Origin of the sequence: Streptomyces sp. NA04227, from assembly GCF_013364195.1 — a bacterium.
Lineage (GTDB): Bacteria > Actinomycetota > Actinomycetes > Streptomycetales > Streptomycetaceae > Streptomyces.
In genome coordinates, this window is the sequence record NZ_CP054918.1 from 1,849,851 (window position 1) to 1,907,521 (window position 57,671).

General features: G+C 71.9%; 44 protein-coding genes and 3 tRNA genes (2 of these 47 cut by a window edge). 30 read left to right on the forward strand and 17 right to left on the reverse strand.

All coding sequences use genetic code 11. The features are described 5' to 3' along the window. The 3 genes from HUT18_RS07725 to HUT18_RS07735 all read left to right on the forward strand — a co-directional run. Positions 1-32, forward strand: the end of a protein-coding gene (locus tag HUT18_RS07725) for an aldose epimerase family protein (protein ID WP_176098999.1). 967 nt of this gene lie to the left of the window's left edge; the window shows 32 of its 999 coding nt (coding positions 968-999); its start codon lies off the left edge, out of view; its stop codon occupies positions 30-32. 83 nt (positions 33-115) lie between these two features. After that, positions 116-1,339, forward strand: coding sequence for an acyltransferase family protein (locus HUT18_RS07730; protein WP_176099001.1), 1,224 nt, complete (start codon positions 116-118; stop codon positions 1,337-1,339). Positions 1,340-1,561: 222 nt separating this feature from the next. Continuing rightward, the gene (locus HUT18_RS07735) at positions 1,562-4,093 is read left to right on the forward strand and encodes a hypothetical protein (RefSeq protein ID WP_176099003.1); all 2,532 of its coding nucleotides are present in this window, start codon (positions 1,562-1,564) and stop codon (positions 4,091-4,093) included. Positions 4,094-4,121: 28 nt separating this feature from the next. Here HUT18_RS07735 and HUT18_RS07740 read toward each other — a convergent pair whose 3' ends face one another. Then, positions 4,122-4,961 carry an EI24 domain-containing protein gene (locus HUT18_RS07740; protein ID WP_176099005.1) on the reverse strand — a complete coding sequence of 280 codons (840 nt, stop codon included), beginning with the start codon at positions 4,959-4,961 and terminating at the stop codon, positions 4,122-4,124. 200 nt (positions 4,962-5,161) lie between these two features. Next, positions 5,162-6,187, reverse strand: a complete 1,026-nt coding sequence (locus tag HUT18_RS07745; RefSeq protein ID WP_176099006.1) for an NADP-dependent oxidoreductase — start codon at positions 6,185-6,187, stop codon at positions 5,162-5,164. An 88-nt stretch (positions 6,188-6,275) separates the two neighbouring features. On the opposite strand from HUT18_RS07745, the gene HUT18_RS07750 reads away from it, so the two are divergent. Further along, on the forward strand, positions 6,276-6,707 hold the full coding sequence (locus tag HUT18_RS07750) for a MarR family winged helix-turn-helix transcriptional regulator (protein WP_176099008.1): 432 nt from the start codon (positions 6,276-6,278) through the stop codon (positions 6,705-6,707). Positions 6,708-6,734: 27 nt separating this feature from the next. Here the strand turns inward: HUT18_RS07750 and HUT18_RS07755 are convergent, their stop codons facing one another. Continuing rightward, the gene (locus HUT18_RS07755; protein WP_176099010.1) at positions 6,735-7,421 is read right to left on the reverse strand and encodes a hypothetical protein; all 687 of its coding nucleotides are present in this window, start codon (positions 7,419-7,421) and stop codon (positions 6,735-6,737) included. A gap of 139 nt (positions 7,422-7,560) precedes the next feature. On the opposite strand from HUT18_RS07755, the gene HUT18_RS07760 reads away from it, so the two are divergent. The 10 genes from HUT18_RS07760 (at position 7,561) to HUT18_RS07805 (ending at position 18,855) form a co-directional block, all read left to right on the forward strand. Continuing rightward, positions 7,561-8,166 carry a hypothetical protein gene (locus HUT18_RS07760; RefSeq protein ID WP_254878472.1) on the forward strand — a complete coding sequence of 202 codons (606 nt, stop codon included), beginning with the start codon at positions 7,561-7,563 and terminating at the stop codon, positions 8,164-8,166. Between the two features lie 178 nt (positions 8,167-8,344). Then, the gene (locus HUT18_RS07765; protein WP_176099012.1) at positions 8,345-9,610 is read left to right on the forward strand and encodes a MerR family transcriptional regulator; all 1,266 of its coding nucleotides are present in this window, start codon (positions 8,345-8,347) and stop codon (positions 9,608-9,610) included. Between the two features lie 210 nt (positions 9,611-9,820). Continuing rightward, on the forward strand, positions 9,821-11,269 hold the full coding sequence (locus HUT18_RS07770) for an acyl-CoA synthetase (RefSeq protein WP_176099014.1): 1,449 nt from the start codon (positions 9,821-9,823) through the stop codon (positions 11,267-11,269). Between the two features lie 206 nt (positions 11,270-11,475). Beyond that, positions 11,476-11,643, forward strand: a complete 168-nt coding sequence (locus HUT18_RS07775; RefSeq protein ID WP_176096571.1) for a hypothetical protein — start codon at positions 11,476-11,478, stop codon at positions 11,641-11,643. A gap of 581 nt (positions 11,644-12,224) precedes the next feature. Beyond that, complete coding sequence (locus tag HUT18_RS07780; RefSeq protein WP_176099015.1) at positions 12,225-13,259, forward strand: rod shape-determining protein; 1,035 nt, start codon at positions 12,225-12,227, stop codon at positions 13,257-13,259. A gap of 14 nt (positions 13,260-13,273) precedes the next feature. Continuing rightward, positions 13,274-14,875 carry a GAF domain-containing protein gene (locus tag HUT18_RS07785; protein WP_254878473.1) on the forward strand — a complete coding sequence of 534 codons (1,602 nt, stop codon included), beginning with the start codon at positions 13,274-13,276 and terminating at the stop codon, positions 14,873-14,875. A 238-nt stretch (positions 14,876-15,113) separates the two neighbouring features. After that, positions 15,114-15,187: transfer RNA gene (locus HUT18_RS07790), tRNA-Ile, on the forward strand. A 277-nt stretch (positions 15,188-15,464) separates the two neighbouring features. Next, positions 15,465-16,220, forward strand: coding sequence for a hypothetical protein (locus HUT18_RS07795; protein ID WP_176099017.1), 756 nt, complete (start codon positions 15,465-15,467; stop codon positions 16,218-16,220). Continuing rightward, entirely contained in the window at positions 16,217-17,557 is a 1,341-nt protein-coding gene (locus tag HUT18_RS07800; RefSeq protein WP_176099025.1) for a hypothetical protein, read from the forward strand. The genes HUT18_RS07795 and HUT18_RS07800 overlap by 4 nt, the downstream gene beginning before the upstream one ends. Then, positions 17,554-18,855, forward strand: a complete 1,302-nt coding sequence (locus HUT18_RS07805; RefSeq protein WP_254878474.1) for a hypothetical protein — start codon at positions 17,554-17,556, stop codon at positions 18,853-18,855. The genes HUT18_RS07800 and HUT18_RS07805 overlap by 4 nt, the downstream gene beginning before the upstream one ends. A gap of 6 nt (positions 18,856-18,861) precedes the next feature. On the opposite strand, the gene HUT18_RS07810 is transcribed toward HUT18_RS07805, so the two are convergent. Together HUT18_RS07810 and HUT18_RS07815 are read right to left on the reverse strand one after the other, a co-directional pair. Further along, positions 18,862-19,800, reverse strand: coding sequence for a nucleotidyl transferase AbiEii/AbiGii toxin family protein (locus HUT18_RS07810; protein WP_176099029.1), 939 nt, complete (start codon positions 19,798-19,800; stop codon positions 18,862-18,864). 22 nt (positions 19,801-19,822) lie between these two features. Next, the gene (locus HUT18_RS07815; RefSeq protein ID WP_176099031.1) at positions 19,823-21,061 is read right to left on the reverse strand and encodes a hypothetical protein; all 1,239 of its coding nucleotides are present in this window, start codon (positions 21,059-21,061) and stop codon (positions 19,823-19,825) included. 90 nt (positions 21,062-21,151) lie between these two features. Here HUT18_RS07815 and HUT18_RS07820 point away from each other — a divergent pair, with 90 nt between their 5' ends. The 6 genes from HUT18_RS07820 to cas6e all read left to right on the forward strand — a co-directional run bounded on the left by HUT18_RS07820 (position 21,152) and on the right by cas6e (position 29,521). Further along, positions 21,152-24,016: a CRISPR-associated endonuclease Cas3'' gene (locus HUT18_RS07820; protein WP_176099033.1), complete on the forward strand. Its 2,865-nt coding sequence runs from the start codon at positions 21,152-21,154 to the stop codon at positions 24,014-24,016. 207 nt (positions 24,017-24,223) lie between these two features. Beyond that, positions 24,224-26,005 (forward strand): type I-E CRISPR-associated protein Cse1/CasA, encoded by a 1,782-nt coding sequence (casA, locus tag HUT18_RS07825; RefSeq protein ID WP_176099035.1) that lies wholly within the window; start codon positions 24,224-24,226, stop codon positions 26,003-26,005. Positions 26,006-26,010: 5 nt separating this feature from the next. Next, positions 26,011-26,706, forward strand: coding sequence for a type I-E CRISPR-associated protein Cse2/CasB (gene casB, locus HUT18_RS07830; protein ID WP_254878475.1), 696 nt, complete (start codon positions 26,011-26,013; stop codon positions 26,704-26,706). Between the two features lie 37 nt (positions 26,707-26,743). Next, the gene (gene cas7e / locus HUT18_RS07835) at positions 26,744-27,889 is read left to right on the forward strand and encodes a type I-E CRISPR-associated protein Cas7/Cse4/CasC (protein WP_176099037.1); all 1,146 of its coding nucleotides are present in this window, start codon (positions 26,744-26,746) and stop codon (positions 27,887-27,889) included. Beyond that, a complete protein-coding gene (gene cas5e, locus HUT18_RS07840; RefSeq protein ID WP_176099039.1) occupies positions 27,886-28,749 on the forward strand; it encodes a type I-E CRISPR-associated protein Cas5/CasD in 864 nt (287 codons plus the stop codon). The genes cas7e and cas5e overlap by 4 nt, the downstream gene beginning before the upstream one ends. A 4-nt stretch (positions 28,750-28,753) precedes the next feature. Further along, on the forward strand, positions 28,754-29,521 hold the full coding sequence (gene cas6e / locus HUT18_RS07845) for a type I-E CRISPR-associated protein Cas6/Cse3/CasE (protein ID WP_176099041.1): 768 nt from the start codon (positions 28,754-28,756) through the stop codon (positions 29,519-29,521). Positions 29,522-29,677: 156 nt separating this feature from the next. Here cas6e and HUT18_RS07850 read toward each other — a convergent pair whose 3' ends face one another. From HUT18_RS07850 to HUT18_RS07865, 4 genes are all read right to left on the reverse strand, one after another. Next, a complete protein-coding gene (locus tag HUT18_RS07850; RefSeq protein WP_176104356.1) occupies positions 29,678-30,031 on the reverse strand; it encodes a cupin domain-containing protein in 354 nt (117 codons plus the stop codon). Between the two features lie 188 nt (positions 30,032-30,219). After that, positions 30,220-31,179 carry a PD40 domain-containing protein gene (locus tag HUT18_RS07855; RefSeq protein WP_176099043.1) on the reverse strand — a complete coding sequence of 320 codons (960 nt, stop codon included), beginning with the start codon at positions 31,177-31,179 and terminating at the stop codon, positions 30,220-30,222. A 28-nt stretch (positions 31,180-31,207) separates the two neighbouring features. Next, positions 31,208-32,389: an MFS transporter gene (locus HUT18_RS07860; protein WP_254878476.1), complete on the reverse strand. Its 1,182-nt coding sequence runs from the start codon at positions 32,387-32,389 to the stop codon at positions 31,208-31,210. Positions 32,390-32,632: 243 nt separating this feature from the next. Then, a complete protein-coding gene (locus tag HUT18_RS07865; RefSeq protein WP_176099046.1) occupies positions 32,633-34,042 on the reverse strand; it encodes an RICIN domain-containing protein in 1,410 nt (469 codons plus the stop codon). 276 nt (positions 34,043-34,318) lie between these two features. On the opposite strand from HUT18_RS07865, the gene HUT18_RS07870 reads away from it, so the two are divergent. The 6 genes from HUT18_RS07870 to HUT18_RS07895 all read left to right on the forward strand — a co-directional run bounded on the left by HUT18_RS07870 (position 34,319) and on the right by HUT18_RS07895 (position 43,035). Beyond that, a complete protein-coding gene (locus HUT18_RS07870; RefSeq protein WP_176099048.1) occupies positions 34,319-35,032 on the forward strand; it encodes a TetR/AcrR family transcriptional regulator in 714 nt (237 codons plus the stop codon). Between the two features lie 423 nt (positions 35,033-35,455). Further along, positions 35,456-36,976: an NAD(P)/FAD-dependent oxidoreductase gene (locus HUT18_RS07875; protein ID WP_176099050.1), complete on the forward strand. Its 1,521-nt coding sequence runs from the start codon at positions 35,456-35,458 to the stop codon at positions 36,974-36,976. A gap of 138 nt (positions 36,977-37,114) precedes the next feature. Next, positions 37,115-38,104, forward strand: a complete 990-nt coding sequence (locus HUT18_RS07880) for a diiron oxygenase (protein ID WP_176099051.1) — start codon at positions 37,115-37,117, stop codon at positions 38,102-38,104. A gap of 17 nt (positions 38,105-38,121) precedes the next feature. After that, complete coding sequence (locus HUT18_RS07885) at positions 38,122-39,810, forward strand: FAD-dependent oxidoreductase (protein ID WP_176099053.1); 1,689 nt, start codon at positions 38,122-38,124, stop codon at positions 39,808-39,810. 311 nt (positions 39,811-40,121) lie between these two features. Further along, the gene (locus HUT18_RS07890; protein ID WP_176099054.1) at positions 40,122-42,116 is read left to right on the forward strand and encodes a serine/threonine-protein kinase; all 1,995 of its coding nucleotides are present in this window, start codon (positions 40,122-40,124) and stop codon (positions 42,114-42,116) included. 145 nt (positions 42,117-42,261) lie between these two features. Then, positions 42,262-43,035 (forward strand): FHA domain-containing protein, encoded by a 774-nt coding sequence (locus tag HUT18_RS07895; protein WP_176099056.1) that lies wholly within the window; start codon positions 42,262-42,264, stop codon positions 43,033-43,035. 95 nt (positions 43,036-43,130) lie between these two features. On the opposite strand, the gene HUT18_RS07900 is transcribed toward HUT18_RS07895, so the two are convergent. The 8 genes from HUT18_RS07900 to HUT18_RS07935 all read right to left on the reverse strand — a co-directional run bounded on the left by HUT18_RS07900 (position 43,131) and on the right by HUT18_RS07935 (position 52,319). Further along, positions 43,131-44,210: a methyltransferase gene (locus HUT18_RS07900; RefSeq protein ID WP_176099058.1), complete on the reverse strand. Its 1,080-nt coding sequence runs from the start codon at positions 44,208-44,210 to the stop codon at positions 43,131-43,133. Positions 44,211-44,578: 368 nt separating this feature from the next. After that, positions 44,579-46,453, reverse strand: coding sequence for a serine/threonine-protein kinase (locus tag HUT18_RS07905; protein WP_176099060.1), 1,875 nt, complete (start codon positions 46,451-46,453; stop codon positions 44,579-44,581). Between the two features lie 242 nt (positions 46,454-46,695). Next, a complete protein-coding gene (locus HUT18_RS07910) occupies positions 46,696-48,834 on the reverse strand; it encodes a hypothetical protein (RefSeq protein WP_176099062.1) in 2,139 nt (712 codons plus the stop codon). A gap of 280 nt (positions 48,835-49,114) precedes the next feature. Further along, the gene (locus HUT18_RS07915; RefSeq protein WP_176099064.1) at positions 49,115-50,227 is read right to left on the reverse strand and encodes a DUF6114 domain-containing protein; all 1,113 of its coding nucleotides are present in this window, start codon (positions 50,225-50,227) and stop codon (positions 49,115-49,117) included. Further along, positions 50,218-50,856, reverse strand: coding sequence for a DUF6230 family protein (locus HUT18_RS07920; protein ID WP_176099065.1), 639 nt, complete (start codon positions 50,854-50,856; stop codon positions 50,218-50,220). Before HUT18_RS07920 ends, HUT18_RS07915 begins: the two co-directional genes overlap by 10 nt. Before the next feature lie 289 nt (positions 50,857-51,145). Then, positions 51,146-51,781 (reverse strand): DUF6230 family protein, encoded by a 636-nt coding sequence (locus tag HUT18_RS07925; protein WP_176099067.1) that lies wholly within the window; start codon positions 51,779-51,781, stop codon positions 51,146-51,148. 388 nt (positions 51,782-52,169) lie between these two features. Continuing rightward, a tRNA-Asn gene (locus tag HUT18_RS07930) sits at positions 52,170-52,242 on the reverse strand. Between the two features lies 1 nt (position 52,243). Further along, positions 52,244-52,319, reverse strand: a tRNA-Asn gene (locus tag HUT18_RS07935). A gap of 145 nt (positions 52,320-52,464) precedes the next feature. Between HUT18_RS07935 and HUT18_RS07940 the strand changes: the two genes are divergently transcribed. The 4 genes from HUT18_RS07940 to HUT18_RS07955 form a co-directional block, all read left to right on the forward strand. Next, the gene (locus HUT18_RS07940; protein ID WP_176104357.1) at positions 52,465-52,767 is read left to right on the forward strand and encodes a YtxH domain-containing protein; all 303 of its coding nucleotides are present in this window, start codon (positions 52,465-52,467) and stop codon (positions 52,765-52,767) included. A gap of 240 nt (positions 52,768-53,007) precedes the next feature. After that, complete coding sequence (locus HUT18_RS07945; RefSeq protein ID WP_176099069.1) at positions 53,008-54,453, forward strand: FGGY family carbohydrate kinase; 1,446 nt, start codon at positions 53,008-53,010, stop codon at positions 54,451-54,453. Positions 54,454-54,768: 315 nt separating this feature from the next. Further along, on the forward strand, positions 54,769-56,505 hold the full coding sequence (locus tag HUT18_RS07950; protein ID WP_176099070.1) for an ABC transporter ATP-binding protein: 1,737 nt from the start codon (positions 54,769-54,771) through the stop codon (positions 56,503-56,505). Next, a protein-coding gene (locus tag HUT18_RS07955; protein WP_176099072.1) for an ABC transporter ATP-binding protein crosses the window boundary here: on the forward strand, positions 56,505-57,671 show its 5' portion. It continues 768 nt past the right edge of the window; only the first 1,167 of its 1,935 coding nucleotides appear in the window; it begins with the start codon at positions 56,505-56,507; its stop codon lies off the right edge, out of view. Before HUT18_RS07950 ends, HUT18_RS07955 begins: the two co-directional genes overlap by 1 nt.

The window sequence follows — 57,671 nt, forward strand, 5'->3', positions numbered from 1 at the left end:
AGACGGTCTACGCGCTCGGGGTACGCGCCTGACCAGGGCGGCGTCGGATGTGCGATACGGCACGGGTCGTTCCGGGGTCTTCGGTCTCACAGGTTCAGCCACTACGGTGCCGTAGATGCCCCACGCAGGACCCGATCGTGTCACCATGCCGTCCGCCCGCGAGAACTCCGCCCCGGCACGGGCGTCACCCGCGGCCGGTCCCGGAACCCGCGACCGGCCCGAGTCGCCACAGCCCGAGGCATCACAGCCCGCGCCGTCACAGTCCGAGGCGCCGCAGTCCACAGCGGCGCGGACCGGCGAGGCGCGGACCGAGGAGAAGCGGCCGGACGCGGGCCGTGACCCGTTCCTGGACAACGCCAAGTACCTGACCATCCTGTGCGTCGGCGTCGGCCACTTCCTCGAACCGCTGACCTACGACAGCCGCCTCACCCAGGCGCTCTACTTCGTCATCTACGCCTTCCACATGCCCGCGTTCATCCTCGTCTCCGGGCACCTGTCCCGCGGCTACACCGGCACGCCGCGGCAGGTGGCGCGGCTGGTCACGGGGATCGCGGTGCCGTATGTGACGGTCCAGTTCTGCTACACGCTGTTCATGCGGTGGGCGGCCGAGGACCCGGACCGCGAATTCGCCTTCAACCGGCCGGGGTTCGCGCTGTGGTTCCTGGTGGCGCTGTTCCTGTGGCGGCTGACCACGCCGCTGTGGCGGAACCTGCGCTGTCCGCTCACCGTCTCGCTGGGCATAGCGGCCGCGGCGAGCGTCACCCCGTCCATGGGCGAGGACTTCTCGCTGATGCGGATGCTCCAGTACCTGCCGTTCTTCGTCCTCGGACTGCGCCTGGAACCCGAGCACTTCGGGCTGCTGACCCGGCGCCCGGTACGGCTCGCGGCGCTGCCGGTGTTCGCGGCCGCGCTGCTGTGCGCGTACTGGGCGGTGCCGCGGATGGATCCCGGCTGGTTCGGGCGGACCAAGTCCGCGGCCGAGTTCGGGGTGCCGACCTGGGCGGGCGTGGTGATGTTCCTCGCGATGTCGACGGCCGCGGTGGTACTGAGCGCCTGCTTCCTGGCCCTGGTCCCGCGCCACCGCACCTGGTTCACCGCCCTCGGCGCGGGCACCCTGTACGCCTATCTGCTGCACATCTTCCTGGTGAAGTCCTCCCGCGAGTTCGACTGGTACGAGCCGCAGTGGCTGCGCGAACCGGCGAGCGTCGTGGTGGTGGTCCTGCTGGCCTCGGCGGTGATGACGGTGCTGTGCACACCGGTGGTGCGCAGGCTTTTCCGGTACGTGGTCGAGCCTCGGGCGGACTGGTTGTTCCGGTCCGGGGGCGGGCGGAAGGCATGAGTGCGGGACCGCCAAAAGATATATCGTATACCCATTCTGGGTGACCATAAATCACTCAACAGGTCTTCAGTGCCGCTGTCGAGAGTTCCGACGACATCTGTTGCGAAAGTCCAAGCCCGGGCCGCGTCGAGTCCATGGCCGCATGCGCCGCGCCCGAGGACCGTGACGTGCTGCACGGTCCGTGTCCCACGACACGGGCCGCACGTCGAAAGGAGACGCAGCATGCAGCACGCCGGTCCTCCCTCCCGAAGAAGCTTTCTGGGGCGCTCCGCGGCATTCGTCACGCTCGCGGTGAGCGGATCGCTGGCAGCGATACCGAACTCCGTTGCGCTGCCCGGCACTTCGGCCCGGGGCACGGCGCGCCCGAGGAGCGTCTCGGGCGTCTTCCCCTCCCTGGCGATGTTCAACGACGAGGGGGAATGCGGCACGGGAGCGGTCGTGGCCTGGGCCGGGCGGCTGTGGGCGATCACCTACGGTCCGCACCTGGTGCGCGGATCCAGCGACAAGCTCTACGAGATCACCCCGGACCTCGACCAGATCGTCCGGCCCGAGAGCGTCGGCGGTACCAACGCCAACCGCATGATCCACAGGGAGACACGGCAACTCGTCATCGGGCCGTACGTCATCGACGGCGAAGGACGGGTCCGGGTCATCCCGCGCGAGGAGATGCCGGGCAGGCTCACCGGCACGGCCCGTCATCTGACGGACCCGGCGAACCGGGTGTACGTCGCCACCATGGAGGAGGGGCTGTACTCGGTCGACCTCAACTCCCTTGAGGTGTACGGGGAGATCAAGGACGGAAACGGCGGCCTCACCAGTCCGGACCACCCGGCCGAGATCTCCTCCGAGCTGCCCGGCTACCACGGCAAGGGCCTCTACTCGGGCGGCTCGGTGCTGGTGTACTCCAACAACGGCGACCAGGCCCCCGAGGCCGAGACCGACCCCAAGACCGTCTCCGGCGCCCTCGCCGAATGGCGCGGCGAGGGCGACTGGTCCCTCGTACGCCGCAACCAGTTCACCGAAGTCAGCGGTCCGGCCGGGATCTTCGGCGGCAACGACAGTGCGAGCGATCCGCTGTGGAGCGTCGGCTGGGACTACCGCTCGGTCCTGCTGAACGTCCTGTACGACGGAGAGTGGCACACCTACCGCCTCCCCAAGGCGAGCCACTGTTACGACGGCGCCCACGGCTGGAACACCGAGTGGCCGCGCATCCGCGACATCGGGGAAACCGACCTGCTGATGACCATGCACGGCGCGATGTGGCGCTTCCCCGCCGCCTTCCGTCCCGGCCGCACCGCCGGGCTCGCGCAGCGTTCGACGTATCTGCGCGTCGTCGGGGACTTCACCCGCTGGGGCGACCGAATCGTCTTCGGCTGCGACGACACCGCGCGACTGGAGTTCCTCAACAAGCGCCGCCACAAGGGCAACATCGTCGGGCCCGGTCAGTCGCAGTCCAACCTCTGGTTCGCCGACCCGGACCGGCTCGACGCGCTCGGGACGCCACTGGGCCGCGGCGCGGTCTGGGACCGCGACCACCTCGCCGCGGGCGAGGTCTCGGACCCGTTCCTGCTCGCCGGGTTCGCGCGCCGGAGCCTGCATCTGACGCACTCCGCCGAGCACGCCGTGACCTTCACCGTGGAGATCGACCGGAACGGTACGGGCACCTGGGACCGGTTCCGGCGGATCGAGGTTCCTGCGGGCGGCTACCGGTGGACCGCTTTCCCCGCCGGTCTGCCCGTGCAGTGGGCGCGGCTGCGCGTCGACCGCGACTGTCCGGATGCGACCGCCGCCTTCGCCCTGTCCGAGCCCGACCGGCGCACGAGCCGCCCCGCGCGTATCTTCGACGGCCTCGCGCGCATCGGCGAGGACACGGTGACCGGCGGCATCGTCCGGGCACGCGGCGGGAACCTGCGCACCCTCGCGTTCGTCTCCGACCGCCCGGCGGGCAGCGGCCAGGAATCGGTGGGTTACTACGAACTCGACGGCGAACTCGCGCTGTCACGGGTCGAGGACCCGGAGTCGGAGCGGTACCACCGCGAGAAGGTCGCCGTGCCCACCGGCATGTACGAGGTGGACGCCGCCTCGGTACTCGTGATCGACGACAGCGAACGCCGTTGGCGCCTGCCCAAGGGCAACCCCGCCTTCGACCAGGACGGTCCGCTCGGCCCCGAGCGGCTGGACCGCGAGGTCTGCACCGAGCGGGACCTGTTCAACTGCCACGGCACCCTCTACGAGCTGCCCGCCGAGAACGCGGGCGGCTTCGCCAGGATGCGCCCCGTCGCCAGCCACGAACTGCGCATCAAGGACTACTGCTCCTACCGCGGCCTTATCGTCCTCACCGGCGTCAGGGACGACGCCCCGGCCGGAGAGCACATCGTCCGCTCCGACGACGGCCGCACCGCACTGTGGGCGGGCGCCGTGGACGACCTGTGGCAACTCGGCCTGCCCCGGGGCGAAGGAGGGCCCTGGGCGCGTACCTCGGTCAGGAAGGGCGAGCACTCCGACCCGTACCTGATGACCGGCTACGAGGACAAGGTCCTGCGCCTGTCGCACGACCACGCCGAAACGGTCGGCATGACGGTCCAGGTCGACATCACTGGTGACGGACGGTGGTGCGTCTACCGGACGTTCGCCGTGGCCGCCGGGAGCACGGTCACCCACCGCTTTCCCGAGGACTTCTCGGCGTACTGGGTCCGCTGCGTGACCGACACGGACTGCTCGGCGACCGCACAGCTCAGGTACGGGCGCGGCTGAAGGGGACGGTCGGTTCCAGCTGGTCCGGTCAACTTCCTTGGTACTGGCCTTGGTTCGGCCCTTGGTACGGCCCGTCGGCAGGCGGGCCGTACCTGTCCCAGGACTCGTTCTCTGCGTCGTTCTGGTCCTCGCCCCGAAGGGTGCGCACCAGAAGAGTGGCCCCCGCGACCGCGCCCGGCATCAGGAAGACGGCGACGAACGGCACCATGAAGCAGACCGCGAGCGGGGCGCCGAAGCCCCAGATCAGGCGCTTGTGGGAGCGCAACAGGGCCAGCCGCTCCCGGAGTTCGACGCCGCGGCGCTGGAGGGCGATCGAGGTGAGTTCCTCGGTGAGGAAGAAACCGGTGACCAGGACGCCCGCCACCGGCACCGCGGTCTGGCCGACGACCGGCACGAAGCCGCAGGCGAAGAGCAGTACGCCCCACAGGCCCGCGCGCAGCAGGATGCGCAGGCTGTCCCGGGCGGAGATCCACAGTTCGCGAAGGAGCGGCAGGTTGGACTCGGGGGCGGTGCCGTCCGGGGACTCGGAGCGGTCGACGCGCTCGGAGAGCTTCTCGTAGAAGGGCTGGCCGACGAGCAGGGTGACGGCGGTGAAGGTGAGCACCGACAGCATCAGCGCGAGGGCGAACAGGACGGCCGTGAGGAAGCCGCGGAACAGGCCGCGCCAGGGCGAGGACCAGTCGTCGGCGAACGGCGTCGCCCACTCGGTCAGGTCGGTGCCCCACAGCGCGAGCGAGGTCAGCGCCGCGAGGTACAGGACCAGGGTGACCAGGCCCGGCAGCAGGCCGAGTCCGTAGCTCCTGCCGTGCCGGGCAACCCACCGCTGTCCCTTGACCAGATGGCCGAATCCCACCCTGAAGTCACGCATGGCGCGCACTTTACCTGCGGTGTTGGCGCGGGTGGAGCGCGGCCCGGACGCGGGCGGGGGCCCCGACCGAGCGGCTTACGCAGGGGTCGTCGGCGCGGTCAACTCTCGTACTGCGGACGGGTGTTGGGGTGTTGGGGCCGGCCCCACACCAGCCCCAACACCCGCTCGCGGTTCCGGCCGAAGGCTCGGGCGTCGAAGGCTCAGGCGGGGAGAGCGACGAGGGTCTTGCCCGAGTTCTCGCCGCGGAGCATGCCGAGGAAGGCGTCCAGGCCCTTCTCGACACCCTCGTAGGTGCTCTCCTTGAAGACGAGCTCGCCGGAGCGGATCCAGGCTGAGACCTCCTGGACGAACTGCGGCTGGAGGTCCTGGTGGTCGGTGACGAGCAGGCCCTGCAGGCGCAGCCGCTTGCCGATGACCTGGGTGAGGTTGCGCGGCGCCGGGTCCGGCTCGGTGGCGTTGTAGACGGAGATCATGCCGCAGATGGCGGCGCGGCCGTGCACGTTGAAGGCGGAGATCGCGGCTTCCAGGTGCTCGCCGCCGACGTTGTCGAAGTACACGTCGATGCCCTCGGGGGCGGCCTTCTTCAACTGGTCGTAGACCGGGCCGTCCTTGTAGTTGAAGGCGGCGTCGAAGCCGTACTCCTCGGTGAGCAGCCGCACCTTCTCGGCCGAGCCCGCGGAGCCGATGACCCGCTTCGCGCCCTTGAGCCGGGCGATCTGGCCGACCTGGCTGCCGACGGCGCCGGCCGCGCCGGAGACGAACACCGTGTCGCCGGACCGGAAGGAGGCGACCTCCAGGAGGCCCGCGTAGGCGGTGAGGCCGGTCATGCCGAGAACGCCGAGGTAGGCGGAGAGCGGAGCGAGCGAGGTGTCGACCTTGGTGACGTGGCGCGCGGGCACCGCCGCGTAGTCGCGCCAGCCCAGCGGGTGCAGCACGGTGTCGCCGACCTCGAAGCCCTCGGCGGCCGAGGCCACGACCTCGCCGACCGCGCCGCCGTCCATCGGGCGGTCCAGCTCGTAGGGAGCGACGTAGGACTTCACGTCGTTCATACGGCCGCGCATGTAGGGATCGACAGAGAAGTAGCGGTTGCGCACCAGGACCGAGCCCTCGGCGGGTGCGGCGAGCGGCACCTCGCGCAGCGCGAAGTCCTCCGGTACGGGCCAGCCCGCGGGGCGGCGGACCAGATGCCAGGCTCGGCCGGTGGCGGGGAACTGGGAGTCGGACATGCGGCGCACCTTCCTAAAGCTTCACTATGTGAAACAAACATGCACCTGAATATTTGAGGATGTCAAGTAAATGGGTACAGTGGTCGCCATGGCCCCTAGCAACACCCGTCCCGATCCGCTCACCGTCGAGGTCGTGCAACTGATCGGCGAGGTCGTGGCCCGCTATCACGACGAGTACGAGCAGGCGGCGGCCCGGCACACGCTGACCGGCGCCCAGGCACGCCTGCTCGGGCTGCTGTCCCTCGAGCCGCTCCCGATGCGCCGTATCGCCGAGAAGCTGCGGTGCGAGCCGTCCAACATCACGGGCATGGTGGACCGCCTGGAGGCGCGCGGCCTGGTCGAACGGCGCCCCGACCCCGCCGACCGCCGGGTCAAACTGGCGGCGCCGACCGACGAGGGCCTGCGGATGGCACGCGGCCTGCGCGACTCCCTCGACTTCGCCCGCGCCCCGCTCGCGAGCCTCTCCGCCGACGAACAGCACACGCTGCGCGATCTGCTCCGGCGGATGCTGACTCAGTAGGCCCGGAAGGGGATCCCCTGCCCCTGGTCACGTACAGAACCACAGCCACCGCGTGCACGTCTCGGACGGCTCGGCGGTCGGGGGCGGTTCCTCGGTGGCGGGCGGGGGCGGCTCGGTGGTGCCGGGGCCGGTCTCCGAGGGCGGCGGGGCCGTGGTGCCCGGTTCGGAGGGGCTCTGCGTCTCGCCCGCCGAGGTCTCGCCGTCGGGGCTCGTGCTCTCGGTGGCGCTTGGCTCCCGGGTGGACGACGGCGAGTCGGAGTCGGCCGCCCCGGGGGTGTCCGTGGGATCTCCCGCAGTGCCGGAACTCCCGGGGGCACCGGCCTCGACGGACTCACCGGCCGAGGAGGCGGACGGCGATTCCGGGTCGCCCTCGCCGGTCTCCCGGTCGGGGCTCGACGCGGCCTTCGGCTCGGTGAAGGGACCTTCGATGCCGAGTTCGGCCAGGCTCAACGCCCCTGCCGCCAGGACGACTCCGCCCACCACGAGCAGGGCCCGGCGCCGCTTGCGCCGGTGCGGCCGGGTCGCGGCACGGGAGCGGCCGCGACGGGCCCGGCGGCCGGGCCCGGCCACCCCGGCCAACTCGTCGCCGTCCGGGGCCGGTTCGCCCGAGGTGACGGCGTCCGCGTACTCCCGGCACGCGTCGGCGGGGGTGGCGCACCCGGGGCAGACCAGCGCGCCGTTGAGATGCCGACGGCAGGGTTGGCAGTAGTCCATGAGGCAGGAAACTAAGGCGCTCGCGCGGGCCCAGGAAGGTCACGCTGTGAATGTTGTGTGCGGAAGGGTTTGGTCCGGCGTGGCGGTGCGCGGAATCTCGGCCATGCATGATCCGGACCTCTCGGCCAGGATGGGACACATGCCCGCCGGACAGACCGCTCCCCCGCCCTTCACCGCGCTGGACTTCCAGCTGGTCCTGCTGCGGCGCATGGCCGACCACAATCCCGACCTGGTCGAGGAGGCACGGCGCGACCTCGGCGCGACGGCCACCGACATGCGCGAGGCCAACCGCCGCTGGCAGGCCGTGCTGCGCGCGCCGGGCTCCCGGGCCGCGGTTCCGCTGGGCCCGACGTACGCGTACCGCAGGGCACTTGGCCCGCCCGAGTACGAACTCACCAGGAAAGCAGGCGAGTTGGAGTGCCGGGCGCTGTTGTGGCCGGTCCCGCTCTGGCCGGACCTGCGCTTCGAGCTGTTGCTCTCCCCGAACGGCACCCCCTGGAACGCCTGGCTGATTCGCGCCCCCGGCACCGAGGTCCCACCGCCCTCCTCCCTCGCCGAACTGCGGCCGTGGGCCCACACGGTGGACGAGATCGCCCGCGCCTTCGCCCCCGCCCGCCCCCTGGAGGGCACCGCCCCGACCCGCTGGGGCCTGGCCTTCGAGGCGCCCGACGCAAGCGGCGTACGCAGGCCGTGCGTCGCCGAGTTCACCTGGGGGCTGCTGCAACGGTTCCGGGTCGCGCGGTGAGCCACGGCCCGCGTACGGCCCACGCTTGACCTTCCCCTTCGGGCAGACCACAGCATCGAGAACGCACACACCGGGCGGTCCGCCTGCCCGGTACGAGGGAGACGGCTCCGGACGGACGGCACCACTCACTCCGTAGGGCGAGGCCGGGCGAGAACGGGCGACACGAACGGTGGACGGCATGACGGCAGACGGCACGGCGGCACACGGCACGGCGGCAGACGGCAGCGGCGAAGAACGGGCGGCCGGGGCGAACCGGCAACCGGAGCGCGAGGGCACCTGTTCCCCGCCGCTGCTGACCATCGGCGCGTTCGCGAAGGCGTCCCGGCTGTCGGCGAAGGCGCTGCGGCTGTACGACGAGCTGGATCTGCTGCGTCCGGCCGAGGTCGATCCGCTGACCGGCTACCGCCGCTACACACCGGACCAACTGCCCAAGGCGCGCCTGGTGGTGTGGCTGCGGCGGCTCGGGATGCCGCTCGCGCGCATCCGTGAGGTCACCGCCCTGGACGGCCGGGCCGCGGCCGAGGAGGTCCGCGCCTACTGGGCGCGGGTCGAGACCGAGACCGCGGCCCGACGTGACCTGGCCGCCTTCCTCGTCGACCAGTTGGCGCGCCGAGGCCCCGAGGGGCCCGGTACCGAAGGGATCGGGGACACCACCATGACCACGGAACACCCAGACCACACAGACGACACAGACCACACAGAGCACACGCACGACACCGGGACACCGCGCGGCCCGCTCTCGCTGCGCTACGCCGCCGCGACCGACGCGGGACTGGCGCGGCCGGTCAACCAGGATGCCGCGTACGCCGGTTCGCGGATACTCGCCGTCGCCGACGGCTTCGGGACGGCGGGCGCCGAGGCGAGCAGTGCGGCCGTCGAGACACTGCGCGGTCTCGACGAGGTGCCGATCACGCCCGGCGACGTACTGAACCTTCTGGAGGACGCGACCGTACGGGCGGCCGAGGCGGTGCGGGGCGTCGCGGGCGGCGACGAGTCGGTGGGCACCACGTTGACGGCCATGCTGTGGACGGGCTCGCAGCTCGGCCTGGTGCACATCGGCGACTCGCGCGCCCTGCTGCTGCGGGACGGCGCGCTGAGCCGGATCACCCAGGACCACACACCGGTCCAGACTCTGCTCGACGAGGGGCGCCTGACCGCGCAGGAGGCGGCCTCCCATCCGCAGCGGTCCCTGCTGAGCCGGGCGCTGACCGGCGGCGGCCCGCACCACTCCCCCGATCTGCGCCTGCACGAGGCCCGCCCCGGCGACCGCTACCTGCTGTGCTCCGACGGGCTGTACACGGTGGTGCCCGCCGAGGAGATCCGTACGGTGCTCGCCGGTGCCGCGAGCCCGGACGAGGCCGCCGCCGAACTGGTGCGTCTGGCGCGGGAGGCGGGCGGCCCGGACAACATCGGCTGCGCGGTGGCCGACGTGCACGAGGAGTGAACCCGGCGCCGGGCCCGGCCCAAACGTGACGTACGACTCGCGCACGGCCCCGGACCCGGCCGCCCCTACCCCTCAGAGGGCGGGCGGCCGGACCGGTGGCCGGTACACGGTGGTACAACGGCCTGACGTACATCTGACGTACCTGAAGTCCACGACCTCAGCACCTGTGCGAGCGGCGCCGGACAGCGCCGATGACAAGGAGTACGACGCATGTCCCCTCTGTTCCCCGCCCTGCAGCGGGGCTCGGACCTGGTTGCCCTCGAATTCGGCGAGCGCGCCCTGAGTTACGGCGGGCTCTTCGACGCCGCCGAGGCGCTCGCCGCCCGGCTGGAGGGGGCGGGGCGGGTGGTGGTCTGGGCGACTTCCACCCTGGAGACCGCGGTGGCCGTGGTGGCCGCGCTGCGCGCGGGGGTGCCCGCGGTGCCGCTGAACCCGAAGTCGGGCGCGACCGAGCTCGGACACATCGTCTCGGACTGCGCGCCCTCGCTCGTGCTCGCCGCTCCCGGGGACGAACTCCCTCCCGCGCTGGGCTCGTTGACGCGGATCGACGTCGAGGTGGGCGCCGCGCCGCCGCAGGAGCGCAGTGGACCGGAGCCCGCCGAGGACGAGCCCGCGCTGATCGTCTACACCTCGGGCACCACCGGCCCGCCGAAGGGCGCCGTGCTCTCGCGGCGCGCCGTCGCCGCCACCCTCGACGCGCTCGCGGACGCCTGGCAGTGGACCGAGCGGGACGTCCTGGTGCACGCCCTGCCGCTGTTCCACGTCCACGGCCTGATCCTCGGCATCCTCGGCCCGCTGCGTCGCGGCGGCACGGTGCGCCACCTGGGCAGGTTCACCACCGAGGGCGTGGCGCGCGAGCTGACCAAGGGCGGCACCGTTCTCTTCGGCGTCCCGACCATGTACCACCGCATCGCCGAGTCCCTGGACACGGAGCCGGAGCTGGTCGAGGGCCTGCGCCGGGCCCGGCTGCTGGTCTCCGGCTCCGCCGCGCTGCCGGTGCACGACCACGAGCGGATCGGCGCGGCCACCGGCTGCCGGGTGATCGAGCGGTACGGGATGACGGAGTCACTGATCACGACCAGTGTCCGGGTGGACGGGCGGCCGGGCCCCGGCACCGTGGGGCTGCCGCTGTCCGGCGTCGAACTGCGGCTGGTGGACGAGGGCGGCGCCCCGGTCGCCGAGGACGACCCGGAGGCGGTGGGCGAGATCCAGGTCCGCGGCCCGAACCTGTTCACCGCGTATCTGAACCGCCCGGAGGCGACCGCCGCGGCCTTCGCGGAGGGCAGCTGGTTCCGCACCGGGGACATGGCGGTCCGGGAGCACGACGGCTATCTGCGCATCGTGGGCCGCAAGGCCACCGACCTGATCAAGAGCGGCGGTTACAAGATCGGCGCGGGCGAGATCGAGAACGCCCTCCTGGAGCACGGCGCCGTCAAGGAAGCCGCGGTCACCGGCGAACCCGACGCCGACCTCGGCGAACGGATCGTCGCCTGGGTGGTGCCCGCCGATCCCACCGCGCCGCCCACGCTGGAGGACCTCGCCACCCACGTCGCCTCGCGACTGTCCCCGCACAAGCGCCCGCGCGTGCTGCGTCTGCTCGACGGGCTGCCGCGCAACGACATGGGCAAGGTCATGAAGCGTTCCCTGGGCGGGAGTTGAGCCTGCCGGACCGGCGCCGCCGTACGCGTACGTGCTTGTACGTACGCGTACGTGCTTGTACGTACGCGTACGGCGGCGCTGTCCGTTGACGGCCCGGGCCCGCCCCGGGCCCGCCGAGCATACGAACAGGCAAGCAGGTGTTCCCTTGAACAGGTGATCCTCGCGCGAGAAATTGCGTGGGGCGCGTGCGACGGACGATGCTTACGGTGCGCGAGCGGCGGGCTGCAGACCGTGATCGCGTTCCCGGCTCATGTCCCATACGGAGCACGGGAGTTGGTCCCACCCACAGCATCACCATCAAGGAGAAGCACGAGATGAACCTCCTCACGGACATCCTCGCCGGTCTGATCCACGTCGTCGGCTGGCTCGTCTGAGCCGGACCACCGGATCGGACCCACGGGTCCGGCGACGTCCCTCGACGTCGCAAGCGGCGCCGCCTTCCCCGTCCCAGGGAGGCGGCGCCGCCGCGTTCGCGCCTTCTCATACGAATCCGCCCCAGGCGAACCCGCCGCGCACCCTCGGCGGTGGGCTCGAAGATCGCTAACAGTCGCCCGCCTGCCTCCTCGGACGCCCGCATGCAGCGGAGGGAGACGTACGGGTACGGCACCGACGGCACCGAGCGAATCCCCGGGGAGAGAGACGGGCCGTACGACCGCCGCGCCAGGCACCGCGACCGAGCAGCGGCCCCGGCTGCCCCACGCCCCACTCCCCCCAGGCCTCGGGTGCTACCGGCCGCCGCCCCGGACGCCCAGCCGGGCGACCCCGCCCCACCCCACCCCGTACGACACGCAGCCCCCGCACCACCCCTCCGACAACTCCCGCACCCCCGAACGCACTTCAACCGTAGGGCCCCCTACCGGACCACCACAACGCGCGAATATGCCCGATTCGCCGGACTATTTGATAAGGGCCGCAGACCGGCGGCCCCGTTCGGCCGCCCTCGGGAGGATCAGCCATGACCGCCAGTCTGGAAGCGCTGCGACGCTGCCATCTCGCCGTCGACCTCGGAGCGGCCAGGACACGGGTGTACGTGAAGGGGGCGGGCGTGGTCGTCGACGAGCCGAGCGCGGCGGCCGTCAACACCCGCACCGGTGCGCTGATCGCCGTGGGCGACTTCGCGGAGCGGATGACGGGACGGACACCCGCGTACATCAAGGTGGTACGGCCGGTCTCGGGCGGCACCGTGGTGGACATCGAGATGGCGCAGCGCATGCTCCGCCACCTCATCGGCGAAAAGCTCCGCCGCAATCTGCGGCGCAATCTGCGCCTGCGGGCCGCCGTCTGCACCCCGCACGAGGCGGATCCGCTGGCGCAGCGCGCCGCCGTGGAGACGATGGTCGGGCTCGGCGCCCGCCGGGTGGAGCTGGTCGACACCCTGGTGGCGGCGGCGGTCGGCTGCGGGCTCCCGGTGGAACGGCCCGAGGCCACCATGATCATGGCCTGCGGGGCGGCCACCACCCAGGTCGCGGTCCTCTCGCTGGGCGAGATCGTACGGGCGGAGCGGGTGCCGGTCGGCGGGGAGGCGATCGACCAGGCGATCGTGCAGCATCTGCGGCAGGAGCACGAACTGGTGACGCCGAGCCAGTCGGTACGGCCGCTGCAACTGGCACTGGCCGGAGGTTCGCTCGCACCGGACAGCCCGCTGTCCACGGAGATCCACGGCCGGGACGTGGCCACCGGCGTGGCCCGCTCGGTCCTGGTCGACAACGCGGCGGTGCGCAGCGCCATCCACACCCCGCTCACGGCCGTACTCGACGGCATCGGCAAGGTGCTCCGCGACTGCCCACCGGACCTGGTGGCCGACCTGGCCGACACCGGCATCGTGATGGTCGGCGGCAGCGCCCAGCTCCCCGGCTTCGACGACCTGGTACGCGACTACACCGGTATGCCGGTACGTATCGAGGAGCGCCCCGACATGTGCGCGGTGCGCGGCATCGGCGCGATGCTGGAAGGCGAGATCCGCCCCATGGTGCTCGACCCGCTCGCCTGAACCGCCGCGCCCACGTGAGCCCGCACTCAGGGCGGGAGCCGATACCGCCGGACGCCGATCCGCAGGTCCCCCGCCTCCCCGCCCTCCTGGAAGCCGTCCTGTCCATCGGCGGCGACATCGAACTGGCGGCGACCCTGCAACGCGTGGTCGACCAGGCCACCACGCTGGCCCGGGCCCGCTGCGGCGTCCTCGCCGTACTCGATCTCCTCTACGGCCGCCCGCCCGACCTGTGGACCTCGGGCCTCGGCACGGAGGAACGCACCCTGGCGCGAAGCCTGCCGCACGGCCACGACGGCCTGCTCTCCGTCTTCGGCACGGCCGCCCAGCCGTTCCGCTTCACCGAACCGTCCCTGCCGGGGCCCGACGTATGGCTGGGCATGCCGGTACGCGTGGACGAAATGGTCTACGCGCTCCTCTACGTCGGCGAGAACCCCCAGGAGCCCTTCACCGAGCAGGAGTCACAGGTCCTGCGCCTGATCGCGGCGCACGCCGGAGTGGCCATCGGCAACGCCCAGCTCTACGAGACCGCCCGCCAGCGCGAACGCTGGATCACCGGCACCGCGGCGGTCACCACCGCGCTGCTCACCGGCGAGGGCACGACCGACGCCCTGAGCATCGTCGCCGAACAGGCCCGCCGCCTAGCCGACGCCGACGCGGGCGTCATCCTGCAGCCCACCGCAGAGGGCGGCATGGAGGTGGTGACCGCGGCGACCGACCACGACCCGGACAGCCTCGTCGGTGCCACCATCGAGCCCGGCAGCGAGATCCTGGAGCAACTCCTGGGCGGGGAACCGGTGTTCATCGACGGCTCCGCCTCCTCCCGCCGCGAGCTGAGCACCCGCGTACGGGCCCGCTTCGGGCCGAGCATGCTGCTGCCCCTGGAGGCCGACGGCCGCCTGATCGGCACCCTCGCCCTGCCCCGACGGCGCGGCGGCCGCCCGTACACCCACGTGGAACGCCTGCTCGCGGTGCAGTTCGCCTCCCAGGCGGCGCTGGCCCTGGTACTCGGCGACATGCAGCGCAGCCGCGAACGCCTGGCCGTCTTCGAGGACCGCGACCGCATCGCCCGCGACCTCCACGACCTGGTCGTCCAGCGTCTGTTCGCGACCAGCATGATGCTGGAGTCGACCCAGCGCCGGGCCACCGAGGATCCGGTACGGGCCGGGCTCGGCCGCGCGGTGGACGAACTGGGCTCGACCATCCAGGAGGTCCGCACCACGATCTTCACCCTCCAACAGCCCCCGGCGGACGCCCCCACCACCTTCCGCGGCCGCGTCCTCCTCGAAACCGCGGGCGCCGCCACCGTCCTCGGCTTCCAGCCCTCCGTACGCTTCTCGGGCCCCGTCGACCACGTCGTCGGCGACCTGGTCACCGGCCGCCTCCTCGGCACCCTCCGCCGCTGTCTGGCCACCGCCTCCCGCCGCGAGGGCGTCACCCGTATCGAAGTCTCGGTGGCGGCGCTGCCTCTCCCGGACGGACGCCCGGGGATCCGGCTGCGGGTGTTCGACGACGGGAGGGTGGAGGAGTCGGAGGGAGCAGGGGGAACGGGGGACGCCGAGACCACGGTCGAGCGCGAGGAGAGCGGGACCACGGTCACCTGGCAGTCGCCGCTGTGAGCCCGCGGCAGCGTGGTTGTCCGGACCTCAAGATCAAGTGGCTGCCCGCTCCCACCCGTCCGGCGGTACCGATGCGAACAACAACCCGGACCAACACAGGGCGCTCGCCTGCGGGAACCGTCCGGGCCCGCACCGCGTCCCCATGCCTGAGGCGAAGCCGCCCACACGACGCGGGAGATCGTATGAGCGGCTATGCTGCGGCAGACGGCGCGCACAAATGTGCGCGACTCGCCGTAACGGGGCGGTAGCTCAGCCGGTTAGAGCAGCGGACTCATAATCCGTCGGCCGTGGGTTCGAGTCCCACCCGCCCCACTCAGGCGCTACGCGGGCAGACACGTTCTGACCGGCTAGGGCGTAACGAAGGGGGGGCGCCGCGGGTTACGCGGCGGCCCCTCATTCCGCCCCGGATCGCGCGGGGCCTCCCTGGCCGAGCCGGGACGGCGATCAACCCCCGGTCCGCGCTCCGCAGCGTCTGCGCCCTCCCAACTACCCCTGCTTCTCACCAGTTTTCCGGCAGCCCGCCCGAGCCCCCGAGCTACCCTGGATCCCCTGTGCCAAGGGGCAGTGGGCGGGAGCGACAGGGGGCTCGATGGCGGAGGCACCGGCACGTGCGGGTGCTGGACGGCAGCTCGTCTCGGGGGTGGCTCCCGGTCTGTTGTCCGCCTGCGACGCGTTGGTCGGGCCGGTGCTGCTCGCGGCTCTGGAGCAGCGCTTCACCGACGGTCTGCGTCCGCCCGGCGAGGCGCAGGCGTTCGTGCACCCCAACGGCTTCGTCAAACTGCCTCTTGCCCGGACCGAGGACGGGGCCACCAGGCTCTTCCTGCATGTGTGGCGGGCGGACAGTGTGGACGGCGACGTCCATGACCATCGATGGCCGTTCGCCTCCGTCGTCCTGCGCGGTGAGCTGTCGCACACCTTGACGGACGTGACCGTGGGCTCGACTTCCGCAGGGCGCGGGGAGGGGGCCGGTGACCGGGACGGGGACTGGGACGGGGACTGGGGCGGGACCGAGCAGCTGGCCGCGTCGCTTCCCGTCGCGCGCTACCACCTCCGCGGTGGCAGGCACCGCTTCGATGTGTCCCACCGTGAGAGGGCTGTCGTCGGCGGCCACAGCACGCATGTCCTTTCCGCCGGGCGGCGCTACGGCATGGCGGAGTGCACCTTCCACCGGGCGCACGCCTTGGCCGGTGCCATGACCTTCGTGGCCCGGGGGCTGCCACGGCGGTCGTACTCGCGCGTGCTCCTGGACGACGGGGCCAGACCGCGCGAGGCGCAGCGGTGGCGGCCGCTCGACGCGGAGGAGCGGCGGCGGCATCTGCTCGACGCCTTGAAGGTGCTGGGGTGAGTGGCCCGCCCGCCGGTGGTGTCGCTGTCGGCCCGGACGATGCGGGCTCGCTGCACCGTCGGGATGTGGTCCTGGTGGTGGCCGTACGGATGGATCGGGCCCCGGGCGAGGCGTTCGTTGCCGGGCCCCTTGAACGGCGCTGGCGTGTGGGCCGCCCCAACGAGGTGGTGTCGAACACCGCCCGGCGCACGTCGTACACCAATCCACAGCTCGTTCCGCTGCTGTGGGCGCCCGACCTCCGGTGGCACAAGGAGTGCCCCGCGGAGGTGGTGTCCCCGGCCGGTTTCCGGCTCCGTGCCCTCGAACTCATCAGTCTCAGTACGTCGATGAGCACCGCGCTGGCGGACATGGAGACACCCGCGTCGGCGAACGCGGTGGCTCTCCTGCACGGCATACTTCCGGCCGCCGGGCCCTCGGAGCTGCCCAAGGCACTGCAGTTCAGCGCGAACATCGACGCGCACCATCGGCAAGGTGAGCAGCGCGACTGGGTGTCGGCCCAGCTGCCGAGCGGCTGTCGCCTCGCCGAGACCGAACGCGAGATGGTGCACGGCGTACTCGTCACGCCGCGGCACGAACTGCCCATCCTGCACGCCGATTTGGAGCTCGGCGCATCGGATCAATGGCTGTGGAAGATGCTGTACGCGACGGAGTACGCGCCGCCGATCGAGGCCGAGGAGGAACTACGGGAGCTGCGGCTGCGCCTGCCGACCGCCGTTCGCGGGGTGGCCGGTTCCCGAGGGGTGTCACTGGCGGGGACCTCGCCCGATCCCAACCCGGCACAGCCCGCGCACTACCAGTACTACGACGCCACCAGCTTCCATCTGGCGACGCTGTACAGCGATGCCTTGGCACTGGCGTGCCTGCAGCGGATCGTCCTCGACGCGTTCGGCCGGGAAGTGGCCCGGATGGGCGAGAGCGAACCTCGACGGCGCAAGGTGGGCCAGTTGGAGCGCGACCTCCTCGTCTTCCGTCGCAGCTACTGGGCCGCGGACTTCGGACGGCAGGCCGTGTCCACGGCGATCGTGCAGAACTTCCAGCGGGACTGTGGTCTGCCGGAGGCCTTGCAGAGCCTGGTCAGCGACCTCGGCGAGCTGGCCAGGCAGGTGCAGGCGGCGGAGACCGAGACGACGAACGCGATCCTGGGGCTGCTGGCCGCGATCGGCGTTCCGCTGGGTACGGGGCTGGCGATCTGGCAGGGGCTGCCGCAGTCCGGGGAGGCGGCCCTGTACCGGACGTTGGGCATCACCTGCCTGACCACGGCGCTCCTCACCGGCACCTTCCCCGGTCTGCGCCGTCTGTTCGTGGACCTCTTCCGACGCCGCAGGAGGTGGCGGTGACCGCCGCCTTCGCCCGGCCGCCCCGCCACGCACCCGGTTTCCCCGCAGACTGCGCGGACGCCGGAGACGTCCTCGGCCGGACAGCCGAGGAAGGCTGGCGCACGGTCACCCTCGTGGTGGTGACCAGTGCGCTGCGGGCCAGTGTGGAAGAGCGCGGGGACCACGACGCGGGGCTACGACGCGTACGGGAGAGCCTGGCCCTTGTCGCGGACGGTACGGATGGGAGCCGGTGGTCCGCGTCGTACTACGGAAAGGATCTGGTCCTCGTCTCGCGCGACGCGGCAGGCCCTCCCCGGCTCCGGTTCGCCGAAGGGGTGCGGCACGGGTGGGCCTGGGACCGGGTGCCGCTCGACGGGAGCGTCGAACGGCGTCGCCGGGCGCTGCTGTTCGCCTGCTACGAGGTGTCGTTGGCCGCCCGGCTCAGGCGCGACCGGGCGGAGATCCAGGAGACGCGCGCCGGGCCGGTGGTGGGCGGGGTCCCGCGCGTGCTGGGCACTGCTGCCGGGGCCGCGTCGCTGCTGGCCGGGGTGCTGGTACGACCACTGGGCGGCGCCGACGGCGTACCGGGGGCCGGGCCCGGCGAGGATCCGCGGCTGCCCGGTGTTCCGTCCGCCGACGGCTGGAGCGAGACCGTCGCGGGGCGCGCGGCCGGCGACTGCTACGCGGTCACCGACGTGCACGACATCGAGTGGGGCACCCTGCGCCGCACGGACGGCGCGCGCCTCACCGAGGGCAACGCCCATGAGGTGCTTTCGCTGGCGGAGTCGTGGCTGGCGGGCCGCGCGGACACGGCAGCGGTACTGAGGGAGGCGTACCGGCTCCGGCTGGGGAGGGAGGCCGATCTGCTGGAGCACTTGCGCACCTTGAGCGAGACCGTGCGGCCGGGCGGTCGCCTGCACGCGACCCTGGGCGACGGACTGAGCGGACTGGTACCGGACGCCGCGGCCCTGCGTACGGCGGTGATCGCCGCCAATGGTCGTACCGAGGGGCGTATGCACAGCGGCGCGGGAGTGGCACGGCTGGCCGGCATCGACCTCGCGGCAGCGCGCGAGCGGGCCCACTTCAGCCTGCACGTGACCAAGACGCTGAAGGGAACCGCGTGCCCGCAGGCCGCGGTGCACGAGTTCGGGACGCCTCTGGACACGGAGGCCGCCACGTACGCGATGGAGTTTCTCGGCGGTCTCGCCCGCTCCGGCGCGGGGCACGCCTCGCACCATCTCGTGCACGCCCGGCGATGGCGCGACTGGTGGGGGGAGCATCTGCCGCCCTCGGCCCGTGCGGCCTTCGCGCGCCTGTGAGCAGACTCAGGCGGGGGTCCAGGCCCAGGCCTGTGAACTCCACACCGAGCCAACGGAGTTGACGTCATCCCGGGCCGCCGGTTCCGGACTTCGCAGGACCCGTTCCCAAAAGCGCGACAGGCGGTCCGCGGCCTCGGGCAGCCGCCCGAACGGCAGCCGGTCCACGAAGGTCGCCGTGTCCCAGAAGTCCAGCCACTCGGCGGGCGGTGCGGGGAGGCGGGCCGGTGGAACGAGGCCGCGGTCGGTCATGTCCGCTACGAGGTCCTGGCGCATCGCCGTCAACTCGAGTGCGGGGAAGGCGGGATGAGCCACGGCCAGGAGCATGTCGCTCAGGTCCCACCAGTGTGTGTTGACACGGCCGCCGCTGCGTCGCCGGGTGTAGCGCAGCAGTTTCTCCGTCAGGAACCGGTAGCCGCTGACCGACGGCACGGTGACCGCTCCCGTCGGTCCGGGGAAGTCGAGCGGTACGGTGCGCGCGCTGCTCCGCGCCAGGGCTTCCGGGGTGAGGAGCAGGCCGAGGAGTACCGGCGGGAGCTTCTCGGGCCCGGTGATGCTCACCAGCGCCCGGTACACCGTGGGCGCCGAGCCGGAACTGAAGACCACCGGCTCGTGGCGCGTCACCGTCAGCGACTCTCCGCGCGGGCCGGACGGCAGCGCTGCCGACGCGAGGAGTTCCCGGCCGGCTTCCGCTCCCAGGGCGAGGTCGAGATCGTTCGGCAGCCGGGCCGAAGGGCCGATCCACGCGGTCAGCGCCGCCGAGCCCTTGAGGTACCAGTTGTCGGGGCCGAGCGCCTGACGGAGGCTGTGCAGGGTGATCGCGAGAGCCGTGAGGTGGTGACGGTCCGCGAGGGGGCGGGAGTTCCAGGCGTTCCAGGCGTTCCAGGCGTCTTCGGTGCGGGGGTCGGCCGTACTCGATGCGCCTGTCCGCCACTCCCCTGTGTCCATCTGCCGCTCCCCTGTCCCGAGGTCACAACAGCGTAGTCACCGGCGGGAGTTGAGACCGGTCACGGGAGTCCGTAATCAGCCAGTCCCGCATCCGTGACGTGGGCGGGAGCCGGTGCGGGTTCCCGCGCAACGCGTCGACCCGGAAGGCGAGTTCGCGCAGCGGCGTGAACCCGGAGCCGTCGGCCACCGCGAGCAACTCCTGCGAGGCCGCGCGTGCGAGCAGCGGATGGCGACCGGCCAGCGCCAGCAGCCGCGCGGCCGTGAAGGCGTCCGGCTCGGTGGAGCGCAGCAGTTCCTGTGCCGCCGCCTGTCCGCCGGGCGTGCCCACGGCGCGGTCGAGGTAGTGGACGACCCGGGGAAGCAGGACCGGCCGGCCGAGGGCCGCCCCGACAACCGTCGCACTGACCGTGTCGTCGGGCGGTGTGCGGGGCAGCGCGTACCGGAGCGCGGTGACGTCCCCGCTCGCCAGGCCGGTGCGCCACACCTCCTGGGGACTGCCCTCGACGACGCGGGCGGGACCGGCGAGAACGGCGGTCGGCGGGGCCAGGGTGCTCTTGTCCGGCGACAGACGCAGCCCGAGCCGGGTGAGCGCCGCGACGACGGCGGCGCGGATGTCGTCGGCCTCCTCCGCATCCCGTACGAAGATGTGCAGGTCGTCGCCCCAGCGTGTCCAGCGGTCCGGTGCGAGGGCGGCCACCGTCTCGTCGACCGGGGCGAGTGCCGCCGTGGCGAGGCGGTTGGACCAGCGGTGGCCGAGCAGCAGGCAACGGTCCGTGGCGGCGTGCAGCGAAGTGAGCGCTTCGGCCAGCCCTGCGGTGATCCATGGCGCGCCGGTCAAGGCTGCCAGGGGCAGGGATCGACCGAATCGGTGGACGTCGAGTACGAGTACCAGCGGCAGATCCCGCCGGGCGGCCAGTTCCCGTAGCCGGTGCTGCCGTGCTCGGTAGGCGGGGCGGTACTGCCAGTCCGGTGAGCGGTAGCTGAACACCTCGGGGCGCGGAGTGTGGGCGGCCAGGGCCTGTTCGGTGAGCAGGACCATGCGCGCACGGGTGAGGCTGGAGGCGACCGGCACCGTTTCGGTGCGCCGCGTGAGCGGAATCCGCAGCAGTCCGACGTCGAGCGGCCCGTCGTCGAGCGGACGGCCGAGAGCCAGTCGGCGGCGGACGTCGGCGGCGCCGAGGGCGTCGGGCACGTAATCCGTGAGCAAGTCGTCGTCGAATGCGGCGGCCAGTGCCCGTACCGGCAGTGCGTCCTCCGTCATGGCGGCAGGATGGCACAGGTCGCGGGAGGCGGATCCCGGCGACGGGATTACCTGCGGTGGGTCCAACACCGCGTGGAGAAGGGGAAGTTGTTGACGAGCGCGGCGGGGCACGGGTACGAGCAGAGTGGTGAGCGGCAGGTGTGGGCGCTGCTCGGCAAGACCGCCAAGTACGCGGGCGGAACCGAGAATCTGCTGCTTTCCCATCTGCTCGACACCGCCGCGGTCGCCGAGCGCCTGTGGTCGGACTACCTCTCACCCGCCACCCGCCGCGCGCTGGACCGGACGGCTGGAGGCAGCGGCCGGGGGCGGCACCTGCTGATGTGGCTCGGGGCCTTGCACGACCTGGGCAAGGCCACACCCGCGTGGCAGGGCAAGTACCCCGAGGCCGCGAGGGGTGTGCGGGCGGCCGGGCTCGGCTGGCACGCCCCGACCGTCGAGCGCTACGGATGGCGGCACGAGCGTGCGGGCGGGCACCTCGTGCGACGGCTGCTCGCCGAGCAGGGCTGGCCGGATGAGCACGTGGAGTGGGTCTGGCCGCTGATCGCCGGACATCATGGGCTCTTCCCGTCGGCCGGCGCGCTGAAGCCGCCGCCGCCCGCCCGTGGTCAGGCGGAGGGACGTCAGGGGTGGCCCGAGGTCCGGCGAATCCTCCTACGACGCGTGGGCGAACTGCTCGGCCTGGCGCCGGTGGCCGAGCTGGTGCCTGCCGAAGTCCCGTCCCGCGCACTCCAGTTGCACCTGTGCGGACTCGTCATGATGGCCGATCAGATCGCCAGCGGTGCAAAGCACTTCAAGGGCATCAACGACCCCGCCGAGGTGAGTCTCGACACCGCTCGTGAGCGCGCGGGCAAGGCCTGGGCGGAGCTGGGGATGCGCCGTGGCTGGGAGGAACTTCCCGTGCCCGACGACGAGTTGTTCGAGCGTCGCCACGGCCAGCCGCCCCGGCCCGTACAGCGCCTGGCCGTCGAGACGGCCCGTGCGATGAGGGCTCCGGGGATGGTGATCATCGAGGCGCCGATGGGTGAGGGCAAGACCCGGGCGGGGCTGTTGGTCGCGGAGGTCCTGGCGGCCCGCTTCGGCTTCGGCGGAGTGTTCGTGGGCATGCCGCGCTGGTCGATCGCCACTCCCATGTTCCGTGAGGTCAAGGCCTGGGCGGAGGCCACGCAAGAGGGCCTCGGCACCCAGGTCGCCCTGCTGCATCTGTGGCACAACCTCGCTCCCGAGTGGACGGCCCTGCACCACGCGACGGCTCAGGAGCGGGCGGCGGCCCTCGGCGACTGCGCCGAGGGACCGGACCCCGGTCCGCGGGAAAGTACGGGCGGGCAGGGCCCGGCGGACTTCTTCTTCGACCGGGGGCGTGGGCTGATGTGCCCGTTCGTCGTCGGTTCGTACGACGAGCTGCTCTACGCGGCGGCGCGCAGCTACTGGGCACCGATGCGGCTCGCCGGGCTCCTGGGCAAGGTGGTCGTCCTGGACGAGGTGCACGCGGTGGACGTCCATGGCTCCCAGTTCCTTCAGGAGGCACTGCGCTGGCTCGGACAGGCCCGGGTGCCGGTGGTGCTGCTGTCCGCGACGCTGACGGCGGATCAGCGCCAACAGGTGGCGGACGCCTACCTCGCGGGGGCGAGTGGCCGCGAGGATTACGAGGGTGAAGCGCTGCCGGATCCGGAGGGCTGTGCCCGTGTCACAGCGGTGTGCGCCCCGGCCGAGGGCGAGTCGGCTCCCGCCGCACCGCTGGTACGGACCTGTGGGAGCTTCCGGCCGGACCGCCCCCACACCGTCGAGGTACTCGCCGAGGACGTGTCCGCTCCGCACCCGGAACCGGCCGAGTCCGCGCTCCTGGCACGCCTCGCGGAAGAACTCGCGGACGGCGGCTGCGCGCTGGTCATCCGCGACACGAGCCTGCGGGCCCGGCGCCTTTACCCGTCGGTGCGGGACCTGTTCGGCCCCGACGAGGTCGTCCTGCTGCACGAGCAACTGACGGCGCGCGACCGCACCCAGCGCACGGAGTTCTGTCTGCGCGCCCTGTCCCCGCACGACGGCGCCGCACGGCCGCACCGACTGGTGGTGGTCGCCTCACGGGTCGCGGAGGAGTCGTTCGACGTGGACGTCGACCTGCTGATCACGGATCCCGCGCCCATCGACCTGCTGCTGCAGCGGGCGGGCCGGCTGCACCGCGATCCGTACCGGGAACGCCCCGCTCGACTGCGTACCCCGCGCGTCCTGGTCACCGGTATGGACGTCGGCGATACGCCGGGGAGCGGCACGGGCGACGTACCGCGATTTCTGCCCGACTGCGAGCAGCGGTACGGGCGTTACCCGCTCCTGGCCGCCGCCCACCTGATCCTTGCCGCCGCGCACTCCACCGGCGAACCCTGGACGCTGCCCCGGCGGATTCCGGAGCTGGTGGCCGCCGCGTACGACGAGCGGCTGGACCTTCCCGCCGTATGGCGCGAGGCCGCGGAATCCGCCCGGCGGAAGTGGCACGAGGTACGGCGGGAGCGCGCCGACGCAGCGCGGCTTCTGCTCCTGTCCCGGCGCGGCAGCGGGGAGGGCGGCACCCTGGCCGGGCTGCACCATGTGGCGGCTCCCGCGATCCCGGGCGGACGGGGCATGTCGGCCTTGGTACGCGGCGAACTCCCCCCGGCCGAAGCGGTCGTGGTGATCCGGGAGGGCGGCGCGTACCGGACGCTGTCGGGTGTTCCCCTCGGGGACGAGGGCGAGACGGTACCCGCCGCGGTGATCGACGATCTCCTCACCCACACTCTTGAACTCCCGGCCGACTACGCACCGCTGTATCCGGCCGTCCTGCACCCACTGCCCGCGTGGGAGAAGGAGCCGAGGCTTTCCTTCCGACAGGCCCTGGTGCTCGACGCCGAGTGCCGCGTCGAGTTGGCGGGGCGTCGTCTGCGGTACGACGCCGAGTTGGGCCTGGTCGAGGAGGACGGGGCGTAGGGCGGGCGCTCCGGTTCGCGAGGCGTGCTCGGGCGCCCCCATACCGGCGGCCCGCCGCCGAAGGCCAACCGGACACACCGGCGCCGGGCGTTGTCGGGGAAATGACTCAATCACTCACCGTGTCAATCCCCTTGTGGAAGGCTGGATTTGATCCGGCGTCCCGGGTCCGACGTCGTGAGGGAACCGTTCGTGTCCGGGGGATGCGCATTGTGGAATCTGCTGGATGAGCCGTGGCTGACGGTGTCCGGGAGCCCCGACGCTCCACCGTCCGGCAACCGCACCTTCGCTCACCCCCGCGAGATTTCCGCCCGCGAGCTGGTGCTCGACGCCCATCTCCACCGTGAACTCCTCGCCGACCCTCCCACCCAACGGCCCGCGATCTACCGGCAGTTGCTCCTTCCCCTGGTCGTGGACGCCCTGGGCTTCCCCGAGGACGCCGCCGCCTGGGCGCGCATGTTCACCGCCGGACGCTTCGACGACGAGCAGCGCGCACGACTGGCCGCCTACCTCGACGCGCACCACCACCTCTTCGACCTCTTCTCGCCCGACGACCCCTTCGCCCAGGTCGCGGGCCTCACCACCGCCGGCGACGCGACCAAGAGCGCCGCCGTACTGGTCGCCACCGCGGCGCTCGGCAACAACGTGCCGCTGTTCTCCTCCCGTACCGAGGGCGACCTGCTCGAACTGACTCCGGCCCAGGCGGCCCGCTGGCTGCTGCACGTGCACTGCTGGGACACCGGCGCGATCAAGACGGGGGCGTCCGGCGATCCGCGCACGAAGGACGGCAAGACGACCGGCAACCCCGTCGGGCCGCTCGGCCACCTCGGCGTCACCATGCCGCTGGGGACGACGGTGTACGAGACCCTGCTGCTCAACATCCCGTACGGCAGAACGCCGCTCAAGGACGATCTGCCCCAGTGGCGGCGCCGCGCCCGGGACGGGGACGTGGCGGAGACCCTCTCCTGCGCGACGCCGAGTTGGACCACCCGTGCCGCCCGGGGCCTGCTCGATGTCTGGACATGGCAGGCGCGCCGGGTCCGCCTGGTGCCCGGACGCACCTCGGACGGTGAACTGTGCGTGTCCCGCGCCCTGGTGGCGGCCGGCGACCGGCTGATGCTCGACATGGACCACGAGCCCCACACCGCCTGGCACGTCGACAGTGGGCAGACCCGGACCCGGCGCTCCGCACGCGGCGACGACCGGCAGGGCCCGCAGACGCACTTCCGCCCCGTACGCCACGCCAGCGGGCGGGCGGCATGGCGGGGGCTCGACGCCCTGCTCGCCGTACGCAGGTCGACCACGGACGAGCACGCGACGGCGCAGGCCGACGGCTTTCACACCAGCATCCTGCTGAGCCAGCTCGTCGACGTCGGCGACCGGCTGCCGGGCGGTTACGGCGCCCAGGTGGAACTGACCGGCATCCGCTACGGGAAGAAGCTCGGCAACATCGAGGACGCCTACCACGACGAGATCCCGCTGCCGCTCGCCGCGCTGCGCCCCGACAGCGACGTGCGCGGCGCCGTCCTCGGTGTCGTCGAGCAGGCCGAAGAGCTGGCCCGGGCGGTCAACTCCCTCTCCGCCGAGCTGCGTCGCGCGCTCGGCGTGGCTCCCCCGAAACCCGGCACCTGGCAGTACCCGGGCGAGACGCTGCTGCACGCCCTCGACCCGCTGGTACGACGGCTCCTCGTCGGTCTGCGGGAGGTCGGGGAGGACGACTTCGACCGTACCGAGGCGGGACTGCTCGCCTGGGAGGAGCGGGCCCACCGGGAGACCTGGAGGATCGCCGACGACCTGCTCTCGACGACCGTCACGGCATCCGCGTTCACCGGCCGGGAGGTCACGGGCAAGGACGGCCGGGCCCGCATCGCGCGCGAGAGCGGCGCCGAGGCGATCTTCAGGGCAGCCCTTCGCCGGATCCTGTTCCGCCGTACCGCACACCGCGCGGCCCTTCTGCCCGCATCCGACGACTCGCCGACCACGGAGCAGTGACCACCGTGACCCATTCCCAGCCCACCGAACCGGAGCAGGCCAAGCCCCGCAAGGCCTTCTACTGGCACCGCTACCTCCGCGCCGACGGCACCTGGATCCGGCCGGTGGAGAGCAACGGACCTCCCGGTGAGGAACTGGCCGCCCTGCGGTCGGGGCTCGGTCACCCGGCGGGCTCGGTGATGGCCCTGTGGCCGTACTACGCCACGGAGACGGACGGCGAGCTCACGTCCGAACTCATCGCCGAACACGGGGCGTTGACCCTCTACGGCCTGCACCAGCAAGGCCAGAGGCGCCCCATGCACCGCAGGGACATGAACCTCGGTGCGGCGCTGCGCAGACTGCGCGACAGCGAGAAGTTCCTCGACAGCGCCCTCGACCGCAGGGTCGAGGCGGCGGCGACCACCACCTCCGTCGACGCCCTGCTCTACCGGCTGCGCGGCCTGGTCACCCAACTACGCGGACAGGGCGTTCCGTTGGACTACGACCAGCTCGTGCGCGACCTGCGCCAGTGGCCGTACGCGGAGCGACGGCAGTGGGTGCGGCGGAGGTGGGGCCTCGCCTACTACGCCCGTGGCGGCCAGGACGGCCAAGGCAACCAGGGCGGCCGAGGCGACCAAGGCGGCCCGGACAACGACGCTCGCGGCACCGCGCCGACGGCCCCCTCCGCACCCGACAACACCCAAGCGCCGTCAGGGAATTGACCACCGCCGACGCCTGACCCGACCGGAGCCCTTCGCCATGACCCTTCCGCCTCGCCTCTACGTCGACGTACACATCCTGCAGACCGTGCCCCCGGCCAATCTCAACCGCGACGACCAGGGCAACCCGAAAGAGGCCTACTACGGCGGGAGCCGCCGGTCCCGCGTCTCCTCGCAGGCGTGGAAGCGCGCCACCCGTATGCACTTCACCGAGCAGATGCCCGCGCACGACCTCGCGACGCGCACCCGCCGGGTCGCCAGCGCCCTGACCGCGGTCCTGCGGGAACGCACCGCACTGGACGAGGAACCGGCGGGCAGGCTCGCGGACGCACTGCTGGCACCGCTGAAGATCAAGGCGGGCCGCAAGAAGGGCGACACCGCCTATCTGCTCTTCTACGGGCGCCGTCAACTCGCCAATGTCGCACAGCTGGTGAGCGAGCGCGCCGCCCAACTCGTCGCGCTGGGCGACAAAGAGCTCCAGGCCGAGATCGAACAGCTGCCCGTGGCCCAGCAGTTCAGCACCGGTCATTCGCTGGACGTGGCGCTCTTCGGCCGGATGGTGGCCGACCTCGCCGCGCTGCGCGTGGACGCGGCGGTCCAGGTCGCCCACGCCCTGTCCACCCACTCCGTGACCCTGGAGTTCGACTACTTCACCGCCGTCGACGACCATGCCGAGGAGCAGCAGGAGACCGGAGCCGGAATGATCGGCACCATCGGCTTCAACTCCGCGACCCTCTACCGGTACGCCACGGTGGGCCTGCACCAACTGCGGGAGAACCTCGGCGACGACGCGGCCGCCGTCGACGGAATCGGCACGTTCCTCACCTCGTTCGCCCGCTCCGTCCCCAGCGGATACCGCAACTCCTTCGCCCACCAGACCCTGCCCAGCCTGGTGTCGGTGGTCCTGCGGTCCGACCAGCCGGTCAACCTCGTCACCGCCTACGAAGAACCCGTCGCCCCCTCCTCCGGCATCTCCGCCGAGTCCGCCCGGCGCCTGGCCGAGGAGTACCGCACCGCCGTCGAACGGTGGGGCGACACCCCCCTCTTCAGCGGAGTCAGTCACGCCTTCCACGGGGAGACGGCGCAGCGGCTGGAAGCGGCCTTCGGACCGGCGCTGGCCTTCCCCGAGCTGGTCGACGGTGTGACCGAGCAGCTGTCCGCCGCGATCGACGAGGCCGCCCGATGACTTCGGCGGCAGCGCACACCCCCGCCCGCACCGGGCCCGGCGACCGGGCCGTCCTGGTCCTGCGGCTGGCCGGACCCCTGCAATCCTGGGGCGCGCAGGGGGCGTTCAACGTACGGGAAACCAAGTCCGAACCCACCAAGTCCGGTGTGCTCGGTCTCCTCGCCGCTGCCCTGGGCCTGCCCCGGGAAGCACCGCTGGACGAGCTGCTCGCCCTGCGGATGGGGGTGCGCACCGATGTTCCGGGCACCCTGCTGCGGGACTACCACGTCGCCAGTGACTTCCGGGGCAGGCCACTGCCCCAGGCGGGAGTCACGGCCAAGGGCGTGCAGCGGCCGACGTCACCCGCCAAGGTCACCCACGTCACCTCGCGCTACTACCTCCAGGACGCCCTGTTCGTGGCCGCGTTGGAAGGCCCGCGCGACCTGTTGGAGCGACTCGACGAAGCGGTCCGGGCGCCCCACTACCCGCTCGCCCTGGGCCGCCGCTCGTGCCCGCCCGCACAGCCCCTGCTTCTCGGCATCGAGGAGGGGGACCTGGAGGGTGTGCTGCGCGGACTCGTCTGGCAGGCCTCGGAGCGCGCCAAGCAGAGCTACGCCCACAAGCTCGGGCGACGACGCGGCCTCGACGGCCCCTTCCGCACCGGGACACTGCCGTGCGCGGCGACGTTCGAGGACGCCGAGGGCGACGACGTCCTGCGGGACGTGCCGCTCTCCTTCGACCTGCACGAACGCGCCTTCCTGAGCCGTCGGGTGCGCCACGAGTGGCTGCGGATCCCCACCGGCTTCGCCGAGTTCGACGCCGCCACGGAGAACGACGCGGACGAGAACGTGCACGACCCCTTCGACCTTCTGGGCCGGTGAGCACATGCCGTACCTGTCCCGTATCCGCATCAACCCGCTGCGCGCGGAGAGCCGTCGCTACCTGGAGAGCCCTCGCGCGGTCCATGGGGCGGTCATGGGGGGCCTCGCCGGTTCGGCGAGCGACGAGCGGCCGCTGTGGAGGCTCGACTCCGACGACCCGCGCCGCCCGCATCTGCTCGTCCTCACCCGTGCCCGGCCCGACTGGTCACACATCGTCGAGCGGGCAGGCTGGCCGGACGCGGACGGAGAGCACTCACTGGTACGTGACTACGCGCCCCTGCTCGCCCTCCTCGCGCCGGGCCGCGAGTTCCGCTTCCGTCTCACCGCCAACCCGGTGCAGAACAGCTCCTCGCCCACTTCCCCAACTTCCGTACAGCGCAAGCGCATTGCCGCGGAACCCGCCCCCGATCGCCGACGAGGTTTCCGGCTGGCACATCGCACGGCCGCGGCCCAGCTCCACTGGTTCCTCCAGCGAACCGAACGCTGGGGCTTCGAAGTGCCCGCCTCCCGCACCGACCTCCCGGCAGCCGGTCTGGAGGTCCCGCCCGACCCCGACCCCGACGCCGTGCCGCGAGAGGTACGCATCACCGCACGCCAACGGCACAACTTCGCGAAGAACGGCCGGGGTCCAAAGGTCACCTTCCACAGCGTCACCTTCGAGGGCCGCCTCACGGTCACCGACGCCGAAGCCCTGACCCACCACTTGCTGAACGGCATCGGCCCGGCGAAGGCGTACGGCTGTGGGTTGTTGACGCTGGCAGCGGTCCGCTAGCGAACGCCGCCGAACGCCCCCACCCACAGCCCCCGTACAGGTGCCGCTACGCACGGGTACGGCTCAACTGCCCGTACCGCCTGCCAGATGTCGTACGCGTACGGCCCCGCACACGGAGCCCGCCCAAGGACCCCGCGTACGTGGGTGTTTACGCGCTCAGCCGCCCTTCGCGTAGTTGGCCGCACCGGCGAAGTCGTAGACCACGCACGCTTCACTGCCGGTGACCCAGGCGTCGTGGCCGGGGGTGACGACCATGGCGTCGCCGGGGCCGAAGTCGACCTCCTGGCCGTCGTCCATGCGTACGTGCAGGTGCCCGCTCTCCACGTATCCCTTGTGCTCGGCCATACAGGAATCCGTGCCGGCGAGCGGCTTGACGTCCTGCGACCAGCGCCAGCCCGGTTCGAAGAGGGCCTTGCCGAAGGTCATGCCCTGCATCTCGAGGACGTCCAGATGACCGTGCGGGAAGTCACGGTGTTCGTCGGGGTGGTTCACGCTCTTGCATTCGATCACTGCCACCCACCTCCTTCATCATTGAAGGTTTGCCGCTTTTATCCCATTCTCCAGCGTTCCATGGCTCCGTGCAGACCATCAAGGGGCGAGCCCGTGGCAACACCGGACCACCACTCTCGGCGACCGGATGGACACGCGCCGCCCCGGGGGCTGCCCCGCACGGGCACACGACGACCCGACGCCGAGGACTACGACGCATCCCGGTCCGTCGTCACCGAAGGCGAACTCCCCCGTACCAACCGACCAGGCGCCCCCGAACCGTCCGCCGGAACCGTGAACACGGTGGAGCCGTCGCCGTCGCGGCGGGCGTAGGCGATCGTGGCGTTGTCCAGCCAGGCGGGCTGGTCGTCGAGGTGGGCGCGCTCGGCGAGTGGGGTGTCGTGGTGCGTGCGCAGATCGAGTACGTGGAGGCGCCAGCGGTCGCCGTGGACGCGCTTCTTGTAGGCGATCCGGGTTCCGTCGGGGGACAGGGACGGGCATTCGACCTTCTCGCGTACGGAGACCAGTGAGCGCTTGCGCAGATCGCCACGCATGAGCCGGGTGCTGCCCTTGCTGGCCATGGTCACGTAGAAGGTGCGGTCGTCCGCGGCGAAGGTGATGCCCCAGAAGTTCCGGTCCTCCGCCCGGTACCGATGGCCCTCGACCGTCACGGCGAAGTCCTCCAGGGAGCCCACGTGGGTACCGTCGCGCAGGTCGTAGAAGCCCGCGGTGGTGGAGAAGCGGCCCTGTTGCAGGTAGGAGTCGCCGGAGCGGAACACGGTCCAGGCGACCAGGTTGCCGGACGGGGAGACCCGGGTGCGGCTGGGCTCGCCCCAGACCGGCAGGGTGAGCGTGGGTTTCGCCCGGCCGGTGCGGTAGACGCGGACCTCGGAGGAGAACGGGCCGGGCAGCCCGTACAGACAGGCCAGGGTCCCGGCGGCCGCCGCCGCCCGGGTGCACGCCGGACCGTCGGCGAGGTGCTTGCCGTCCCTGGTGGACTGCTCGACGCGCTGGGTCCCGTTGGTCACCGTGACCACCGTGCCCGTTCTGGCGAGGTCGAGCGTGCCGCTGCCGCGCTCGGTGCCCGCACTCTGCCAGGCGACCATCCCTCCGGCGGTGAGGACCAGGGCGCCGACGAGTACCGCGCCGGTCAGATGGCGGGAGTTCATTGGCAACTTCCTTGATTCCGGCGGGAGTTCATCGCGCACTGTCCTGCTCGGGTACCGGACGGAGGGTCAGCCAGGCGAGCGCCGCCCCCAGCCCGACGGCGAAGACCGCGAACGCGAGCGGCAGCCCCTGCCACGCGGCGAGGGCTCCGAACGCGATGGCACCCAGGGCGCGGCAGAGCGCCTGCACGCTCTGTACGGCGGCGAGTCCCGTGGTGCGGGCCTGCTCAGGGAGGTGCGGTGCCACATAGGCCATCAGTACGCCGTCGGTCGCGGCGTAGAACAGGCCGTGCAGGGCGAGGACCACGGCCACGGCCGGCCAGCCGTCGCAGGGGGCGGCGAGGACGAAGAGGTAGGCGCAGGCGAGCAGTACGTGCCCGCGGACGAAGACCTGGCGGCGGCCGATGCGGTCGGCCAGGCGGCCGGTGGGGGTCGCGGCGGCCATGAAGACGAAGGCGGTGATGAGCGGCAGCAGCGGCAGGGCGGCGACCGGTGCGTCCAGGCGTTGTTGGAGGGCTACGAAGAGGGTCATGTCGCCGACCGTGAACGCGCCGAGGACGGCGGTGGTCCACACACAGCGGCGGACCTCGGGCTGCCGGAGCGCGGCCGGGACGTCGCGCAGGCCGCGCAGGCGCTCGCCGGCCGCGGCCGGGAGCCGTCCGTCCACGAAGCACACCATGATCACGACACCGGCGGCCGCGAGGCAGAAGCTGACCAGGAAGGCGGTGTCGTACCCGCCGGGGACGGCGGCGAGGACGCCAAAGGCGAGCAGGGGGCCGAGCAGCGCTCCGCAGGTGTCCATGGTGCGGTGTACGCCGAAGGCCCGGCCGAGGTCCTGTTCGGTGGCGGCCGCGGTGATGAGGGCGTCCCGTGGTGCGGTGCGCAGGCCCTTGCCGGTGCGGTCGGCGGCCACCATGAGGCCCATTCCCGCGGCGGAGGTGCCCATGGCGGGCAGGCCGAGGCGGGTCAGGGCGGAGAGCGCGTATCCGGCGGTGGCGACGGCCTTCGGCCGGTCGAGTCGGTCCGCGAGGTACCCGCCGCCGAGCCGGAACAGGGCGGTCGCGCCCGTGTAGAGGCCGTCCAGGGCGCCGAGTTGGAGGAATCCGACGCCGAGTCCGTAGACCAGGTACATCGGCAGTACAGCGGTGACCATTTCGGCCGAGGCGTCGGTGACGAGGCTGACCGTTCCGAGGGCGAGGACGGTCGGGGCCACGGCCGATCGGCCCCGGCCGGGTCTCCCGCGGCCGGGACCCGTGCGCCGCGGACCGGTTCGCGGGGCGTGCCGGTCCGTGGCACGGGTGTGGGACAGGTACATGGACTGGCTTCCGATGGATTCCGGTGGATTTCCGATGGATTCCGGTGGACGGGAGACCGGTGGATCAAGGAAGAACGCCGCGGCCCGCGAGGGCGGGATCCGTAGCGGATCCGCGAGGAACTCGCCCCCGCGGACCGGGCGTCAGGGAAGCTTGACGAACCGCCAGGTCTGCAACGGGCTGTCGGTACGCGGCTGTTGGGTCAGCGCCGCACCGCTACTGGCCGCCGAGGCGGCGAGGGCGAGCCCGCCCGCCTTGTTGACCAGGTGATAGCCGCTGCCGCTCGCGCTGCGCAGGATGGACCACCGCTGGTTGTCGCCGCCGGTGCACGTCCACTGGACGATCTTCGTACCGGCGGTGGTGGAGGAGTTCGCGTTGTCGGCGCACATTCCGGAGGCGGCGTTCTTGAGCTGGTACGTGCCGTCGCTGTTGCGGGTGACGGTCCAGCGCTGGTTGCGGGCGCCGTTCGCGCGCCAGGCGACGAGTGAAGTCCCCGCCGTGGTCGAGGAGTTCGGGTTGTCGATCGCGTGGCCGCTGGGCAGACGGAGCTCGTAGGCGGAGCCGGAGAGGACCGGCGCGGTTCCGGCGGGGCCGGACTTGGCGTGGCACGTGCCGGTGACGGAGTCCGTGAAGGTGCGGCCCGCGACGGGCTTGAAGGAGAAGGAGTAGCCGCTTGGCGACAGCTCGAACCGCCCCACGCCGAAGGTGTTGTTGTTGTACACCTCCGAGGGTCCCGCGGTGTCGGTCCGCGAGGAGTACAGGGCCCGGCCGCCGGTGCCGATCACGAAGGACCGCAGCCCGTTCGCGGTGTCCTTGGTCCCGTCGGCCATGGCGGGGGCGAAGCGCTCGTAGTGGTGGTCGTGGCCGAAGACCGCGACATCGGCCTTGTAGTCGGTGAGCGCCTTGTAGAGGGCGCTGCCTGCGGCGTTGTCGCCGTGGTCGCCCGAGGAGAAGCGGGGGTGGTGCATGTACGCCATGGTGCAGGGGCGGTCGCTCTCGGCGAGGTCGGCCCGCAGCCACCGCTCCTGAGAGCTGCCCGCCTCCATACCGGCGTTGGAGTTCAGGGCCACCATGTGCCAGTCGCCGAGGTCGTAGCTGTAGTACCCCTTGTCGCGGCCGCCGGTCGGGACGCCCTTGCCCTCGTAGTAGTCGAAGTAGCCCGCGGCGCCCGCCGTGTAGTACTCGTGGTTGCCCGGGGTCGGGTACGTCCGCGCGTTGAACTTGCCCCAGGCCGGGTCGTACTGGGCGTTGTACTCGGCGAGCGTGCCCTTCTCGTAGGCGTTGTCGCCCGCGGTGATCACCGCGTCGGGAGCCATGGCGGTCACGACGTCGTCGGTCTGGTTGCACGCCGAGCCGCAGATGTCGCCGACGGCGGCGACGGTGACCGTGGCCCCCGGAGCCGGGGCGGGGAGGCGCGCGGGAGCCGCGGCGGCGGCCGTCGAGGTCTCCGGAGCAGCCTGCGACAAGGCGACCGCGGCCACGGCGGTGGCCAGTGCGGCGATCGGGACGGTCACCAGGGTGAGGCGTCTTCGGTGGTGAGCGGCTCTGGGCATGGGCGTTCGGCTCCTGTGGGGGTGGCAGGGAGGGGAGTGACCCCCGGACACCGCAGGGGTGTCCCGGGGAGTGTCCGGCCGTCGTGTTCCGGCCGGGGGGACGTCGAACCAGGGAGGAAGATATGCCGAATAAAGCCCGGTCGGCCCCCGGCCGTTCACAACGTTTACGGAAAATTCGGCACCGCCTCCCCGGGCCGTCGTCCACCGCCTCGCGGGGACCGTCGGGCCCCCGCCTCCCACGTCCGCCCCGGACGCACCCGTCGATATGCTGCCCGGGTGACGAAGGAGGGCTCGAAGCCGACGGAGGGCGCGAAGCCGCGGGACGAGGTCGACGGGCGTTCGAGGCGGTGGGAGGCACATCGGGCCCGGCGTCAGGACGAGTTCCTGGAGGCCGCCGTGGCCGCCGTCGAGGAGGAGGGGCCCGGGGTCGGGATCCGGCGGATCGCCGAGCGGATCGGGGTGCCGCGGTCCGCGGTGTACCGGCACTTCCGTGACCGCGCCGATCTCGACGAGCTGATCCGTAAGCGCGCCCTCGACTCGCTCATGGCCGAACTCGCGCCGACGCTGGAGCCCGACGGCACCGTCGTCGAGGCGATCCGGCGCTCCGTGGACGCGTACCTCGGGTGGATCGAGGAGCATCCCCGACTGCACGCCTTCCTCGGCCACGACGCACTGAGCCCGGCCGGGGACTCACCGACCGTCGCCGGCACCAAGGCGGAGATCGCCCACCGCACGGGGAAGCTGTTCCAGAGCGTGCTGCGTTCCGTCGGCAGGGACACCGGCCTCGCGCTCTCGCTCGCCTTCGGTCTTGTCGGGTTCGTGGACGCCACGGTCAACAACTGGCTGGCGGACAAGGGCGACAAGCCCAGCTCCACCGAGCTCGCCGAGTTCCTCGCCCGCTCGATCTGGTCCGTACTCGACGGCAACCTGCGCGCTCTGGGCACCGAGCTCGACCCGCACCGGCCGATGTCCGAGCTGCTGGGCGACTGAGGCCCGCCCGGCCCCACCCGCTCGCCCTCACCCGCTTCTCCCTCCACCCGTCGCACTCCGCGGCCTCGCCACTCCAGCCCCGCCGGTCCGGGACTACCGGTCCGACCCCGCCGATCCGGACTGCCGCACACCCTCTCCCCTATGTGACCCAGGTCACATCCATCCCCAATACCTGAAACAGCCTGTCGCAGGTAAATTTAGTGCTACCTCAAGTAACACTAAAACTGTTGCCCCACCGAGCCGGGTCACCACCGCGGGGCCACCGAGGGGAACGAAGCGGGGCAGGACACCGAGCCGCCGCGCGATCACGCCGCCCGGACGACAGAAGTCCACGCGCGCGGTTCACCGGAGAGGTTCGCCGGCGACAGCGGCGCCGCGAAGGCCCGTGCACAAGAGCCAGGAAGCAGTCAGAGGGAGACGGACATGAAACAGCGGCACGTCGACGTGATGATTCTCGGCGCGGGACTGTCGGGCATCAGCGCGGCCGTCCACCTGGCCAAGGGCAGCCCGGGTACCTCGTACGCGATTCTGGAGCGGCGCTCCCGGATCGGCGGGACCTGGGACCTGTTCCGCTACCCGGGCATCCGCTCGGACTCGGACATGTTCACCTTCGGCTACGGCTTCCGCGCCTGGCACGGCACCAAGATCCTGGCGGACGGGCCGAGCATCCGTGAGTACGTGCAGGAGACCGCGGACGAGTACGGCATCAGCGACCGCATCCTGTTCGGGCGCAAGGCGCTCAAGGCGAGCTGGTCGAGCGAGGCCGGGCTGTGGACGGTCGAGGCGCACGACGAGTCCACCGGCGAGCGGGAGATCCACACCGCCCGCTTCCTGGTGAACGCCACCGGCTACTACAACTACGACGAGGGCTACCGTCCGCGGTTCGCGGGCGAGGAGAAGTTCGGCGGCACCGTCGTCCACCCGCAGCACTGGCCCAAGGATCTGGACCACCGGGGCAAGCGTGTGGTCGTCATCGGCAGTGGTGCCACCGCGATCACGCTGGTGCCCGCGATGGCCGGGGAGGCCGAGCACGTCACGATGCTCCAGCGCTCGCCCACGTACATCATGACGCTGCCCACGCACGACCCGGTGTCGGTGGTACTGCGCAAGCTGCGCGTCCCGGCCCCGCTGGTGTACAAGCTCGGGCGGGCCCGCAACATCGCCCTGCAGCGCGGTCTGTACGCACTGTCCCGCTCGGCGCCGTGGCTGATGCGCAAGGTGCTGCTCGCGGGCGTGCGGGCACAGTTGGGGTCCAGGACGGACATGCGCCACTTCACTCCCACGTACAAGCCGTGGGACCAGCGGCTGTGCGTGGTGCCGAGCGGTGACCTGTTCAAGGTGCTGCGCAGCGGCGAGGCGTCGGTGGTGACCGACCACATCGAGACGTTCACCGAGAAGGGCATCAGGCTCAAGTCCGGCCAGGAGATCGAGGCGGACATCGTCATCACCGCCACCGGCCTCCAGGTGCAGATCGCCGGAGGTGCCGAGCTGGAGGTGGACGGCCGCCCGGTGTCCACCCGCGACCACGTGATCTACAAGGGCGTACTGCTCGACGGCATCCCGAACCTGGCGATCATCCTCGGCTACACCAACGCCTCCTGGACGCTCAAGGCGGACATGGCGTCCGACTACGTGAGCCGACTGCTCAACCACATGCGCGACAACGGCTATACGCGGGTGACGCCGGTGGCCACCGAGGCCGACCGGTCCCAGGAGTCCGCGATGGGCGACTCGCTGAGCTCCGGTTACATCCAGCGCGGCGACGCCGTCATGCCCCGCCAGGGCACCCGTGCCCCGTGGCGGATCTTCAACAACTACTACCGGGACCGGCGCGCGCTGCGGCGCTCCCCGATCGACGACGCCTCGCTGCACTTCGAGAGCAGGCCCACGGCGACCGGTGCCACCGAGCCGACCCGCGCCGACGTCCCGACCCGCGTCGCCTGACGCACCGTCACTTCCCGTCCGTACACCGGCCGCACCGTTCCACTCCCGGGCGGACCGGCCGGTGTGCGGCTCCCTCTGCCGCCGTCCGCCCCGGCGCCCGGCGATGCCGCACCCGACCACACGAAACCGAGGGCCGCGATGAAAGCACAGCTCAAGGCAGAGCAGAGCCACCTCAGTGACGCCGACTACGCCGAGGTGCTCAGGACCCTGTCCGAGGGGTCGGTGCACACGCACTTCGACGCGTTCACCGACATCGACTGGAACCACCCCGACTGGTACATCGACCCCAAGGACCCGCGCTGGGTGCTGCCCACGGCCGACCCGCTGGGCGGTCACCCGTGGTACCAGAACCTGCCGGTCGAGCGGCAGGCGGAGGTCGGCCTGATCCGGATGGCCAACATCGCCAAGGTCGGCATGCAGTTCGAGAACGTGCTCATCCGCGGTGCGATGGACTACCTGTTCAGCCTGCCCAACGGCAAGGCGGAGTTCCGGTACCTCACGCACGAGTGCACCGAGGAGACCCACCACACCCAGATGTTCCAGGAGTTCGTCAACCGCTCGGGCTGCGACGTGCCCGGCGGACGCCCCTCCTTCCGGGTGCTCAGCCGCTTCCTGCCGCTGGCCGGGTCGCTGTGGCCGGAGGTCTTCTTCACCGGCGTGCTCGCCGGTGAGGAGCCCATCGACCACCTGCAGAAGGCGGTGCTGCGCGAGGGCGGTCCGCAGCACCCGATGCTCCGGCGGATCATGCAGATCCACATCGCCGAGGAGGCCCGCCACATCTCCTTCGCGCACGAGTTCCTGAAGCGCAGGACGCCCCAACTGAGCCGCACGCGCAGGGCACTTCTGTCGATCGTGTTCCCCGTCGTGATGCGGGTCCTCGGCGATGTCATCACCATCCCCGGCAAGGAGGTCGCCCGGCAGATGGGCGTGCCGCACAAGGTGCTGCGCGAGGTGTTCTGGAAGAGCCCCTCGGGCGAGAAGATGCTCCGCGACGTCTTCGCCGACGTGCGCATGCTCGCCCAGGACGCCGGTCTGATGAACCCCGTCTCGCGCCGGGTGTGGAAGGCCCTGCGCATCGACGGACGCCCCTCCCGCCACCGCGGTGAACCGGCTTCGCTGGCCGCCTGAACGACCCAGGAAACCTCATGCCCTACGTCGTCACCCGCTCCTGCTGCGCCGACGCCTCCTGCGTCATGGCCTGCCCGGTGAACTGCATCCACCCCGCACCGGGCGAGCCCGGCTTCGCCGAGGCCGAGATGCTCTACGTCGACCCGCGCACCTGTGTCGACTGCGGCGCCTGCGCCACGGCCTGCCCGGTCGACGCGCTGAAGCCGCACACCCGGCTCACCGAGGCCGAGCAGCCCTTCCTCGACCTCAACTCCGCCTACTACACGGACGATCCGCACCCGGACCGCACGCCGATGGCGCTCGTCCCGGCGCAGCGCGAGCTGTCGGGGACCGGACTGCGGGTGGCCGTGGTGGGCGCGGGCCCGGCCGGTCTCTACGCCGCCGACGAACTGCTCAAGCACCCGGGCGTGACGGTCGACGTCCACGACCGGCTGCCCACCCCCTACGGTCTGGTGCGCGCGGGGGTCGCCCCGGACCACCAGGACACCAAGGGGGTCACCGCCCTCTTCGGCGCCATCGAGCGCCAGCGGGGGTTCACGTACCGGCTGGGCGTGGAGATCGGCAAGGACCTGCGCCACGAGGACCTGGTACGCGACTACCACGCCGTGATCTACGCGGTGGGCGCGGCCGGTGACCGGCGGCTCGGTATCGACGGCGAGGACCTGCCCGGCAGCGTCTGCGCCACCGACTTCGTCGCCTGGTACAACGCCCACCCGGACCAGTTGGGCGCCGAGTACCCGCTGGACCGCGAGCGGGCGGTCGTGGTCGGCAACGGCAATGTGGCCCTGGACGTGGCACGGGTGCTGACCGCCGACCCCGAGGCCCTGGCCCGTACCGACATCGCCGACACGGCCCTTGCCGCACTGCGCGACAGCCGGATCCGCGAGGTGGTGGTGCTCGGGCGGCGCGGCCCCGGCCAGGCCTCCTTCACCGTGCCCGAACTCATCGCGCTCGCCGCCCTGGACGGGGTCGACGTCCTCGTGGAGGGCGACGCCTTCACCGAGGACGGGGACGGCGTCGACGGCTCCGACGGGGCGTGGCTCGCGGGCGACCCGGCCAAGGCCGCGCTGCTCGCCGAACTGGCCGCACGGACACCGACTCCGGGCCGGCGCCGTATCGTCCTGCGCTTCCTGACCGCTCCGGCCCGGATCCTCGGCGAGGACCGGGTGAGCGGCCTGGAGGTGGCCCGTACCCGGCTGCACGCCGAGGACGACGGCACCGTACGCGCGGTGGCCACCGGACGGACGGAGGTCATCGAGGCCGGTCTTGTCCTGCGGGCCGTGGGGTACCGGGCCCGTCCGGTACCGGGGCTCCCGTTCGACGAGGCGAACGGCACCGTCCCGCACGAGCGGGGCCGGGTGGCGCCGGGCGTCTACGTCGCGGGCTGGATCAAACGCGGACCCAGCGGCTTCATCGGCACCAACAAGAGCTGCTCGCAGGAGACCGTCGAGGCGCTGCTCGACGACTTCGACGCGGGCCGGCTCACCGCACCCGCGCCCCGCGCCGCCGACCGGCGTCCGCCCGGCCTCGGGCTCGACGACTGGCAGGCCATCGACCGGGCCGAACGCGAGGCGGGCGCACTCCAGGGCCGCCCCCGGGTCAAACTGGCCGAGCGCACCGCCCTGTTGGAGGCCGCCGCCGTCCGGCCGCCCGTACGGCGACGGCTGCCGCTGACGGTGCTCAGGCGCAAGTCCACTCGCGCCTGACCGTCGGCGCAAGCGAAAGCGGAGCCGGAAGCCAAAGCCCGAAGCCGGGCGCCAGGACCCGGGAGTCGGAAGCCAGGACACCGAACCCGAGAACCGGAACCTGGCCCCCGGCCCCCGGCCCCCGGCCCCTGGCACCTGGCACCTGGCACCCGGAAGCCGAACCAACCACCCCACCCCACCCCGCCCCACCCCCGTATCGCGAAACCTCGCGAACATCCGGTGAAGGCGTCACCCGGTGTGACCCACCCGCAATAGGTTCGCTGCACGCACGCCGGTCGACGGTACGCGGCCACGGGTTGAGGGGAGACGGGGTGCGCATCGGCACAGTGGTCAACGGGCGGTATCGCCTGGTGCGAGGGCCACTGCAGGGTGGAATGGGCGAGGTGTGGCTCGCCGAGGACGAGGACCTGAGCAGGCCCGTCGTCCTGAAACGGGTACTTGCGGCCGACGCGGGCCAGGAGCGGATCGACCGGCTGCGCGCCGAGGGCCGGGCGCTGGCCCGGTTCAGTCATCCGCATGTGGTGACGCTGTTCACCGTCGAGGAGATCCGCACCGGCAGACGGACGACCTCGTGGCTCGTCATGGAATACGTGGCCGGGGGCAGCCTGGACCACCGGCCGCCGCTGAACCCGGAGCGGGTGGCCAGGATCGGTGTCCAGATCGCCGACGCGCTGGCCGCCCTGCACGCCGAGGGCATCGTGCACGGCGACGTGAAGCCGGGCAATGTCGTGGTCACACCGGACGGTCTGGCCAAGCTGGCCGACTTCGGGGCCGCGTACCGCGTCGGCGGACGCGAGACCATCACCCAGAACGGCGCGGTCAGTTACACCCCCGACTTCGCCTCGCCCGAGATGGTCGCCGGACAGCCGCAGCGCGCCTCGGACGTCTTCTCACTCGGGGCGATGCTGTACTACCTGGTCACCGGACTGCCGCCACGGCCCGGCGCGCGGCGGGGCGTTGACCCCTTCGTCGCCGAACAGCAGGCCGCCCGGGGCGAGACGGCGCTGGACGCCGACTGCGGGATACTGGCCGAGGTCCTGCCCTCGATGCTCGCCCGTGACCCCGACGAGCGCCCGGCCGCCCACGAGGTACGCGCCCGGCTGGAGCAAGTCGCCGGTGCGCAGGGGCCGTTGCCCCCGGCCGACACCGGCGAGGAGGACATGACCCGTACCGCGCCGGGCGCGGGGCGCGCGGCAGCAGCGGGTGGGGCCGGTGGCGCAGCGGGCGGCACGAGCAACGGCCTTGCGGGCGGCGGGCGTTGGGCGGCGGCCACCGGCTCCGTCCGGCGGCGGCCCGCGCTCTACGGGACGCTGGCGGGGGTCGTCGTCCTCGCGGTCGTCGGCACGCTCTGGCTGACGTCGCTCGGCGGTGGGGACAACGAGGCCTTGGACGGTGACGACCCGAAGTCCGGGCCGAGTGCGTCCACGTCGAGCCCGCCGCGTACGCATCCGCGCGGCTCCGTGTTCGGCGATCACCGCAGTGCCGACCCCTGCGCGCTGACCGAGCCCGCGGCGCTCGCCGAGTACGGCGAGAGCGAACGCGACCGGGACTACGGCAACTTCGACCGCTGTGACGTCCTGGTGGACACCGGCACGGGCGATCCGGTCGACGTCGAGGTCAACCTCGACTTCGGCGGACACTCCGAACTGGCCGCCCCCGCACGGACGGTGGGCGGCATCGGCATCGTGACGGACGAACCCGAGAGCGACGAGTGCGGCCGTACGCTGCTGCCGCCCGACAAGGACGTGACCGTCGTCGTGCGGGCGAAGCAGGACGACGCGGGCGACGGGGGCGGGGCGTCGCTGTGCACGATCGCCGACACCGCCGCCGACAGCGCGGCCGAGGTCCTGGACCGGGGGCCGCTCCCCCGCCGCTCGCCCCCGCTCACCGCGGCCTCGCTCGCGCAGCGGGACGCCTGCACGCTGCTCACCGCCCAGGCCCTGGAGATCGTGCCCGGCATCGACGCCAGGGACCCCGACATCGGCTACGGGAACTGGGACTGCGAGTGGGCGAGCACCACCAACGGGCTCTGGATCGAGCTGCGTTTCGACCGGGGCCCGGCACCCTCGGCCGAGGACGGGACGCCCACCCGGATCGGTGGCCGGGACGCGGTCGTCGAACCCGAGGGCGAGGGCGAGGAGACCTGCCGGGTGCGCGTCGTCCACCGTTCCTACCGTGACGACCACGGCGAGAGTGCGGTGGAGACCGTGAACCTCACCGTGGGCGGCGAGGACGACCCGGCACGGCTGCGGCAACTGGCCACCGAGCTCGCGCACTCCGCCGTCGGCGAGCTCAACAATCGCTAGGACGATTGGAGTTGGGGCCGGGGAGGTACTTCTCGCCTTGCCCCGGGCCCGGGTTGGGGAGGGGTCCCGTACCTACGGTGCATGCTGGTGGCGGGGCTGTCGCGGCCCCGCCCGGCACCGCCGGACGATCCCGAGGAGGCGTGCCTTGTTCAGCTCCGAAAGCCTTGCGCGCGGCGTGGCCGTGGCCGCGCCCGGAACGCTCCACGCGCGCACGGTGTCGGGCGGTCTCGAGGTCCCGCCGCAGCCCGGAGCCGTGCTGCGGTTCGGGCGCGGGGAACGGCCGCAGGTCGACCTCGGCGTCGGCGAGGACGACCTGAGGGTGAGCCGCCGCCACGGCGAACTCACGTACCGCAAACGCCGTTGGTGGCTGCGCAACACCGGACAGCAGCTGGTCCGGCTGCCGGGCGGCCAGTTGATGCACGCCAGCACGGACCCGGTGCCGCTCGCGACCGGCTACACACCCGTCTTCGTCAAGGGCTCGGGCCACCGGGAGCACCTGGTCGAGCTGTACGTCACCGGCCACGACCACCCCGGCCGCGTCTCCCGGCGGCAAGCCGACACCATGCCGCCCAAGCGCTGGCCGCTGGACCCGAACGAACGCCTGCTCCTGGTCGTCCTCGGGCAGCGCTATCTGCTGTACGAGAAGGACCCGCGCCCGCTGACGTACCAACGCGCCGCCGAGCAGCTCTGCTACCTGCGGCCGGACGGCAATTGGGGCGAGCGCAGGATCGAGTACCGCGTCGAGGCGGTGCGCCGCCGCCTCAGCGACGGCTTCCCGTACCCCCTGCTGCACGACAAGGAAGCCGGACGTCCCTCGGACAACAGCCTGCTGCACAACCTGCTCAGGGGGCTGGTGGAGTCGACGACGCTGGTGCCGCCGGACCTGGATCTGATGGAGACGGAGGAGCAGCCGGGCTGACGGGGGTCCGGGGAGTGGAGCCGGGAAGCCGGCCGGCCCGGGGCGAGTGTCGCCCCGGGCCGGTCGGTTCGCGCTTGCCTTGCGGGACGACCCGCTCAGCCGGCAGGTGCCGCCTCGACGAGCGTGAGAGCGAACTCCGGCTGGCCGAGCGGGGTGAAGGTCGGGTCGGCGAAGCCCGCCGCCCGGAACAGCTCGGTCAGGTCCTGCTCGGTGCGCTCCTTGCCGTCGAGCAGCAGCAGCATCTGCAGGTCGGTCAGGTAGAGGTTCGCGGGACTCTGCGGACCGGACAGGGCGGGCAGCACGGGGTCGGCGAGCAGCAGCCGTCCGTTCGACGGGATGACCGAGCGGATGTTCCGCAGGATCTGGACGCACTGTTCGTCGGTCCAGTCGTGCAGCACGTTCTTCATCAGGTACAGGTCGCCGCCCTCGGGCGCCGAGCTGAAGAAGTCGCCCACCACCGCGGAGGCACGGTCGGCGATGCCCGCGTACTCGAAGGTCTGCGCCGTCTGGGCCAGGCCCCGCTCCGAGTCGTACACCACGCCCCGCAGCGAGGGGTGCTGGCTCAGTACACCGGCCAGCAGGGTGCCGTCGCCGCCGCCGATGTCGACCAGACAGGAGTACTTGCCGAAGTCGAAGCTGCCCGGCAGGAGCTGCGCCACCGTGTACGTGAACCCGGCCATCGTGGCGTTGAAGCGGGCGGACAGCTCCGGCTCCTTCGCCAGGTACGAGAAGAAGTCCGTGCCGAACATGGCGTCGAAGGACCGCTTTCCGCTGCGGACGCTCTCGTCCAGGGTGTCCCAGGCCTGGGTCATCACCGGGTCGCTGTACATCCGCACGAACTCGCTCATCGAGTCCGGGCGGCCGGTGGAGAGCAGGGCGCCCTGCACGGTCGTCGCGAACAGGTCGGGCTCGTTCTCGGTGAACAGGCCGAGCGCGGCGAGCGCCCGCAGCAGCCGCCGCGTCGCCTCGGGGTCGGTGTTCAGGTCCCCGGCGATGTCCGCCACGGTGCGGGCGCCCCCACCGATCGCGTCCACCAGGCCGAGCTTCACGGCGGCATGGACGGCCCGTGAGGCCGCGGGCGCGATCATGATCTGGGACAGCCACTTGCGCCCCGCTTCCTCGCCCGCGGCGTCGAAGCCACCCTCGGCAGGCCCGGTCTGCGTCGGTGCACTCATCAGTTCATCCCCGTTTCGCTCAGTGGTTCGGCCGCACTCCGCCTCGCAGACCAACTGGCCTGCCAGGTACGGCGGTTGCGCACCGGAAGGCTCACCCATGCCAAAGCAATGGTCAAGCGCCTTTTCTGGCTGGGAATTGACGGTGGCCGATCTCCGTGGGGCAGGAATGACGGGTTCCGCACCGATCCGGAGGCGCAAGCGGAAGCGGGAACCGCCGCACGAAACGCGACCGCCGCCGGGGCGTCCGGCGGCGGTCGGGGCGGTTGTCCGAAGAACGGACGGCGGTCACCTGCTCCGTGGGCGGAATGCCAAACGGAACGGTCGGGCGGGCGGTGTGCGGGGCGGCCGAACCGGCCCGCGCGGCGCGCCTATTCCGTCTCTTTTGGCTCCTCCGCGTTGCGCCACAGCGTGAGGTCGAGCTTCACGTAGTCGCTGGGGTCGCTGGCACCCGACTTGCCGCGGTAGGTCACCACGGCGACATGTCCGGCATCGCTGAGCACACACATCTGGGAGCCGTCGCTGAGCTGGTCGAGGCTGATCTCCTCGGTGTAGCGGGTCTCCGCGCGGCAGGTCTCCAGGGAACCCTGCTGCGAGTTGTTCAGGAGCACCAACTTGCCGTTGTTGCTGCCCACTTCGGACTCGCTGAGACTGCTGGAGTCGCCGTCGTAGTAGAAGTCGCCGCCGTCGTACATCACTCCGCCGCCCGAACCCTCGATCGGCGAGCGCGGGTTGTCGGCGAACATCAGGTAGTAGCCATCGACCAGGTCGACGCCCGTGTACGAGACGGGCTTGGGGTCCGGCCGCTTGCCGCCCGAGTCGTCACCGGTGCCGCCGTCCGAGGAGCCGGCACCCGCCGACGACCCCGAACCCTGCGAACTGCTGCTGCTGGGACCGGCGTTGGACTCGGACTTGTCCTTCTCGTCGTCGGGGACCAGGGCGCCGATGACGCCCAGTACGACCAGGACACCGACGATCGCCGCGACGGCGATCAGTCCGCTCTTCTTCTTGCGCGGCGGCGGGGGCGCTCCCCAGGGCCGCGGTCCGCCGCCGGAAGGCAGCGGGGTGGGCTGGTAACCGCCGCCGCCCGGGGGCGGGGTGTGGTAGCCGGGAGCCGGAGTGGGCGCCGGGGTGTGGAAGCCGGGCGGCGGGACCGAACCGGGCGCGGGCTGGGCGCCCTGGGTCGGCGCGGCCGCCGGGCCGAAGCCACCCGGCGCGGCGGGCGCCTGGGGGCCGGTCGGGGCGTACGGACCCGCCGGGGTGCCCTGGGTCGGCGGCGGGGAGTACTCGGTGGGCGTGGGCGCCGCGCCGGGCATCGGCGGCGGCGTCTTGGCCGGGGCGGGCAGTTGCAGCCGCTCGGTGATGGAACCGGCCACCGCCCGCGGCAGCCAGTCCTCGCCCTGCCGCAGCGGGGTCGGCGAGAGCGACTGGCACAGCTCGATGACCTCGTTCAGCGCCGGACGGTCGGCGGGGTCACGGCTGAGACAGCGGGTCACCAGCGGCCTCAACTCCTCGGGCAGCCTGCTGAGATCGGGCTCCTCGTGCACGATCCGGTACAGGACCGCGTGCGAGGGCCCGTCGCCGTAGGCGGGTGCGCCGATCGCCGCGTAGGCCGCGATCTGGCCGAGCGCGAAGATGTCGGTGGCCGGGGTGACCGTGCCGGTGGCGGCCTGTTCGGGCGCCATGAAGGAGGGGGTGCCGACCGTGACACCGTTGCCGGTCAGGGCGGTGGCGTCGGCGGCGCGGGCGATACCGAAGTCGATGACGCGCGGTCCGTCGGAGGCCAGCAGGACGTTCGCGGGCTTGAGGTCGCGGTGCACGATGCCCGCCCCGTGGATGACACTCAGCGCTTCCGCGACCCCGACGGTCAGCAGCAGCACACTGCGTACCGGCAGCGCGCCGTGCGCCGCGACCGCGTGCGCGAGGGACGGCCCGGGTACGTAGGCGGTGGCCAGCCAGGGCTGGGAGCCCTCGGTGTCGCAGTCGATGACGGGCGCGGTGTACAGACCCTGCACCCGCTGCGCCGCCTGCACCTCCTGCTGGAAGCGACGGCGGAACTCGGGGTCCTCGCTGAACTCCGGACGGATCACCTTCAGCGCGATCGGGCGGCCGCCCGGCGTGTAGGTGAGATACACCTTGCCCATACCGCCCGCGCCGAGCACCGCGGCCAGTCGGTATCCGCCGACCACGGCCGGGTCGTCCTCCTGCAGTGGCTGGAAATGCTCGGCAGATGGTGCGCTGCTCATCCGGAAACCGTCCCCTGTTCACGGCAGTTCAGACCCTGCCGATACCCCGAAGTCAACGGGGAGCGTATCCGACTCGGGACAGGCCTCTTCCCGCCCGCAGGCAACAATCCCGCCACAGCGGAGGGCGAGTCGACGAATGCGTTCCCAGGTGTCCGTATTGTCCGGACCTGCGGGGCCCGGACAAGCGGGAGTTGGGGCCCGGGAGTTGGGGCCAGGGGGCTCGGGCTCGGCGATCCGGGTGGCTACGGCAGGGACTGGTGCAGGTTCGGGATGTTCAGGTCCTCCGCCTGCAACAGCTGGTTGTGGGCGATGACATCGGTGAAGAAGAGCGGGATCGGCAGGGTCAGGCCGGGCGGCAGCGGCGGGGGCATGTCCGGCGTGAAGGTGACCGGCAGCAGGCCGAGCAGATTGCCGCTGAGCATCTGCGTGAGCAGGACCACCGGCTCGCCGGTCGCCGTGGAGGTGGTTCCCTCGCCCGCCGTACGCAGCGTGCCGAGGCAGTCCGGGTACGGGTTGGGGCTGTCCTGCGGTACCCGGCCGATGCCCGGCAGCCCGATGTCGAGCAGCGGCAGCCGCAGCCCGGGCAGACCACGGAAGTCCGGCGGCCGCGGCTCCTCGAAGTCCCGCTGCCCGGGGCACTTCGCGCCGAGCAGCGCCGCGTCCTGCTGAAGATCGGCGATGTCCAGCCGGAACGCCGTGAACGCCAGCACCCGCTTCGGCCCGGCCGCCGTGTCCACCTCCCGGATCCCCCGGTAGGTCAGACCCGTCAGTACGAGCAACGGCGTACGCACCGCCGCCGGCCACACCGCGAGCCGCTCGGGCAGCTGCGCCCCACCGAGCCCACCGGAGCCGAGCCCCAGCGACACGTCCGGCAGACACCACGGCGACCTGTCCCCGCTGTTGGCGCCCGGCCCCAGCCGCAGGTTGAGCGGCAGCAGCGAGGACAGCGTCCGCATGCCGCCGTCGAGGGGGAGTTGGGGGAGGGGGAGGGCCAGGCGGGAGGGCGGACGCTTGCGGGGGTGGTTGGGGTCGTCGGGGTCGCCGGGCTTGTGGGGTGAGTTGTCGGGGTGGTTCGGGTCGTGGGGGTTGCGGTGGTCGTGGGGGTTGCGGTCGTCGTCGTGGGCGCGGGTGTTGTCGTCGCGGGCGTCCCGGTCGCGGTCGCGGGGGTTGTGGTCGCGAGGGTCGTGGTCGGGCCGGGTGTTGTCGAGGCGGTCGGACCGGTGGTCCGAGTTGGGGCCGTGGTTCGCGCCGTCTTCGTGGCCGGGGCCCGGGCCTCCGTCCGGCGGAGGTGTCTGCCCCTGCCGTGCGCCGGGACGGTCGTCGGTGCCGTGTCCGTGCTCCCCCGGCCCCTGTTCCCCTTGCTGTCCTTGTTCCCCTCGTTGTCCTTGTTCCCCTTGCCCGGGCTCGCCCTGTTGGTGCGGCCCTGGTCCGTGTTGCTCCGGACCCCGGCCGCCGCCACCCGGGCCTTCCGAACCTGATCCGGGACCGCCGCCGGACATCGAGTCCCGTACCAAGTCCCGTGCGGCGCCCTGGTGTTCGATGCCCGAGTAGCCGGAGCGCGGGCGACGAGGAGCGTTCTCGTCGCGTCCGCCGAGCCCGAGCAGGCCGGTCACCTTGCGCAGGAGGCCCTTCTTGCGCGGCGGTTCCGAGGGGCCGCTGCCGGACTGCGGCCCGCCCTCGTGTGAACCGGCGACGGGCGATCCTGCGTCGGGCGGTCCTCCGTCGGGCGCCGGGGACGACGGCCCGTGATCCGGGTCCCTCGGCCCCGGCAGGGAGGTCCGGTTGCCCTCCTTCTTGGCGGAAAGGCCGAGGTCGAGGCCCACCTCGTTACGGGGGTTCGGCGGGCGGGCACCGTCCTTGTCCGCGCCGTCACGGTCCCGCTCCCCTCCCCCGTCTTCCCCCTCGCCCTTCCCCGGCTTGCCCTTGCCCTTGCCTTTTCCCTTGCCCTCGTCCTTTTCCTTCTCTTCCTTCCCCTTGCCGTCGCGGTCCTCGTGGCCGTCCGCCGCGCCCTCGTCGCCGGGCTGTCCCAGCCTCACGCCGAGCCCCTTGCCGTAGGCCGCGCCCCCGGTCGCGCGGCGCAGCCCGTCGAGCAGCGAACACACCGACCGCGCCTGGTCCTCGACCGCGTCGGCCAACGGCAACGCCCCCTGGTGCAGGCCCTGTTGGGCCGCACTCTCGGCTCGTCCCGGCGCCGCCGCGGTGGGCACGTGCACGCCGGTGGCCAGCAGCGCCCCCGCGGGCAGCACGCTGAGCGCACCCAGTCGCGTACGCGGGAACCGGGCCTGCGCACCACGCCGCGCACCGTTCCCGCGAGACCCGCCGGAGTTCTGCCGCACGGAGTCCTGCCGCACGAAGTTCTGCCCGACGGAGTCCTCCCGCACAGAGCCCTGCCGCACGGCCTGCGGCTCGACGTCCAGCCCCGGCCCGGCACCCCTCAAAGCGGCACCCGACCCCGCCGCGACACTCTGCTCCCCGGCGGTGCTCCGGTGCGTGTCGCCCCCGGCACCGGCGGTCCGCCGGCCGGGACTCTCTCCCGCACCGGCCGCCCCGGGCCCACGACCTCTTCCCACCGTCGCCTCTCCTCCGCTCTGCCGACCGGCCCGGTCCTGCGCTGCCCGGCCGGGCGAACTCCCGTACTGTGCCGTGCCCTTCCGCGCAACCTCAGTGCGCGTCGGGTGCGGCGCGTTCCGTCCTGCGAAGTGGCCCCTCCGCCGTGGCCGGGCGCTTCGCGCGGCCGCCGCCGAGGGCCGCGCGCGACGCCGCGCGTCTGCCCTTCGTGCGGCCGCCCGTACGGGAGACCGCGGGCTCTCCCGTACGCGAGGTGGCCGGGCGGGAGGCGGGGGCGGTCCGCTGTGCGGGCTGTGGGTCCGCCGTGATCACCGGCATCTCCAGCGTCGAGTCGAGTTCCCCGGTGCCGCCCGATCCTCCGGACGTCGCCGGACCACCCGGGCGGGGCCCCTCGCCGGGACCGGAGCCCGGCCCGTCACTGCCACCGCCGCTGTCACCGCCGCCGCCCGACGGACCCTGGTCGCCACCGGAGGAGGAGCCGCCGCCCTGTTCCCCGGCAGAGGAACCGCCGCCCTGCTCGACGGCGGACGAACCCCCGTCCCCCGCCCCGGGTTTGGTGTCCGTGAGGGTCCAGCCCCCGCGGCCGTTCCACCGGCGCCGGTCACGGGTCTCGCGCGGCGGGCGCTGGTCGTCGGGCAGCCAACTGACCGCCATGGCCCCGCCGAGTACGCCGAGCATGAAGCCGATCAGGAAGCCGCCGAGGTTCGAGAGGATCAGCGAGGCCACGGCGAAGACCAGGGCGGCGATGCCCGCGAAGACGCGGTAGCCGGGCGCCAGCCACATGGCGAGTCCGAGGATCACCAGGAACACGCCCATCAGCAGGCCGGAGACCCCGGCCACGCCCTCGTGGATGAGCAGTCCGAGCGGCGCCATCGGAATGGACAGCAGCACCACACCCGAGGCCGCGGTCCACAGGCCCGCCCAGAACGGCCGGGTGCGCCGCCAGTATCGGAAGCCACGGCCGGTCCGCGGTGGCGGCGCCCAGTTGCCCTCACCCGAACCGTCCCCGGAGGCCTCCCCGTCGGGACCGTTTCCATCACCGGGACCGTTCTCGTCGCCGTTCGCGGTTCCGTCACCGTTCACGGTTCCGTCGCCGATCACGTCCGCGTTCCCGTCGCCGCTCGCGTCCCCGTCCCGCGGCCCCTGCTCGTCTCCCGGGCCCTCGCCGTCGCCCGCGCCCCGCCGCCGTCCACGCCTCAGAAGCACGAGTGGTCGCCCCTCTTCACCGTCAGATGGAGGCCGGGCAGCCGGAACGTCGCCGCGCTGATCGACCGGGTCTCCTGGCGGAGCCTCATGATCTGGACCGTGTCCGACTGCTGCGCGAATCCGCCCGAGGGCCCGGTGACGCCCGGGACCTGGTTGACGGTGGAGGCGTCGCGGCCGATCTGGATGTTGGTGAACGAGGCGTCGCCCTTGAGGTCGTGCACATTGGCCACGAGCCGGTCGACGTGCACGGGCCTGGCCCCCCTGCCCGCCGTGAGCCGCAGCGTGACGTCCCCGATGATCGGCACGCTCTGCACCACGGACTGGCAGATGTTCCTCAGATCGGCGGTTCTGATCGCGGTCAACGCCTCCGGGTAGACGGCGTCCTTGCCCCGGTCCAGGACGCCGAACTGCTCGAAGCCCCGGCCCTTGAGACTGTCCGCGGAGACCTGAAAGCTCTTGCCGGACACCGTGAAGGAGTTGGCGGAGACGCCGAAGGAGGCGGCGAGGGCGCCGGTGGACATCGTGGCGAGGATGCCGCCCGAGACCGCGAGTGTCGGCACCATGACGACCGCGAGCCGCAGCCATCTCGTACGGCCCGGTGCAGGGGCCCTGTCCTGACCGCTGATCATCTGTGTCTTCCCTCTGTGAGGTCTGCCGGTGCCACAGCCGGGGGTCGGAGGCGATCCGGGGCCGGCGGGTCCCGATCCGACGTCGACCGCGTGCCCTACTACGCGAGCACTCATCAGGCAAACGGAACATACGACTACACAGCGGCGGATCAGGGGATGGGGGCGGCCCCTCGGTCGGAATTGGACCCGTTCAGTCCAGCCCGGTACGGAGGAACCGCACGGCGGCACCGCACGGCGAAGCCCGGGCTCCCTCAGGGGCCCGGGCCTGGCAGGGGCGGCGCGCGCAAGGTCAGTAGCAGGAGTGGTCGCCGCGCTTGACGGTCAGATGGAGGCCGGTGAGCTTGAACTGGTCGGCCCGTACCCCGATCGCGTTCTGGCGCAGGTTCTGGATGGTGACCCGGTCGCCTTCCTGCCCGAAGGAGCCGTCGGGGGCCTCGCGCATGCGCTTCGAGGTGTTGGCGTCCTTGCCGATCTCGATGTTGCGGAACTCGGCGTCTCCCTCGAGGGAGTTGGTACGGATGACGAGTCCCTTCACATGCACCGGCCGGTCCCCGCGTCCCGCCCTGATGAGCGTGGTCACCTTGCCGATCCCCGGCAGGTCGGCCACGGTCGACTGGCACAGGTCCTTGATGTCGCCGTCGTCGATCCGGGTCACCCCGGACGCCTTGTCGCCGCGTGCGGTCTCGTCGACGTCCACGTACTGCGCGAAGCCCTTGCCCTTGAGGCTGTCCGCGGAGATCTTCAGCTCCTGTCCGGACAGGGCGAGCGACTGTGTGGTCACCGAGAGGGAGGCAGGCACCACTCCGGAGCCGATACCGGCGAGGAGGATGCCGGACACCACAGCGACCGGGATCGCCACGAAGGCGAGACGCTTCCAGCTGGTGCGGCCGGTGCCACCGGTGGATCGGGCCTCGGGCTCCTTCACCGCGGCTCACCTCTTCTCCGGGCGCGGCGCCGGACGAGGCGCCTGGACATCCCCCGCGAGTACGCAACGGGCGGGGAACCAGTGCCTCCATAGGAACTCTCCCCGCCGGAAACAGCAACCGATGCACGGCCCCGCTCCCCGCCCACGACCAGGGAAACCCGCTGCTCACGGGCGTGCACCAAGCGCGTACGAACGGGCCTGTGTACGGGCTGCCGCTCGGCCGCTCAAGGCGAGCCCGCTCTCGCGTCAACACGGCGACGACGGAACACCTCGCACGGGCGACAGCTCGCGGCGGCCCCACGTCCGCAGGGGCGCGGCGGCCGGGAGGCGCGCGCTCGACGAAACCCGTACAACGAAAAAGGACCCCCTCGGGGGTCCTCTCCGGCAGCTCCCCCGACTGGACTCGAACCAGTAACCTGCCGGTTAACAGCCGGCTGCTCTGCCAATTGAGCTACGGAGGATTGGCTCCCCCGACTGGACTCGAACCAGTAACCTGCCGGTTAACAGCCGGCTGCTCTGCCAATTGAGCTACGGAGGATTGCCTCGTTGCGTCGAACGCACCTGCCTGCGTGAATTCCGGGCGGCGGACGTTCGCTGCGACACATACATTAGCGCAAGCAGGGGGGTGCTTTGCCAATCGGTATCCCCCGCGACCGACGACCTCGCAAGGAAGGGTGGCAGCCATGCGCTACCGGCTCACGTTCATTGCCGGACTGGCCCTGGGTTACGTGCTCGGGACCCGGGCCGGACGCGAGCGCTACGAGCAGCTGAAGAAGTCGGCTCGCGAGATCGCGGAGAACCCTGCGGTCCGCAATGCCGCGGAGACCGCCGCACAGCAGGGCCGTACCGCCGCGCACAAGGCCTTCGACTCGGCGTACGAGCGGGTCGGCGACCACGTACCGGCCTCCGTACAGGGCCGCGTCCGCTCCCTGCGCGAACGCACCCGGCACAACGGCCACGACGACTGGGGCACCAGCAACACCTGAGGCGGACATCCTGAGGCGGACGTGCGGACAGTGGTCCGCGGACCGTGAACCTCGGTCCGCGGACCACTGATCGCCTCCTGCAGGATGCGGATCTCCCTCCGGCCGGACGCGGATCTCCCTCCCGGCGGTACCCGGTCCGCTCGCCCGCGGACCCTTCCGGCCTCAGCGGCCGGACCCCCGCCCGAGCCCCCGGACGTACTCCGCGCGCAGCCCCGGGGTGGAGTGCGGCAGAATTCCCGCATGGGGATAGTCGCCGGGCTGGACAGTTCGCCCGATTACACACGCATCGTCGTCTGTGACTCCGAGACGGGGGCCGTACTGCGGCAGGGTCATGCCGCGCACCCGCTCGACAGCGGCGAGGGCGGCCGCCCGGCCGACGTGGACCCGCAGAGCTGGCTGCTCTCCCTGGGCGAGGCGGCGGGCGGCGGGCTCCTCGAGAAGGTGCAGGCCATCGGGGTCTCGGCGCAGCAGAACGCGCTGGTCCCGCTGGACGCCCAGGGGTCCACCGTGCGCCCGGCGCTCACCGGCAACGACAAGCGCGCCCAGGTGGCCGCCGCCGAACTGGTCGACGCCCTCGGCGGACGCGAGGCCTGGACGCAGGCCGTCGGCTGTGTGCCGCAGGCCGCGCATCCGGTGACGAAGCTGCGCTGGCTGGCCCGCAACGAACCCGAGGCGGCTCGGCGCACCGCGACGCTGCTCCAGGCACACGACTGGCTGGTCTGGCAGTTGCTCGGCCGTCCAGGTCGCCGCACCACCGACCGCGGCGGCGCCTCCGCCACCGGCTACTGGTCCGCGGCGAGCGGCAGTTACCGCCCCGACCTGGTCGAACTGGCCCTCGGTCACCAGGCCGCGCTGCCCGAGGTGATCGGCCCCGGCGAGGCGGCCGGGACCACGCCCGAGGGGCTGCTGATCTCCGCGGGCACCGGCGAGACCATGGCGGCGGCGCTCGGACTCGGGGTCGGACAGGGCGACGCGGTCGTCTCGCTCGGCGCCTCCGGCTCGGTGATGGCCGTGCACGACGAGCCGTTGACCGACGCGGGCGGCATGATCACCTCGCTCGCGGACGCCACCGGCGGCCAACTGCCGGTCGTGCACACGCTCAACGCGGTGCGCACCCTGCGCGGCACCGCCGAACTGCTCGGCATCGGTCTGGAGGAGCTGTCGCAGCTCGCGCTGAAGTCGACGCCGGGCGCGCACGGCCTGGTGCTGCTGCCGTACCTGGAAGGTGAGCGCACTCCCCATCTGCCGCACACCGCAGGCACGTTGACCGGTCTGCGCCGTGAGTCGATGAAGCCGGAGCACCTGGCACGGGCGGCCTTCGAGGGCATGTTGTGCGGGCTCGCCGACGCGCTCGGGGTGCTGCGCGGGCGCGGGGTCCAGGTGCGCCGGGTGTTCCTGCTCGGCGCCGCGGCCGACCTGCCCGCGGTGCAGGCGCTCGCGCCCGCCCTGTTCGGCGCCCAGGTCCTCGTACCGCAGCCCGGCGACTACGCCGCGATCGGCGCCGCCCGGCAGGCCGCCTGGGCGCTCGGTGTCTCGCGGGGGTCCCAGGACCCGGCCGCGCCACCCGCCTGGCAGGGCGCCCCCGCCCAGGTCTTCGAGCCGGGCGAGGAACTGCCGGTGGGCCAGGCGGTGCGCCAGCAGTACGAATCCGTACGGGACGAGATGCACCCGGGGGCCTTCGGCTGAGTCCGGGACCTTCGGCTGAGTCCGGGGGTCTTCTACTGAGGACGGGCGGCCCGCCACCCCACACGCACACGTGACGAGCCACCGTCTCCTCACTCGTTCATGGCCGCAACCCGTTCATGGCCGCATCTTGAACCGCTCTTGGCTTATTCGGTTGAAGCAAGGCCCCCTCGATGACGGAGGATGGGCTTGGTGCCCGGCGCGGGCCGGAGCGAGGACCCTCGCCCGCGAACCGGCCGCCGTTCCGTCACGACCTCCGCGGGCACCGGCATCCCGTCGCCCGCCAGCCAGCCACCCTCCAGAGCCGAGAGACCGCGCGTGCTCATACGACTTCTGCGGGCCCACCTGGGCCCGTACCGCAAACCCATCGCCCTGCTCGTGGCGCTGCAGTTCCTGCAGACGTGCGCCACCCTCTACCTGCCCACCGTGAACGCGGACATCATCGACAACGGTGTCGTCGAGGGGGACACGGGTTACATCCTGTCCTTCGGCGCGCTGATGATCGCCGTCACGGTCGTACAGATGATCTGCAACATCGGGGCCGTCTGGTACGGCGCCCGTACGGCCTCCGCGATCGGGCGGGACATCCGCGCCGCCGTCTTCGCGCGGGTGCAGTCCTTCTCCGCCCGGGAACTCGGCGCGTTCGGGGCACCCTCGCTGATCACCCGGACCACCAACGACGTTCAGCAGGTCCAGATGCTGGTCCTGATGTCGTTCACGCTGATGGTCTCCGCGCCGATCATGTGTGTCGGCGGCATCGTGATGGCCCTCGGCCTGGACGTACCGCTCTCCTCCGTCCTGCTCGCCGTGGTGCCGGTGCTCGGCCTCGGCGTCTTTCTGATCGTGCGCAAGCTGCGGCCGCTGTACCGCGGCATGCAGGAGCGGCTCGACACGGTGAACCGGGTGCTGCGCGAGCAGATCACCGGCAACCGTGTCATCCGCGCCTTCGTCCGCGACGACTACGAGAAGCAGCGTTTCCACGGCGTCAGTTCGGACCTGACCGAGGTCTCGCTCGGCGCCGGACGGCTGATGGCACTGATGTTCCCGCTCGTGATGACGGTCGTGAACATCTCCTCCATCGCCGTGGTCTGGTTCGGGGCGCACCGCATCGACGAGGGCGCGATGGAGATCGGCGCGCTCACGGCCTTCCTCGCGTATCTGATGCAGATCGTGATGGCCGTGATGATGGCCACCTTCATGTTCATGATGGTGCCGCGCGCGGAGGTCTGCGCCGAGCGCATCGAGGAGGTGCTCGGCACCGAGAGCAGCGTGGTGCCGCCCACCGACGGCGTACGGGAACTGCCCGCGGCCGCCGGCCTGGAGATCCGCGGCGGGGGCTTCCGCTACCCGGGCGCCGAGGAGCCCGTGCTGAGGGCCGTCGACCTGTTCGCGGGGGCCGGTGAGACGGTGGCAGTGATCGGCTCGACCGGCAGCGGCAAGTCGACCCTGCTCGGCCTGGTCCCCCGGCTCTTCGACGCCACCGAGGGCGAGGTCCTGGTGAGCGGCGTCGACGTACGCGAGATCGACCCGCGCACGCTGGCCCGTACGGTCGGCCTCGTCCCGCAGAAGCCGTATCTCTTCGCCGGAACCGTGGCGAGCAATCTGCGCTACGGCAACCCGGAGGCCACCGACGAGGAGCTGTGGCAGGCCCTGGAGGTCGCGCAGGCACGGGAGTTCGTGGAGCAGAAGCTGGAGGGCGGCCTCAACGCACCGATCGCGCAGGGCGGCACGAACGTCTCCGGCGGTCAGCGGCAGCGGCTCGCGATCGCGCGGACGCTGGTGCAGCGGCCGCGCATCTACCTCTTCGACGACTCCTTCTCCGCCCTCGACTACGCCACCGACGCGGCGCTGCGCCGGGCGATGAGCCGGGAGACGGCCGAGGCGACCGTGGTGATCGTGGCGCAGCGGGTGTCCACCATCCGCGACGCCGACCGGATCGTGGTCCTCGACGAGGGCCGTGTGGTGGGCACCGGACGCCACCACCAGCTCATGGAGAGCAACGAGACCTACCGGGAGATCGTCCTCTCCCAGCTCACGGAAGCGGAGGCGGCCTGATGGCGGGACCTGCGGGACGGATGATGGCCGGTGGCGGGCCCGACCAGCGGTCCATGGACTTCAAGGGCTCCGGCAAGCGGCTGCTCGGGCAGTTCCGTTCGGAGCGGCTCGTGGTCATCGCGATGCTGGTGGCCACGGTGCTCAGCGTCGCGCTGTCCGTGGTCGGCCCGAAGATCCTGGGCGAGGCCACCGACCTGGTCTTCGCGGGCATCGTCGGGGACGGGATGGACTCCGGACTGACCCGCGAGCAGGCGATCGACGAGGCCCGCGAGCGCGGTGACGGCGGCGTCGCCGACATGCTCTCCGGGATGGACTTCACCCCCGGCGAGGGCGTCGACTTCGGTGACGTGGGCGCCGTACTGCTGCTCGCGCTCCTGGTCTTCCTCGGCGCCGGACTGCTGATGGCCGTCGCCACCCGCCTCGCCAACCGGGCCATCAACAACGTGGTGTTCCGGATGCGCGGCGACGTACAGGCCAAGCTGTCCCGGCTGCCGCTGTCGTACTTCGACAAGCGGCAGCGCGGCGAGGTGCTCAGCCGGGCCACCAACGACCTGGACAACCTCGGCCAGACGCTGTCGCAGACACTGGGCCAGCTCATCAACTCGCTGCTGACCATCGTCGGCGTCCTGGTGGTGATGTTCTGGATCTCGCCGCTGCTCGCTCTGGTGGCGCTCGTGACGGTGCCGCTGTCGCTGATGGTGGCGACCAGGGTCGGCAAGCGTTCCCAGCCGCACTTCGTGCAGCAGTGGCGCACCACCGGTGTGCTCAACGCGCACGTCGAGGAGATGTACTCGGGCCACACCCTGGTCAAGGTCTTCGGCCGCCAGGACGAGTCGGCCAAGCGCTTCACCGAACAGAACGACGAGCTCTACGAGGCCTCGTTCCGGGCGCAGTTCAACAGTGGTGTGATGCAGCCGCTGATGCTGTTCGTCTCCAACCTCAACTATGTGCTCGTCGCGGTGGTCGGCGGTCTGCGGGTCGCCTCCGGCGCGCTGTCGATCGGCGACGTCCAGGCGTTCATCCAGTACTCGCGGCAGTTCTCGATGCCGCTCACCCAGGTCGCCTCGATGGCCAACATGGTGCAGTCCGGGGTGGCCTCGGCCGAGCGCGTCTTCGAGCTCCTGGACGCCGAGGAGCAGAGCGCCGACCCCACCGGCAAGGCCGCC

Excerpts from the sequence above, each read along its gene's own strand:
- HUT18_RS07730 (WP_176099001.1), top strand. The coding sequence starts at position 116 with ATGCCCCACGCAGGACCCGATCGTGTCACCATGCCGTCCGCCCGCGAG.
- HUT18_RS07735 (WP_176099003.1), top strand. The coding sequence starts at position 1,562 with ATGCAGCACGCCGGTCCTCCCTCCCGAAGAAGCTTTCTGGGGCGCTCC.
- HUT18_RS07740 (WP_176099005.1), bottom strand. The coding sequence starts at position 4,961 with ATGCGTGACTTCAGGGTGGGATTCGGCCATCTGGTCAAGGGACAGCGG.
- HUT18_RS07745 (WP_176099006.1), bottom strand. The coding sequence starts at position 6,187 with ATGTCCGACTCCCAGTTCCCCGCCACCGGCCGAGCCTGGCATCTGGTC.
- HUT18_RS07750 (WP_176099008.1), top strand. The coding sequence starts at position 6,276 with ATGGCCCCTAGCAACACCCGTCCCGATCCGCTCACCGTCGAGGTCGTG.
- HUT18_RS07755 (WP_176099010.1), bottom strand. The coding sequence starts at position 7,421 with ATGGACTACTGCCAACCCTGCCGTCGGCATCTCAACGGCGCGCTGGTC.
- HUT18_RS07760 (WP_254878472.1), top strand. The coding sequence starts at position 7,561 with ATGCCCGCCGGACAGACCGCTCCCCCGCCCTTCACCGCGCTGGACTTC.
- HUT18_RS07765 (WP_176099012.1), top strand. The coding sequence starts at position 8,345 with ATGACGGCAGACGGCACGGCGGCACACGGCACGGCGGCAGACGGCAGC.
- HUT18_RS07770 (WP_176099014.1), top strand. The coding sequence starts at position 9,821 with ATGTCCCCTCTGTTCCCCGCCCTGCAGCGGGGCTCGGACCTGGTTGCC.
- HUT18_RS07780 (WP_176099015.1), top strand. The coding sequence starts at position 12,225 with ATGACCGCCAGTCTGGAAGCGCTGCGACGCTGCCATCTCGCCGTCGAC.
- HUT18_RS07795 (WP_176099017.1), top strand. The coding sequence starts at position 15,465 with ATGGCGGAGGCACCGGCACGTGCGGGTGCTGGACGGCAGCTCGTCTCG.
- HUT18_RS07810 (WP_176099029.1), bottom strand. The coding sequence starts at position 19,800 with ATGGACACAGGGGAGTGGCGGACAGGCGCATCGAGTACGGCCGACCCC.
- HUT18_RS07815 (WP_176099031.1), bottom strand. The coding sequence starts at position 21,061 with ATGACGGAGGACGCACTGCCGGTACGGGCACTGGCCGCCGCATTCGAC.
- cas7e (WP_176099037.1), top strand. The coding sequence starts at position 26,744 with ATGACCCTTCCGCCTCGCCTCTACGTCGACGTACACATCCTGCAGACC.
- cas5e (WP_176099039.1), top strand. The coding sequence starts at position 27,886 with ATGACTTCGGCGGCAGCGCACACCCCCGCCCGCACCGGGCCCGGCGAC.
- cas6e (WP_176099041.1), top strand. The coding sequence starts at position 28,754 with ATGCCGTACCTGTCCCGTATCCGCATCAACCCGCTGCGCGCGGAGAGC.
- HUT18_RS07855 (WP_176099043.1), bottom strand. The coding sequence starts at position 31,179 with ATGAACTCCCGCCATCTGACCGGCGCGGTACTCGTCGGCGCCCTGGTC.
- HUT18_RS07865 (WP_176099046.1), bottom strand. The coding sequence starts at position 34,042 with ATGCCCAGAGCCGCTCACCACCGAAGACGCCTCACCCTGGTGACCGTC.
- HUT18_RS07875 (WP_176099050.1), top strand. The coding sequence starts at position 35,456 with ATGAAACAGCGGCACGTCGACGTGATGATTCTCGGCGCGGGACTGTCG.
- HUT18_RS07880 (WP_176099051.1), top strand. The coding sequence starts at position 37,115 with ATGAAAGCACAGCTCAAGGCAGAGCAGAGCCACCTCAGTGACGCCGAC.
- HUT18_RS07885 (WP_176099053.1), top strand. The coding sequence starts at position 38,122 with ATGCCCTACGTCGTCACCCGCTCCTGCTGCGCCGACGCCTCCTGCGTC.
- HUT18_RS07900 (WP_176099058.1), bottom strand. The coding sequence starts at position 44,210 with ATGAGTGCACCGACGCAGACCGGGCCTGCCGAGGGTGGCTTCGACGCC.
- HUT18_RS07905 (WP_176099060.1), bottom strand. The coding sequence starts at position 46,453 with ATGAGCAGCGCACCATCTGCCGAGCATTTCCAGCCACTGCAGGAGGAC.
- HUT18_RS07920 (WP_176099065.1), bottom strand. The coding sequence starts at position 50,856 with ATGATCAGCGGTCAGGACAGGGCCCCTGCACCGGGCCGTACGAGATGG.
- HUT18_RS07940 (WP_176104357.1), top strand. The coding sequence starts at position 52,465 with ATGCGCTACCGGCTCACGTTCATTGCCGGACTGGCCCTGGGTTACGTG.
- HUT18_RS07945 (WP_176099069.1), top strand. The coding sequence starts at position 53,008 with ATGGGGATAGTCGCCGGGCTGGACAGTTCGCCCGATTACACACGCATC.